Source organism: Phenylobacterium sp., from assembly GCF_036677185.1.
GTDB lineage: Bacteria > Pseudomonadota > Alphaproteobacteria > Caulobacterales > Caulobacteraceae > Phenylobacterium.
In genome coordinates, this window is record NZ_JAKFEN010000013.1 from 56,152 (window position 1) to 111,064 (window position 54,913).

A 54,913-nucleotide genomic window follows, 5' to 3' on the forward strand; every position below is an offset into this window, starting at 1 on the left:
TAGGGGCGGCTTAACGAGGTCCCGTGACGGTTCGGCCAAGATTGGATGACGGTTACGCGTCGCAACCGTGAAGCTCCGGATACGGATTTGTGACAGTCGAGCCGTGGCGGCGGCAGAACAAATGCCGGATCGGTCGGCGCCGCGCCTAGAGCAGGCGTGAGCGGATGGTCTGGGACAGCAGGTCGATGATGCTGACCGCCACCACGATGACGATCGAGATCGCCGCCACGCGGCTGTAGGCGAAGCTGTTCAGGCTGTCGAACAGGATCTGGCCGATACCGCCCGCGCCGATCAGGCCCAGCACCGTGGCCGACCGGCTGTTGGATTCGAAGCGATACAGGGCGTAGGAGGTCCAGAGCGGAGCCACCTGCGGAATGACCCCCCAGACGATCTCCTGCAACGGCGCGGCGCCGGTGGCGCGAACGCCTTCGACCGGCCCCTTGTCGATGGACTCGACCGCTTCCGAGAACAGCTTGCCCAGCACCCCGCCGGTGTTGAGCGCCAGGGCCATGACCCCGGCGAAGGGGCCCAGGCCCACGGCGACGATGAACATGGTTCCGATCACCAGGTCAGGGATCGAGCGCAGGGCGTCCATGACCCGCCGGACCGGCATCTGGATATAGGCTGGCGTGACGTTCCGCGCGCCGAGGAGGCCCAGGGGCACGGCCAGGACCACGGCGATCGTCGTGCCCCAGAGCGCGATCTGGATCGTCACCCACATCTGCGCGACCAGCAGCCGCCAGTCGCTCCAGTCGGGTCGCATGAACTCATGGCCGAACTGGCGCATGTTGTCCGAGTTCTTGAACAACAGCGGCAGCTTCTCCATCTCGACCGGGCCGAATCCGACCACCAGCATGGCCGCGATACCGCCCCACAGGACCAGATCGAACACCCGCTGACCGAGCGGGCGCACCGGCGGCTTCAGGAGGTCGGGCGCGGTCACGGTGACGGTCACGGGGCGATCCTACTGCGCGGCCGCGGGCTGGCCGGTCCTGGCCTCCAGCGCGGCGCGTTCGGCCCGGATGGCGTCCAGCGCCTTCTGGGCCTGCTCGGTCTTCACCTTGTCGCCCTTGTTGCGGGCGTCGAGCAGGGCCTCGGTCGCCTCCATCTCCTGGACCGGCAACAGGTGGGTGGCGTCGGCCGGCTTGAAGCCGCCGATGGAGAGCGCGTTCAGCAGCTTGCGCTGGCGCTCCGGCTCGGGCCCCTCGCCTTGCGCATAGGTCAGGAAGAACTGCCGCAGCTTCTCCTTCACCGCCGGGTCCAGGTCGCTGCGCCAGATGATCGGGTCCTCCGGCAGCTTGGGGCTTTCCCAGATCACCCGGACCTGTTCGGCGACGCCCGTGCCGCGCTCCTCCTGCAGGCGGATGGCGGTGGAGTTGTTGGTCGCCACGTCCAGCACGCCCTTGGCCACCGAGAACAGGTTGGACTGGTGGTTGGCGGTCTTCACCTGCTTGAAGCACTTGGCCGGGTCGATGTTGTTCGGCGCGAACAGATAGGTCATCGGCGCGAGCGTGCCGGAGGTCGACTTGGCGTCGCCGATCCCGAAGGTCAGGCTCTTGTCGCACCTGAGCACGTCTTCCAGCGTGGTCTTGCTCTTGGCGGGCACGATGATCACGGACTTGTAGCCGTCGATGTTCGAGGGATCGAAGGTCCGCGCGAAGACCTCGCCATTAGCGCGGCGCACCGCCTCCAGGCCCGAGAGATTGGAAAACCATCCGGCGTCGACCTGCTTGAAGCGCAGGGCCTCGATCAGGGCGGTGTAGTTGGAGGCGAAGAACGGCTTCACCGGGATGCCGATCGACTTCTCCATGTCGGCCAGGATGGGCTTCCAGAAGGTCTCCATGCTGGTGGAGTTCTCGGTCGCCAGGATCGAGAAGTTGATCACGTTGGGCTCGGCGCCGGGCGCCGGCGCATCCGGCTTGCCGCAGGCCGAGAGCCCCAGGCCGGCCAGCCCGCTTGCGATGAGGAGGCGACGGTCGATCATTTGGGAGCTCCTTCCCAGAAGACGTCTTCGAATTCCGGGCCGTAGATGTCGATCAACCGGGTCTTGTCGAGGCCGTCGGCGCCGCCGTCATAGACGATCTTGCCGGCCTTCAAGGCAACCACTCGGTCGCAGTAGCGCAGGGCGTAGTCGACCTGGTGCAGGGTGACCACGACGGTCAGGCCGTCGACCCGGTTCAGGTCTCGCAGGATATCCATGACCTTGCGGGCCGAGACCGGATCGAGGGAGGCCACCGGCTCGTCGGCCAGGATGATCTTGGCCTTCTGGACCAGGGCGCGGGCGATGGCGCCGCGCTGCTGCTGGCCGCCGGACAGGGTGTTGGCGCGCTGGGCGGCGTACTCGGCCACACCCACCCGGGCCATGGCCGCCATGGCCGCGGCCTGGATCTCCTTCGGCCAGGCGCCGAACAGGCCCCGCGAGAAGGGAATCCGCCCCAACGAGCCCAGGGCCACATTGGAGAACAGGGTCAGGCGGCCGACCAGGTTGAACTGCTGGAAGATGAAGCCGATGCGGATGCGCGCCTCGCGCACCTTGGAGGAGATCTTGCCGTCGGCCTGAACCGACTGGCCGAAGGCGTCGATCCGGCCCTCGCCGGGATCGATGGCCTGCAGGCCGCTGATCGAGCGCAGCAGGGTCGACTTGCCGGAGCCCGACGGCCCGATCAGGGCGATCATCTCGCCCTTGCGCACCTTCAGGGAAACCGAATCCAGGGCACGCCGAGAGCCGAAGCTCTTCGAGGCGTTCCGCACGGACAGAACCGCGGCGTCAGTCATGGATGGCGAGGCTTCCCCGGATCGGCGCACGCAGGTGTCGGGACAGTCACCGACCTCTACGACGGCTTCATGACATGGCCGCTGGCGTGCGGTCCAGCACCCGTTGACGCGCAGGCGCGCGACGAGGCGTCGGACGCCCTTCGACCGCGGATCGTGGCGTTGCGGACACGGTGGAGGCTGTTTTCGCCGGCGCCGGCGAGGGTCGGCTCCCGGGCGTTCGAAACGGCGCGAAAACGGCTGTGGAAAAGGTGGAATCAGTCCCCCGCGCAATCCCTGACGGGCCCAGGGTTTGGCGACGATTTGGCCGCACGAAAACAAACCTCTTTACATCGAGGTTCATCGCCCCTATTTCGCACCGCTCCGGCGGACCCGATGTCCTGAAAAGCGCTGCTAACGCCGGCTAGGTTCAACTGCCAATGGGGGTTACGTGAATTGCACACGTACCATACGCCCCTGGACCTGGTCCGTCAGCGGTCCCCGGAACGTCCCGTCGCAATAGCGCGACCGGACGCGGTGGCCGCAGCGGCGCGCTGGTTCCAGACGAATTTTCGAGGCGACGTCTTCTACGCCGTCAAAGCGAATCCTTCGCCCTGGGTCATCGAGACCCTGGTTGCGAACGGCGTCACCTCGTTCGACGTGGCCTCGATCCCCGAGATCGAGCTGATCGCGCAGTTCGCGCCGGGTTCCCGCATGGCCTTCATGCACCCGGTGAAGAGCCGCGCGGCGATCGCCGCCGCCTATCATGACCACGGCGTGCGCACGTTCGCGCTCGACACCCATGAAGAGCTGGCCAAGATCCTGGCCGCCACCGGCGACGCCAAGGACCTGAACCTCATCGTCCGCCTCGCGGTGGCCGCCGAGGGCGCGCAGTATTCGCTGTCGGGCAAGTTCGGCGTCGACGCTCATGAGGCGCCGGCCCTGCTGCTGGCCGCGCGGCGCGCGACCCAGGACCTGATGGGCGTCTCCTTCCATGTGGGCAGCCAGTGCATGCGTCCGACCGCCTACCAGGCGGCGATGACCCAGGCCTCCCGCGCCCTGGTCCGCGCCGGCGTTTTCGCCGACGTGGTCGACGTGGGCGGCGGCTTCCCTTCGGTCTATCCGGGCATGGTGCCGCCGGCGCTCGCCGACTATGTGGACTCCATCGACCGCGGCTTCGCCGAGATGATGGTCCACGAAACCACCGAACTCTGGTGCGAGCCGGGCCGGGCCCTGGTGGCCGAAGGCTCGTCCATCGTCACCAAGGTCGAACTCCGCAAGGGCGAGGCGCTCTATCTGAACGACGGGTCCTATGGCTCGCTGTTCGACGCCGCGCACGCCAAATGGCCCTTTCCGGTCAAACTTCTCCGCAACGAGGGCGGCGAGGCGCGCGAGGTCGAAGGCAATCTAAAGCCCTTCAAGTTCTGGGGCCCCACCTGCGACTCGCTCGACCATATGCCGGGCCCGTTCTGGCTGCCGGAAGACGTCCGCGAGGGCGACTATATCGAGATCGGCATGCTGGGCGCCTATGGCGTGGCCATGAACACCCGCTTCAACGGTTTCGGCGACGCCGAGATCGCCGAGGCGAAGGATGCGCCCATGGCCTCGATGTTCGGCCTGGCGCGGCGTTCGATCCCCCTGCCCAAGCAGGAGAACCAGAACGTCGTGAAGCTGTCGCGCGCGCGCAGCAAGAAGCGTCGGCGGAAATAAGCCGGCAGCTCAATCGTTATTGGCGCGGCCGGTCGCTCCGTCCCGGCCGCGCCCTATTTTTTGGACGGGCGCTCAAACTCTCAAAGGATGCAGAGAATGAACGCTGACGTTCAGAAGACGAACCGCAAGGCCGAGCTGCTGGCCAACACCGTCGAGCACGTGGCGATCGACCAGTACGACGCCCGCCCGATCATCGACGCCATGCGCAATATGAGCTTCACCAGCCGCGACACGGCGCGGGCCGCCGACATCTGGTCGATGTCGCTGGAGGACAAGGACTGCTCGACCTGGCTGACCCTGGCGGGTTCGACCAGCGCCGGCGGCTGCATGCACATCTACCGCGACATGGTGAAGTACGGGATGATCGACACGATCGTCGCCACCGGCGCCTCGATCGTGGACATGGATTTCTTCGAGGCCCTGGGCTTCAAGCACTATCAGGCCCAGTCCAACGTCGACGATCGCGACCTGCGCGACCTCTATATCGACCGCATCTACGACACCTATATCGACGAGGAAGAGCTGCAGAACTGCGACGGCACGATCTACGAGATCTGCGAGCAGCTCGAGGCCCGTCCCTATTCCAGCCGCGAGTTCATCCACGAGATGGGCAAGTGGCTGGCGGCCGGCAACGCCAAGAAGCCCGACTCGCTGATCGAGGTCGCCTATCGCGAGGGCGTGCCGATCTTCTGCCCGGCCTTCGTGGACAGCTCGGCCGGCTTCGGCCTGGTCAAGCACCAGGTCGAGCGGATGAAGGCCGGCAAGCCGTACCTGACCATCGACGCGGTGGCCGACTTCCGTGAGCTGACCGACATCAAGCTGGCGGCCGGCACCACGGGCCTGTTCATGGTCGGCGGCGGGGTTCCCAAGAACTTCGCCCAGGACACCGTGGTCTGCGCCGAGATCCTGGGCCACGAGGCCGAGATGCATAGGTACGCCGTCCAGATCACCGTGGCCGACGTGCGCGACGGCGCCTGCTCGTCCTCGACGCTCAAGGAGGCCTGCTCCTGGGGCAAGGTCGACGTCACCTGGGAACAGATGGTGTTCGCCGAGGCCACCACCGTGGTGCCGCTGATCGCCTCGGACGCCTTCCACCGGGGTTCCTGGAAGAACCGCACCAAGCCCCGCTGGGCCAAGCTGTTCGACAAGACCACCGCCTAAGGCCGGACAAAAAGACGGCCGTCGCCCTATCCCAAAGGCGACGGCCGAGTTCGGCGACGGGGAGGCGTCGCTACTCGCAGAAGATCCTGACCTTGGTCTTGTCCTGATCGACATCGACGGTCAGCTCGTCGAGCTGCTCGACCAGCTCCTCCAGGTTCTCGGGCTTCAACTGGTTGAGGTCGAACGGCACGCCGTTCTTGGCCATGGCCGCATTGACCTTCTCCCGGGCCGCCGGCGGTATGATGCTGGAGAGCCGCACCCCGGCCCGCAGCAGGTTCATCGGCACCCGGATATTCACCTTGGTCGGGCCGTCGTGGCCCTCGTCGGTGTCCACCACCACCCGCAGGTATTTCACGTTGCGCCGCGCGCCGGGCGCGGGGCCTGAGGCGGGCTGGGGTCCGCGCTCGAGGGCGGCCATCAGGCGCTCGGCCTCGTCGGGGGTGATCTTGCCTTCGCTCAGCATCTGCAGGATCGAGCGGCGGTCTTCGCTCATGGCGGCGTCTCCTAGACGATCTTGATGCGGACGAGAGCGTCCGGGGCTTGGACATCGACCTCGGTTCCCCCGAGGGACAGCAGCACGCGGCCCACGGCCAGCACCGCGTCCAGCGGACTGATCCCACGCGGCCAGGGCATGAACACCGCCACGATCAGCAGCAGGAAGGCGAAGGGCGAGAGGATCAGGAACAGGGCCGTCAGCGGCAGCCACAGGCGGACCACCCGCGGCTCGCCCGACCTGACATGGGTCCGCCGGCGGTGGTGGCGCGCGGTGCGCATGGCGCGGGCCTGGAGGGTGGCGAGCGCCCGGATCGGGGTTCCGCTCATGGGCGTCCCTCCAGTTCAGCGATGGCGGTCTCGGCGTCGATCTCGCCGCGGCTGAGGCGCTCCAGCACGTCGGCGCGGGACGGCCGCACGTCGATCTCCACCAGGTCCAGCACCCCGGCGATGCGGTTCAGCCGCGCCTTGATGGTCGGATAGGAGACCCCGAACACCGCCTCCATCTCCTTGATCGAGCCGTGGCTCTTGAGAAAGGCGGCGACGAAGACCTGATCCTCGGCCGAAAGCCTCGCCAGCTGCGGCGGCTCGAAGCCGCCCTCGATGGCGACGCCCGAGTCCACGAGCCGCACCCGCTCGACCACGAAGGCCTTGCCCTGGGTGAGCTCGGTGAGCGCCTGCCAGTCGTGATGAGGTTTCTGGGTCAAGATGGCCGGTCCGAATTGAATTTCTCAATCTTTGACTCAAGATATTCAATTTCTCAAGCCCGAAATGAAGAATCTTAAGCTCAGGGCGTCAAACCGCTTGAACGGGGACCGGGCCTGCGCATGATCGCGCCAACGAGAAATCCGGGAGGGGATGATGGATCGCAGAGTGATGGGCGCCGCCCTGGTGGTGGCCTTGGCCGCCGCCGGAATGGCCGTGGCGCAGCAGGCCGCCGCCCCCGCCCCCAGCCTGCCCATGGGCTATCTGACCCCGCAGAGCTGGCCTGACGCGGCCAGGATCCTGCCGCCGGCGCCGGCTGCCGGCTCGTCTCGCGAGGCCCGCGACCAGGAGGTCTTCAAGACGACCCGCGCGTTGGAGGGCTCGCCGCGCTGGGCGCTGGCCCAGAACGACGTCCCCACCCTGCCCCAGGCCATGTTGAAGAACTTCAGCTGCGCGGTCGGCGTCGAACTGACCCCGCAGAACGCGCCGAAGCTCACCGCCATGCTGGGCCGGGTCGGCCTGGACGCCGGCCGTCAGGTCGCCGCGGTGAAAGACGTCTTCAAGCGTAAGCGGCCCTATCTGATCACCGAGGGCAATATCTGCGTGCCCAAGTCCGACAGTCTGGCCGCCAGCCCCGACTATCCCTCCGGCCATGCCACCTGGGGCTGGAGCATCGGCCTGATCCTGGCGGAGATCGCCCCGGACCGGGCGACCCCGATCCTCGCCCGCGGCCGCGCCTTCGGCGAGAGCCGGGTGATCTGCGGGGTGCATACGGTGAGCGCCGTGGAGGCCGGCCGCACCAATGGCGGCGCCCTGGTCGCCACCCTGCACGGCGACCCCCAGTTCCGCACCGACCTGGAGGCCGCCCGCACCGAGGTCACCGCCCTGCGCAAGACCGCCGCGGCCGAGCCGGCGTCCTGCGCCGCCGAGGCCGAGCTGGTGGCGAAGGGGCCTTACTGAGGCCGGCGCGCTTCAACCCCCTCCGTCACGTCGCCGAAGAAGGCGACGCGCCACCTCCCCCAAACCGCGCTGCGCGCTGGGGGAGGAACTAAGAACACCTAATTGCTCCCCTTCTGGGGGAGCTGTCAGCGAAGCTGACTGAGGGGGACTTTGACTCCTTCGAGCGCCGGGCGCCTAGATCCCCGCGTACCACTCGTAGCCGCGGTCTTCCCAGAAACCGCCCTTGCCGCGGCCGAGGTGGGCATAGTCGGCCACGGCCTCGATACGCATGAGGTACTTGGCGTGCTTGTAGCCGAGCTGGCGCTCGATGCGCACGCGGCACGGGGCGCCGTGCTTCACCGGCAGGGGCTGGCCGTTCATGGCGTAGGCCAGGATGGTCTGCGGGTGATAGGCGTCGATCAGGTCGACGCTCTCATAGTACTTGTTAGCCCCATCCGTGGCGTTGGGGTCCAGGGTGTCGGCGCAGTGGAAGACCAGGTAGCGGGCTTCCGGCTTCAGCCCCGCCCGATCCAGCAGCGGCCCAAGCCGGGCGCCAGTCCACTTGCCGATCGACGACCAGCCCTCCACGCAGTCGTGGCGGGTGATCTGGGTGCGCGATGGCTGGGCCCTCAGCTCCGCCAGGCTGAGCGACAGCGGTCGCTCCACCAGGCCGTCGATGGCGAGGCGCCAGTCAGCGAAGCCGCCCCGCACCAGGGCGCGGTATTCGGGATCGGATGGCCCGATGGAGCCGTTGGCGCGGAAGTCGCGGGAAATCTGCGCCTCCGGGAACTCTTGGGCCAGCGCCGTGCGGTTCACGACCAGGCGCTGGGCCCGGCGGGTCAGGCCCTCGGCCGCGGCCAGGCCGCGCTGCACACCTGGACTCATGCTGAGCCGGTCGCAGGCCCCGAGCAGGAGGCCGGTCGCGCCCAACAGCAGGCGTCGAGAGACGGTCATGGCTGGGCTCCGACGCGGATGGCGAAGCGGCCGGTGATCATCGAGCGCAGGCCGTTGATGGGCCCGGAAACCAGCACCATCAGCACGTGGACCACCACGAAAGCCACGATCAGCCCGGCCGAGATGAAATGCAGGGTGCGCGCCGACTGCCGGCCGCCGAACAGCTCCGGAAGCCAGGGGAATGCGGCGTTGAGGCCCGGCGCCATGGAGAGCCCCGTGGCGACCATGGCCGGCAACAGGACGAAGATCACCGCCAGATAGGTCAGCTTCTGCAGGGCGTTGTAGCGCCGCGCCTCTTCACCCTTGGGGAAGCGCAGGCGGGCGTGGTCGGCGATCTCGTGCAGCAGGTGGCGGGGCTTGAGCTGGTCGCGCTCCGGCAGCAGATCGCGCTTGAAGTGCCCATTGACCAGATTGCCCACCAGGTAGACCAGGCCGTTCAGGGCGAAGAGCCAAGCGAAGAAGAAGTGCCAGCGGCGGCCCGAGGCCAGGTCGCGGTAGCCGGGCAGGGTCGCCCAGGCGGGGAAGCCCCGCGCCTCCTGGGCCCCCGGCTCGCCCGACAGGCCGAACAGTCCGGTGGTCCGCAGGGTGATGTCGCCGATCTTGGTGACCCCCACCCGCTCCCCGCCCAACGCCTTGGCCTGCAGGGCCGCCCAGGGCTCGGCGAACACCGAGGCGTCGCCCCAATAGAGCGCCGGATGGGCGTTGAAGATCTGCAGGCCGCTCGCCAGCAGGACCAGCATGGCCAGCAGGTTGATCCAGTGGGTGACCCGGGTGACCAGGGCATGGCGGTGGACCAGCACCTCTGCGGACGGGGGATCGGACATCGGGGTTCCTCTAGGCCGTGGAGCTTGCCACGGCGCAGATACGGCCGCCATCGCCCAGCGGATGCGCTGGCGCCGCCGCCCAAGCGTCCCTAAGGTCGCCGCCGCAATTCCGGGGGAGCCATCACGTGACAAGCCAAGGCGTCGAGGTCTGGAGCGGCGGCGTCAACACCTGGGAATGCGACGAGATGGGCCACCTGAACGTCCGGTTCTGGGTGGCCAAGGCCCTGGAGGGCTTGGCGGGACTGGCCGCGACGCTGGGCATGCCGCACGCCTTCGCCGCCCACGGGCAGGCGACCCTGGCCATCCGTGAGCTGCACATGCGCTTTCTGCGCGAGGCCCGCGCCGGGGCCTGGCTGCAGGCGACTGGCGGCGTCGTCGAGATCGGCGAAAGCGACGCGCGCCTGCTGGTCATTCTGCGTCATGCCTCCGGCGAGCCCGCCGCCACGTTCCAGTTCCGGGTCGAGCACGCCACCGCCGCCGACCTTCGGCCCTTCCCCTGGCCCGACCGGATCCGCCGCCGGGCCGACGAGCTCAACGTCGAGGTCCCGGCCCATGCGGCGGCCCGCAGCATCGACCTTGGCCCCGTAACGCCCACCGCCAGTCTGGCGCGGGCCGATGAGCTCAAGCTGATGCGCATCGGCCTGGGCGTCGTCGGACCGTCGGAATGCGACGTGTTCGGCCGCATGAGCGCCGAGCGGTTCATCGGCCGGGTCTCCGACGGAATCACCCGGCTGTTCGGCGAGGATCGGCCGGGGCCGGATCCCGTTCCGGGCGAGCCGCCGCCCCGCCTGGGCGGCGCCGTGCTGGAGTACCGGGTGCTCTATCTGGACTGGCCCAGGGCCGGGGACGGAGTAGAGTTGCGCTCCGGGATCGCCGACAGCACCCCGCGCATCCGCCGCGCGGTCCACTGGATGGTCGACCCCCAGAGCGGTCGCCCCTGGGCGAGTTCGGAGGCCATCGCCATCACCTTCGACCTCGACAAGCGCAAGATCATAGACATCGGCGCCCAGGCCCAGGCGGCGTTCGTGGCCCGGCTGACGCCGGGCCTGGCGCTCTAGGCCGCCGCCCCCGATGCGCGATGACCTCGACCAGCTGGCGTTCCGGTCCCTCGATTCGCTGGAGGGCGCGCCGCCCTGGTCGGCGCAGCCCCAGGGCGAGCCCCCCCGCCGCCTGGCCCAGGCGCGCCGCTATGCGCCGGGGCTGATCATCGCCGGACTGGTGGCCCTGGCGGCGCAATGGCTGTCGGAACACTACGGGGCGCCGGTGATGCTGTTCGCCCTGCTGCTGGGCATGGCGGTGAACTTCACCGGCGACGACCCGCGCTGCCGGCCGGGTCTGGATTTCGCCGCCCGCCACGTGCTGCGGATCGGGGTCGCCCTGCTGGGCATGCGGATCACCCTGGACCAGGTTCGGACCCTGGGGCTGGAGACCCTGCTGCTCACCGCAGGGGGTGTGTTGCTGACCATCATCGTCGGCTGGAGCCTGGCGCGCGCCATGAAGCTGCGCGGACCCCTGGGGGTGCTGATGGGCGGGGCGGTGGCGATCTGCGGCGCCTCGGCGGCCCTGGCCATCGCCGCCTGCCTGCCGCGCAGCGACACCCATGATCGCGACGTGGTGCTGACCGTCGTGGGCGTGACCACGCTCTCGACCGTGGCCATGGTGGTCTATCCGGCGCTGGCGACCCTGCTGGGCCTCAGCGACGTGGCCGCCGGGGTCTTCTTCGGCGCGACGATCCACGATGTCGCCCAGGTGGTGGGCGCGGGCTATAGCGTCTCGCCCCAGGCCGGCGACACCGCCACGATCGTCAAGCTGTTCCGCGTGGCCCTGCTGCTGCCGGCGGTGGTGATCATCTCACTGATCTACCGCTCGGCGCTGATCGAGGCCGGGCCCCGTGCCGCCCGGCCGCCGTTGGTCCCGGCCTTCCTGATCGCGTTCGCCGTGCTGGTGGCGGCCAATTCGACCGGCGTGATTCCCGCGGCGATCACCGGGCCGGTGTCGGACGCGTCGCGCTGGTGCCTGGTGGCGGCGATCTCGGCCCTGGGCGCCAAGACCGCCCTGGGCGACCTGGCCCGCGTCGGGTGGCGGCCGATCCTGGTTCTGGTGGGCGCCACGGCCTTCATCGCGGTCCTGGTGCTGGCCGGCCTGGTCGCGCTGGGACGCTAGACCCCGGCGGCCTCGCGCAGAGCCGCCTGGACCAGGTCGGGGCGCTCCATGGGCAGGAAGTGGGTGGTTCCGGGAATGGTCTCGATCCGGATGCGGCCGGCCGCCTGCAGAACGTCCAGCCGGGGATTCTCGCGGCAGGTCGAGCCCTCCGCCGCCCTCAGGATGCGGATGGGGACCTGGGCGGCCTCGAAGGCGCCCAGGGTGTCGTGGCCGTGCGAGGTGAAGTTCGACGCCTCCCAGGCCGGCGCGCAGCTAAGCTCGACCTGGCCGTCGGGCCGGTCATGGAAACCATCGGCGACGTAGTCCGCCAGCATGTCGGCGCTCCAGGACGCGAAGGCGCCGCGGCCCGAATAGGCGGCGATCACCGCCTGGCGGCTGGGAAACACCGTCCGGCGGCGCAGGGCGCCTTGGACCAGCGGCGAATTGGCGGTCGCCTCGGCCTCGCTAACCGAGGGAATCACCACCGGGTCAGCCAGGACCAGGCTCTTCACCCGCTCGGGCGCCGCGGCCTGGGCCAGGACGCTGACAGCGCCGCCCATGGAATGGCCGGCCAGGATCACCCCGCGCAGATCCAGAACCGTCAGCAGGGCCAAGAGGTCGTCACGCAGGTCGTACCAGGAGCCGCGGCCCGCCGAATCGGTGGGCAGGGTGGAGCGTCCATGGCCCCTCTGATCCACCGCCAGCACCCGCAGGCTGTCGCCCAGGGGCTCCAGGATGGTGCGATAGGTGCGCGCATTGAAGCCGTTGGCGTGGGCGAAGACGACGTCGATGGGCCGATCGGGCGGCCCGAACTCGAAGCCCGCCATCGCCCCACCGCGCCCGGGCAAGTCGATCAACCACCCGCGCGTGGCGTCGCTCACTGTCAGATCCATGCATTTCCCTCCGCCGACCCGCCTATATACGCCGCCGGGCCCTTGGAGCCATGCCGCGACGCCGATGCGTCAAACCCAGCAAATGCCCCGGTTTTCGCTGCGGAAGTCGACCCAGGATCAAAAGTGATCACGAGGGCGTGAATTAAAGCCTTGCCCTCTGCGCGAAGCGCGGCATATTCCTGACCTGCGTACGCGACGTTCCCTATCCGGGTCGCTTCGTATGACGCTCTAACCTCCGTTTCCAGGGGACCCAGGGACCATGACCACCGAAATCCTTCGCAAGCTGCTCGTCGCCGGCGCCGCCGTCGCCGCCCTCTCCGTCGCCGCCTGCGGCAAGCCGGCTGAAAAGGCCGACGCCGCCGCCGCCGAAGCCACCGCCGAAGCCTCGACCGCCGCCGCCGCCGCCGACACGGCTGCTGACGCCGCCGCGACCGCTACGGACGCCGCCGCCGACGCCTCCAAGGCCGCCGACGCCGCCGCCGCCCCCGCCGCTGACGCCGCCGCTCCGGCCGCCGACGCCGCGATGGCTCCGGCCGCTCCGGAAAAGAAGTAAGACTTTCCGAACGCTCACGCGTTCGAAAAGCGGAGGGCCGCCCCTTGGGGCGGCCCTTTTCTTTTGCCCTATAGTCCGACCCCATGAGCGCTGACTCCCCCCTCGTCTGGACCGATGACGGCCAGCCGCGCTCGCGCCTCTACGGCGACGTCTATTTCTCCGCGGAGGACGGCCTGGCCGAGAGCCGCACGGTCTTCCTCCAGGGCTGCGGCCTGCCCCAGGCCTGGGCCGGCCGCAGGCGCTTCACAGTGGCGGAGCTGGGCTTCGGCACCGGCCTCAACATCCTGGCCCTGCTGGACCTGTGGCGCGCCGCCGGCCCACCCGACGCCCACCTGCATATCTTCAGCGTCGAAGCCCATCCGATCACGGCCGACGAAGCGGCGCGCGCGCTCACCGCCTGGCCGGAGCTGGCCGAGACCGCTCAGGCCCTGATCGCCGCCTGGCCGGGCCGGGCCCGCGGTTTCCACCGCGTCGACCTGTCCCGATTCAACGCCACCCTCGACCTCGCGGTGATGGAGGCCGAGCCCGCCCTGCGCACTTGGTCGGGCCACGCCGACGCCTGGTTCCTCGACGGCTTCTCGCCGGCCGTGAACCCGGAGATGTGGTCGCAGGACCTGCTCACCCTGGTGGCCCAGCGCACGGCGCCGGGCGCCCGGGCGGCGACCTTCACGGTGGCCGGCGCGGTGCGTCGCGGGCTGCAGGCCGCCGGCTTCGAGATCGAAAAGCGTCCCGGCCACGGCCGCAAGCGCGAGCGCCTGGAGGCCCGACTGCCCGGCCCGCAGCGGCCTGAGACCGCCCCGCCCCGGGTCGCGGTCATCGGCGCGGGGATCGCCGGCGCCTCGGCCGCCCGGGCCCTGCGCGCCATCGGCTGCGAGCCCCTGCTGATCGAGGCCGGACACCCAGGCGCCGGAGCCTCGGGCAACCCCGCCGCCCTGGTCACCCCGCGGCTGGACGCCGGCCTCGGCCCGGTGGCCGAGCTGGCCGCCCAGGCCTTCGGTCGCGCCGTGAGGCTCTACGAGGCCCAACCCGACGCGGTGATCGCCCGTGGCGTCCTACAACTGGCGGCCGGCGAGCGCGATCCCGACCGATTCGCCAAGATCGCGGCCTCCGACCTGTTCGAACCCGGCGCCCTGGCGCCGCTTACCGCCGACCAGGCCTCCGAGCGCCTGGGCGAGGCCGTTCCCGCCGCCCTGGACCTGGCCGCCGCCCTGGTGGTGGAGCCGGCCGTCGCGCGCGCCGCCTGGTCCGGCCCCGTCCTGCGAGCCACCGTGGCGCGTCTGGAGCCGCGCGGCGGCGCCTGGGCCCTGCTCGACGCCCAAGGGCGGCTGCTGGGCGAGGCGGAGGCCGTGATCCTGGCCGCCGGCCAGGCCTGCGCCGAACTGCGTCCAGACCTGCCGTTGAAGGCCGTACGGGGCCAGGCGAGCTGGGCGGAGGGCGTGGAGGGCGTTCTGGCCGCCGCCTGGGGGGGCTACGTCCTGCCGACCCGCGACGGGGTGCTGTTCGGGGCTACCCACGACCGCGACCAAACCGACACGGACGTGCGACCCGCCGATCATGTCCGCAACCTGGAGAGCCTGGGTCAGGCCCTGCCCAGTCTCGCCGCACGCCTGGCCGAGGCGCCGCTGGAGGGCCGGGCCGGCGTCCGCGCCACCACCCCCGATCGCCTGCCGCTGGCGGGGCCGCTGGCCGACGCGCCGGGGCTCTACGCCCTCACCGGCTTCGGGTCGCGCGGCTTCTCCCTGGCGCCGCTGCTGGCCGAGCATGTGGCCGCCCTGGCGCTCGGCGCGCCGTCCCCCCTGCCGGCCCCTCTGGCGGCGCTGGTCGACCCCGACCGGTTCCGGGCCCGCGCCGCCCGGCGAGGCCGCATTTCCGTCGCAGAGGCGGCGCAACCTTGACCGGCCGAGCAGAGGAGCCTTCGCCATGACCCGGACTGGATTCTGGATGGCCGCCACGGCCGTTCTCGCGCTCACCAGCGCCGGTCTCGCTCCGGCCCTGGCCGCCGACCCCGCGCCCGCCGCGAGCGCCAAGCCCCAGCGCCAGTGCTTCAGCGCGCGCAATGTCAGCAATTTCAGCGCCGTCGACGACAGGACCGTGAACCTGCGAGTCGGGGTCAAGGACGTCTATCGGCTCGACCTGATGGGCCCCTGCCACGATATCGACTGGCAGCACCAGATCGGCATCCAGTCGCGGGGTTCGTCCTGGATCTGCTCGGGCCTCGACGCGACCATCATCACCAAGTCGCCGATCGGGCCGCAGCGCTGCGCCGTGCGCACCGTCCGCAAGCTCTCCCTCGAGGAGATCGCGGCCCTGCCCCCCAAGCACAAGCCCTGACAAAAAGTGGGCGCCGACCCGAAGGACGGCGCCCAGTTGGCTGCCGGACCGGAACGGCGAGGCGTCCCGGCCTGGAGGTAAACCCTAGAAGCGCTGCTTGACGCCGATCTTGAACACCCGGCCGAGCGGGTTCCCGTTGGTCGGGTCGTAGTTGTAGAAGCTCTGGGCGAACGAAGGCTCCTCATCGAGCACGTTGAGGATGCTGGCCGAGACCGTGGTGTTCCAGGGCAACTCGACGTTCAGGTTGAGGTCGTGCTGCCAGTACGGATCGGTCTTGCCGACCGGCTGGAACGAATTGGTCGCGTAGTTCCACCGGCAATCAGGGGTGGAGCCGGCGTTGGTCCCGGTGCAGGCGATGCCGATGTTGCGGGTGCCTTCCCGGTAAAGCAGCTGATAGCGAAGGTTCCAGGTCTCGCCGCGGACGTTGATGAAGCCGTTGGCGCGCAGCTTGGGATACGAATAGAAGTCCCCGCCGCCGAGGTCGTGCAGACCCGCCCGATCGATCGGCTGGGCAAAGACCACGCTGGTGTCCTCCGGCAGGGTCGCCTTGCCGCGCTTCACCTCGCGAAGGATCGTCGCCTCCGCCCCGACTGTGACGCTCGACCCCATGAAGTCCATGCCGAAGAAGTCGTCGAAGTCGTACTGGACGCGGACGTCGAAGCCCGAGGTCTTGGTCCTCGGTCCGTTGACGTACTTGATGGTGGTCTGCAGCAAGGTGGCCTGGCTGCAGGCGCCGGTGAAGATGAACCGGGCGGCCAGGGCCGGCTTGGCGCATCCGGCCGGGTTGATGGCGTTGAAGAGCGCGGTGGCGTCCTCCACGCCGAGCTCGCCCTCGAAGTCGAAGTTCCAGTAGTCCACCGAGGCGGAGAACCCGTCGAACTCGACCAGGGCGCCGATATTGTAGGTGTCGGCGGTCTCAGGCTCGAGGTCCGGATTGTTGGCCGTGACGACGGCCCGGTACTGGCCACCCTGGTTGCGGACGCCTTTGGAACTGCCCGGGCTGATCCAGGTCTGGGGCGGCGCGCGGAAGGTGGAGCCGGCCGAACCGCGTAGGGCCAGCCATTCCGTGGCCTGCCAGCGCGCCGCGACCTTCGGATTTGTCGTGGAGCCGACATTGCCGCCGAAGTCTTCGTGGCGGATGGCGGCGGTGACCTCGAAGTCCTCGAGCACCGGGATCCGAACCTCCGCGAAGACCGCTCCGACGCGCCGATCCACGTCCACGTCTTGCTGAGAGCCGAAGAAGACGAACGGTCCAACGGGATTGCTGCAGAGCGGCAGACCATCGTCGATCGAGTCGACACAGGGGGTAGCCCGCACGTCGCCCAGGTTCTCCCAGTCGTCCCGCGTCTGTTCGAAGCGGTACTGGGCGCCGGCGGCCCAGGCGATGGTCCCGCCGGGCAGCTCGATCCCCGAGTCTCCGTTGAACACCAGGTCGGCGACGAACAGCCGATTGGTGAGCTCGTTGGTGTAGGTGCCGTACAGCCATTCCACCAGTTGCGGATCGTTGGCCGCGGCGGCTTGGAACAACGGGTTGGTCGCACCGTTGGCGGCGCTGACCGCGATGCCGTTGGTGAAGGGATTGAAGTACTTGCAGGCGCCGACGCCGGGCGTTCCGGTGGCCGGGCTGCAACCCACGCCGCCCAGGCCGCGGAAGGCGTTCTGGAGGCGATTGACCAGGAGGTCGTTGGTCACGACCGTTCCCTTGTTCTCCATGAAGGTGACGGCGGTGTCCCAGCCGATGCCGTTGTCGAACTTCCCGTTGAAGCCCCCCACGACGCGGAAGGCGTTGCGTTGAATGTCCTGATGGTCGGCCTTGTCTGCGTTGGTCGGATGGCCGGCCACGCCGATGGCGCGCCAGGCGGTCTGGCTTGTGGTCACCCCGTTCACCATGCCGGCGCACTGCGCCGCGCTCAGCGGAGCGGCGCAGGCCGTCCGCAGGGCGATCAGGCCCGGATTGGTCGGCGGGATGAAATAGCGCGACTGGCCATTGAAGCCGGCCGGCGCCGTGGAGCCCGACGTGCCCCCGGCCGTGATCGGCGTCGGGAACTGGGTGGTCAGGTTGGCCGGGGAGATGCGCTGGTTGGGGATATCCACACGGGTCCAGGCCGCCTCGGCATGGAAGCGGATGGATTCGGTGAGCTCGAAATTGACCTCGGCGTAGAGCTGATAGTGGTTTTCCTTGTTCACCAGGTCATTGAACGGTGTGAACTGGAAGCGGCAGGACGAGCCGGGGCCGCCGGCGGCCAGGCTCGCCACGGGCGCCACAACCGGCACGCCGGGCAGCAGGCCCGCAGCGGTGATCTGCCCGCCGAGCTCGTTGCAACCGTTGTCGACGAAGAGGGCGGCGCCGGCCGGGGTTCCGTAGGTGCCGGGGTTGGCAGAGCCCGACCAGCCGCCGTAGAAGGCCGACTCGAAGGGTCGGCGCGCCCAGTCCCGATCGACGACGGCCAGGCGCGAACGGTGCGCATAGCCGGCGGTCACCAGGATGTTGCCCGCGTCGAACCGCTTGCCCCAGGCCAGATCGACATCGTAGTCGCCGTTGGAATCCTGGATGTGGGCGTAGTTGGCGTCGATCTCGAAGCCGTCCAGGTCCTTGCGGGTAAGGAAGTTGACCACGCCGGCCACGGCGTCCGAGCCGTAGGTGGCCGCCGCACCGTCCTTAAGGATCTCGATCCGCCCGACCGCGGCCGTGGGAATGAAGTTCAGGTCCTGGCCTCCCCCCTGGAAGGCGATGGCGGTGGTGTCGGCCAGCCGGCGGCCGTTCATCAGGACCAGGGTCCGGGACGAGCCGAAGCCGCGGAGGTTCAGCGAGGCTGTGCCCGCGCCGCCGTTGTAGCGGTTGCTCTCGCCCAGCGAGGACTGGGCCGCGGTGATCGTCTTGACCAGTTGGACGACGCTGGGTGCGCCCTGCTTGGCCAGTTCCTCGGCGCCGATCACATCGACCGGCAAGGCGGCGTCTTCGGGCGTGCCGGCGATGAATGAGCCGGTGACGATCACTTCTTCGACCGTGCTGGCGGTCTGATCCTGGGCCGCGGCCTGGCCGGAAAGGCCCATCGCCAGGGCGACAGCCAGAATCGAGCCTCCACAGAAATATCTGCTCTTCAACATTATGTTTCCCTCCCCCTCGAGAGCCGCCCCGCTTTAACCGCGGAACTTTTTTGACTCTGGAGCGCAAATATCATCCGTCGGCTCGGCCAGGAGCGCCAGTAGATTTTTCAGGCCTGCAACATAACGTTGTCATGCGGATGGTATCACCCGATTTTGGCGAGTGATCACTGGTTATAAGCAGCTGTAAGTATGCGTATTTCTAGCGTCTTCGCACCACGCCGCGCGTCGAACGCGGCCTTCCCACATTGTGTCTTCATTGTGGGATAAGGGTTTTGGCGCATTGCGCCCGCGGATGGGTCGGGTTCGATGGCGGCTGGCGAAAGCAGTCGGCGAGGCGACCGGGCGCGACCGGAAACAGGTCCGAAACTGTTGCGCGAAAGACGCGCCGCGCCAGAGACAGCGCCAGTCCGGTCACTATACCGGACAAAAGAAAACGCCGCCCCTGCGGGGCGGCGTTCCTGGAGGCGCCGATGGGGCGGCTCCGAGGTTCCTAGAAGCGCTTCTTCACGGCCAGCGAATAGACGCGGCCCAGCGGGTTCCCGCTGCCCGGGTCGTAGTTGTACTGGGTGCCGATCGCGAACGGCGGATCCTCGTCGAACAGGTTCGACACGGTGAGGGTGGCCGCGACATCCCACGGCAGCTCGGCCCGATAGATCAGGTCATGCTGCCAGTACTCGGCGATCTTGGCCGTCGATTTGACGTTGTTAGCGATCGCGATCGGCGTCGCCTCGCTCTGGTTCGTCGAGGAGACGTGGCGGATCTGCCAGCGCAGGTTATGGCCCGACATGTTCCAGTTCAGATAGGCGTTGGCCCGCAGCCGGTTGTAGCCGGTGAACAGCGAGGCGCGGTAGGTGCCGGCCCGCTTCTGGACGCCCGCGGCGTTCGACGGGAAGCCTTCGATCTCGTAGGGCGCCTCGTCGTACTTCAGCAGATAGGTGCCGTCGAAGCCGGTGGTGACATCGCCGCCGAAGAACTCGCCGACATCCAGGTTGGCCTGGAAGTCGACGCCCGAGGTCTCCACCTTGCCGCCGTTGATGTAGTTGGTGCGGTACGACAGGATGTTGTTGCGGTTGCAGACGCCGCCGGCGAAGCCGAACCGGGCCTGGACCGCCGCATAGGCCGCCTCGCCGCAATGGCCGAGGGGCGCCGCGGCGCCGCCCGGGAACATCAGGGCGATGAGGTCGGCGGTGGCCTCCGAGGTGAGCGCGTCCTCGAAATCGAAGTTCCAGTAGTCGACGGTCGCCTTGAAGGCGCCGAAGTCCACAGCCGCGCCGATGTTGTAGGTCAGGGCGGTTTCCGGATCGAGGTTCGGGTTGCCGTAGAGGTCGTTGGCCCGGTAGGTGCCGCTCGCATTGGTCAGGCCACGGGTGAAGTTCGTGGTCGTGATCGTGGCGGCCGGCGCCCGGTAGGTGGTGCCCACCGAGCCGCGGAAGGCCAGCCAATCCAGGGCCTGCCAGCGGGCCGAGGCCTTCGGGTTGAAGGTCTCACCCTGGCTCTCATAGTACTCATAGCGAGCCGCCAGCGTGACTTCGAAGTCGTCGGTGAGCGGGATCAGCATCTCGCCGAAGACCGAACTGATCTTCCGGTTCACGTCGTAGGGACGCAGGTTGGCGTTGAACAGGAAGGGCCCGTTCGCGGTGGTCGGGCAGAACGGCGCGCCGTCGCCGAACGGCGGCGAGTCCACGCAGGGCGTCGCGTTCGCGTCGTAGAACACGTCCGGATCCTGGATGGTCCGGTCATAGCGGAACTGGGCCCCCGCCGCCCAGGCGATGTTTCCACCGCCCAGTTCGATGCCGGTCTCCCCATTCACCACCAGGTCGGCGACGAACAGCTCCGAGGAGATCTCGTTGTACTGCTTCTCATCCATCCAGGCGACGACCGCCGCGCGGTTGGCGGCCGCATCGTTGAAGCCCGGGATGGCGCTTGAGCTGACATAGTAGGGATTGGCTCCGACCTGAGCCAGGCTCTGGTCGAAGGCGTTGGTGAAGGGATTGAAGTAGAAGCAGCCCAGGGCCGCGCTGCCGGCGCCGGCGGTGAAGTTCGCTGTCTCGGCGGCGGTGCACTGGTCGGACGCACCGTCGCGGCTGCCGAAGCCCCGCAGCGCGAGCTGCAGGCGGTTCACCGACACATCTTCGAGATTATAGTTGTAGTCCTGCTTCTGGTAGGTCAGCGCGAAGTCCCAGCCGATCCCATTCTCGAACTTGCCCTTGAAGCCGCCCGACACCCGGAAGGTGTCGACCTTGTAGCTGTAGTGGGCGTGCTCATCGTCGGTGTAGGGGCTGCCGGCGAAGCCGATCGGACGCCAGGCGGTCTGGCTGGCCGCGACGCCGTCTCTCGCGGCGTTGGCGATCTGGCTCTGGGCCAGGGCCAGTCCAGTGGCGCAGCTGGCCGCGTCGACACCGTAGGGCAGCGCCGCACCCGAGCAGTTGGCGCTCGAGATCTGCGCGATCAGGGCTTGCAGGCCGGGGTTGGTGTTGGGGATGTAGAAGCGCGACTGTTCGCCGGTGCCGGACGCCGGGATCGGCGAGGTGCCGCCGCCCGGCGAGGCGCCCGAGGCGTTGATCGGGCTCGGAAACTGGTTCGGCCCCGTGATCGCCCAGCTCTGTAGCGGGGTCTCATGCATGGCGTACAGCACTTCGACATTGGCCGTGATGTTGTCGGTGACGTCGAAGTTGAACTTGCCGTAGGCCTGGTAGTGGTGCTCGTCCTCGACCAGGTTGTCGAAGGACGTGTACTGGAAATTACACGAGGTCGGACTGACGATGGCCGATCCCAGGATGTAGGGCGCGCCACCGTTGGCCGCGCAGCCGATATCGGGCAGGGCGCCGGTGAAGCTGCCCGCGATGGCGTTGGCCGCGCTGGTGGCGGTGTTGTACTGGCCCGGGTTGCCGGTGCCGGCCCAGCCGCCCAGCGGGTTCTCCAGATAACCGGTCGGCCCGGTCCGGATGGCCCAGTCGCGTTCGAAGATCGGCAGTTCCGAGCGGCGGCGATAGCCGAGGCTGATCAGGGCGTCGGCGCGATCCCACTTCTTGCCCCAGGCGATGGAGCCTTCGTAGTCGCCGTCCGAGCCGCTGATGGCCTGGTACTGGGCCGAGAGCTCAATTCCGTCGAGGTCCGTGCGGGTGATGAAATTGACCACCCCGCCGATGGCGTCGGACCCGTAGGTCGCCGCGGCGCCGTCCTTCAGCACCTCGACCCGGCCGATGGCGGCGTCGGGCAGCAGGTTGATGTCGACCGAGTTCAGGCCTTGGGGCGACACAGGCACCCGGCGACCGTTGAACAGGACCAGGGTCCGCGCCCCGGTCACGGCGGAGTTCAGGCTGCGCAAATTGATGGTGGCCGCGCCCGAACCGGAGCCGAAGCGGTTGTTCTCGCCGATCACCGCGCCCGAGGACGGGATGGTCTTGATGAACTGGACCATGGTTGGCGAGCCGCGCTGCTCCAGCTCCTTGGCCCCGATCACGTCGACCGGGAGGGCCGCGTCTTCCGGCGTGCCGGCGATGAAGGACCCGGTGACAATCACCTCCTCCACCGTACTCGTCTCCTGGGCTGCCGCGGCGCCGGACACCCCCAACGCCAAGGCGACGGCCAAAATGGAGCCGCCGCAGAAATACCTGCTCTTCAACATCTAGGTTTCCTTTCCCCCTCGAACCCGCGCCCCGATTGAAATGTGAGCGCTTATCGATGTCCGAGTATGCGGGATCATCCGTGTAGTCGAAGTCGCGCGCTAGGGGCTTGTTTCAAAGGTTTCAAACTTGAAATAACCGCGACCTTGCTGTATAAAATTGACGTAACGATGATATTCATTTCGCTCGACCATACCCCGGCGTGGATAAATTTGTCGGCGAATATCAAGATTTCCTATCACGTTGCTTTTATTGCAATTCTAGGTGACCGAAATTCAACCGAACATTGTTCGGATCATCCCTGATTTTCGAATCCAGGTTCGCCGCGCCTCCAAGGCATGCCGGGCGCGTCTGGGTCGGGTGTGGCGCCTAGGCCGCGCGCCAGAAAAAAGGGCGCCGCTGGGTAAGCCCAGCGACGCCCGTAAGGCTTGGATCCGCCCTTTCAGGTAGGCGGTATGCTTAGAACTTCTTCTTCACGCCCAGCTTGTAGGTCCGGCCGAGCGCGCTGCCGGTGAAGGGGTCATAGTTGAGGTCGAGCCGGGCGAACGACGGTTCGGTGTCGAACACATTGTCGATCGACAGGTTGACCGTGGTGTCCCAGGGCAGGAACACGCGGTAGTCGATCTCGTGTAGCCAGGTCTCGTCGATCTTGGCGCCGTTCGGCTGGATGGCGCCGTTGACCGGGTTGGGGGCGAAGATCGCCGTCCGCTGGTCGATGTAGGAGTCGATGTAGTTGATGGTCCAGCGCAGGTTGTGCGGCCCTGTGGTGTATTCGGCGAACACCGAACCCTTGAGCTGCGGCAGCGAGGTGGCCGAGAGCTGGTAGTTCAGGTAGCCGGCCGCGTCGAAGGCCTTCTCCACCGTCACCCCGCCGACCGTGAACGGGTCGACCTTGTATTCCAGGGTGTAGGTGATCGATCCGCCGAGCCGCAGCCGGCCGCCCATCACGTCGTCGAAGTCGTAGTTGGCCAGGACGTCGACGCCCGAGGTCTTCACCGGCGGGCCGTTGACCACCTGGGTGCGGACCCGGGCGATCGTGGTGATGCCGCAAGCGCCCTGGAAGGTGAAGCGCGCCTGCAGGCCGGCGAAGGCCGGATTGTTGCAGTTCGCGCCCGAACCGCCCGGGAACATGGTGTTGACGATGGAGCCGGACGGCTCGCCGACGATCGGGTTGTCGAAATCGAACCGCCAATAGTCGACCGTGGCGTTGAAGTTGCCGATCTCGACGATGGCGCCGGCGCTGTAGGTCTTGGCGGTCTCGGGTTCGAGACCCGGATTGCCGAAGATGTCGATGGCCCGGAAGGAGCCGCCGATGAACGACAGGGCCGTGACGCTGTTGTTGGTCAGCGAGGTCAGGGGCGGGCCGCGGAAGGTGGTGCTGGCCGAGGCCCGGAAGGCGAGCCAGTCGCTGGCCTGCCAACGGATCGAACCCTTGGGGTTGAAGGTTGAGCCGGTCTCCCCGCCGTAGTCTTCATAGCGGGCGGCGAGTTGGATCTGGATGTCGTCGGTCACCGGAACCGCCAGTTCGGCGAACAGGGCGTAGACGTCCGCCTCGAGATCCGCCTGCTCGCCGGTGCCGAGGAACATCAGCGGGCCATTGCGGACGGTGCAGCTGGTGGTGCCGGTGATCGGGGTGTCGATGCAGGGATTGGCGTCGATATTGCTGAGGTCGTTATAGATCGAGGTGAAGAAGCTGCGGCGGAACTGCGCTCCGGCCGCCCAGCCGATATTGCCGCCGGCCAGCTCGATGCCGAGTTCGCCGTTGAACACCGCGTCGGCCACGAACAGCTTCTGGGTCTGCTTGGTGCGGACCTCCTGGAAGAACCAGCGGACCAGTTCGGGATTGTTGGCCAAGGCCGAGTTGAAGCTCGGATTGGTCGCCCCGGTGATCGCGTTGCTCTGCACCGCATTCGAGAACGGGTTGAAGTAGTGGCAGCCGATCGCGGCGTTGCCGGCGTTGGTGGTGAAGCCCGCCGTCTCGGCCGAGGTGCAGCCGTTGGGGTCATTGTTCAGGGCGCCGAAGCCGCGCAGGGCGAGCTGGAACCGCGAGACCACAGTGTCGTAGCCGGTGCGGACGCCGGTTTCCTGGCCATAGGTCAGGGAGAAGTCATAGCCGATGCCGTCGTCGCCGAACCGGCCCTTGATGCCGCCCGAAACCCGGAAGGCGTCGTAGTGGCGCAGGCCCTGGGACGGGCCGTCATCGAAGGCCGGGTTGCCGCCGTAGCCGAGGGGCCGGTAGCGGACGCCCGGAATGTGGGCGCCGGTGGCGAAGGCCGGGATCTGGGTTGGATTGGCCGCCCGGTAGGCGGCGAAGCCGGGGTTCGACGCCGGGACGAAGTAGCCGGCCAGCACGCTCGCCGGAAGGCCGGTGGCCGGATTGGTCGTCGCAGTCGGGGTCTGCAGCGCCAGATAGGAGGGCGACGTATTCCATTCCGGCACGTCGGTCTCGGAATAGAAGGCCTCGATGTGGAGCTTGGCGTTGTCGCCGAGATCGGCGTTGGCTTCGCCGTACAGCTGGAAGCGGTTTTCCGTCTCCACCAGGTTGTCGAAGGGGATGTAGGCGAACAGACAGGCCGGCAGGGCACCGGGCTGGACGACGCCGCCCAAGGCTGCGCAGCCGGTGTCGAGCTGGAATCCCGCCGCGGGCGTGAAGGCTCCGGTGGGCGTATTGGTCACCGGCAGGAAGGGCGCGATGGCGTTGCCGGCCGACCAGCCGCCTTCAGGGTTGTTGAAATAGGGCTGGGCGGCCCAGTCGCGATCGGTGGTCGTCAGCTCGGAGCGGTGCTGGTAGGCGGCGCTGAGCAGGACGTTGCCGTTGTCCCAGGAATGACCCCAGAGCAGGCTGCCGGTGTAGTCGCCCTTGGATCCGTCGACGTTGCGGTAGCTGGCGCTGGCCTCCAGGCCCTCCACGTTGGTCCGGGTGATGAAGTTCACCACGCCGGCGATGGCGTCGGAGCCGTAGATGGCCGCGGCGCCGTCCTTCAGCACCTCGACCCGACCGATGGCGGCCGACGGGATGATGTTGGTGTCGACGATGCCCGCGCCGGCCTGGCCGAACGGGTTGGGCGCCATGCGCCGGCCGTTGATCAGCACCAGGGTCCGCTGGGCGCCGAGGCCGCGGAGGTTCACCGAACCGGAGCCCTCCGAGCCCTGGGCCCGCGGGTCGAACTGGTTGGTGTCTCCGAGAACGCCGCTGGAAACCGGCAGGGCCTTCAGGAGCTCGACCGTCGAGGGCGTCCCCTGTTTTTCCAGGTCTTCGGAACTGATCACATCGACCGGCAAGGCCGCGTCTTCGGGCGTACCGGCGATGAACGACCCGGTGACCACGACTTCTTCGACAGTGCTGGATTGGTCTTGGGCGGCGGCTTGGCCCGATAGGCCCATCGCCAGGACGACGGCCAATACGGAGCCGCCGCAGAGATACCTGCTCTTCAACATCTTCTTCCTCCCCCTCGCCGGACGCCGGTTTCGATCTGACGCGATGGTCGTCCGTGGGTGGAAAGATCAAACGCCTGTTTGGCGCGGCGGCGCTAGGCCATTTCTTGCGGCGGAGAAACAATCCATTCGAACTGCGTTCAACGCGCAACACCGTTACGGCAAAAGGGTTTTTGACGGCGATGATGAAAAGGCGCCGCAAGCCGCGACAATCGGTCCCCGTTGGGCATGGCGGCGGCCAAGACGCCTCGACCCTGGGTTGGCCAGGGGGAGGACGGATGGTCGGAAAGGAATGGTGGACGTGACAGGGATTGAACCTGTGACCCCCTCGATGTCAACGAGGTGCTCTCCCGCTGAGCTACACGTCCGACCGGCCGGTCTCCCCTTAAGGGAGCGGGAGGCGGCGGTATAACGGCGCGAGACGCCCCGTGCAAGCGCCGCTGAAAACGATCAGGCCGCGGCCATCATCCGTTCCACCTCGGAGACGATCTCGCGCAGGTGGATCGGCTTGGACAGCACCTTGGCGCCGGGCGGGGCGGCGTCGCCGGCGGCGAGCGCCACGGCGGCGAAGCCGGTGATGAACATGATGCGCAGCCCGGGATGGCGCGCCGCGGCGAGCCGGGCGACTTCGATGCCGTCCATGCCGGGCATGACGATGTCGGTGAGCAGCAGGTCCCAGTCCTGGTCGAGCACGGCGGCGGCCTCGTCGCCGTCGGCGCAGGCGGTCACCTCATAGCCAGCCCGCTCCAGGGCGCGGGATAGAAACCCGCGCAGGGAGTCGTCATCTTCGGCGAGCAGGATCCGAGGCATATGTGCTCCGAGAGGGTTGTCGGCAAAGAACGATCCTAGGCGCCGAGATGTAAATCCGCGGTGAACCGGCCGCCGGCGCCTCCAGACGTTTGACCGCCGAGCAGACGCACCGTCATATGATCGCGATGACCGCTTGGGAATCCATCGCCGCAAACCGCGCCGCGCCGAAGGTCCCGCCATTCGAGGTGCGGCGCGCGGCGGGCGCTGGCGCGCCTGCCCCGACCCCCCTGGTCTACGCCTCCCCGCATTCGGGCCGGCACTATCCTGACGACATGATGGCCGCCGCGGCCCTGGACGCCATCGCCATCCGCCGTTCGGAAGACGCCTATGTCGACGAACTGGTGGGCGCGGGGCCCGTCCTGGGCGCGTCGATGATCTGCGCCAACCTGGCGCGGGCCTATATCGATGTGAACCGCGAGGCCTTCGAACTCGACCAGGCCATGTTCGCCGACGAACTGCCCGATTTCGCCCGCGCCCGGACGGCCAGGGTGGCCGCGGGGCTGGGCGCCATCGCCCGTGTGGTGTCGGAAGGCCAGGAGATCTACGCGCGCAAGCTGACCTTCGCCGAGGCCCGCGCCCGCATCGAGACGGCGCACGCGCCCTACCACGCCGCCCTGGCCCGCCTGATCGGCGAGGCCCACTCAGCCCACGGCTACGCGATTCTGATCGACTGGCACTCCATGCCGGCGGCCGCGGCGCGGGTCGGCGGCGCGCCGTGCGACATCGTCCTGGGCGACCGGTTCGGCGCGGCCTGCGCGGGACTGGTCACCCAGCGGGTGGAAAAAGCGCTGGAGGCCATGGGCTACCGGGTGGCGCGCAACGCCCCCTATGCCGGCGGCTACACCACCGAGCACTACGGCCGGCCCGGACGCCGGACCCACGCCCTGCAGATCGAGATCAATCGCGGGCTCTATCTGGACGAGGCGAGCCTGGAGCCCACCGATGGCTTCGGCCGCCTGCAGGCCGACCTCGAGGCCCTGACCCGGACCCTGGCCGCGGCCGACTGGTCCGGGCTGAAATAGCGCCCCGCCCGCAGGCCAAAAAAAAGCCGGACCCGAGGGCCCGGCAGTTCATTAGGGAGGAAACGCCCAGGAAGGGCAGAGGCGTCAGCGACGCCTCACAGTTCGAACATATACAGTGCGACGCACAAAACAACAACTGAAAATGTGTTTTAGCCATCACATTTCCTGAAAGCACTGAAAAAAATCGTTACAAAACAGCCGGGTTGTAATTCACCTGCTGATGAAGAAAATTGGTGCGGCGCACAATAGCTGCACAATGCCAATGTGCGGCGCGGCGAGAAGGCGCTGGCTTAATGGTCCGGCCTCGCCTACAAGCGCCCGCTTCTCCAGATAGGGCCCTCCCCGGGCAATTCAATGTCGCTCCGCAACATCGCCATCATCGCCCACGTCGACCATGGGAAAACCACCCTCGTCGACCAACTCCTCGCCCAGTCGGGTGTGTTCCGCGCCAACGAGGCGACGGTCGAACGCGCCATGGACTCCAATGACCAGGAGCGCGAACGCGGGATCACCATCCTGGCCAAGTGCACCAGCGTGCTCTGGCATGGCGAGGCGGGGGAAACCCGCATCAACATCATCGACACCCCCGGCCACGCCGACTTCGGCGGCGAGGTCGAGCGGATCCTTGGCATGGTGGACGGCTGCGTCCTGCTGGTGGACGCCGAAGAGGGCGTCATGCCCCAGACCAAGTTCGTGCTGGGCAAGGCGCTGAAGATGGGCCTGCGGCCGATCCTCTGCCTCAACAAGGTCGACCGGGCCCACGCCGATCCCGACCGGGTTCTGAACGACGCCTTCGACCTCTTCGCCGCCATGGGCGCGACGGACGAGCAGCTCGACTTCCCGCACATCTATGCGTCCGGCAAGAACGGCTGGGCGACGCTGGACATGGCCAAGCCGAACGACAACCTGGCCCCGCTGTTCGACATGATCGTCCGCCACGTGCCCGAGCCCAAGGCCGTGGCGCAGAAGGACGGCCCCTTCCAGATCCTCTCGGTGCTGATCGAGAACGACCCGTTCCTGGGCCGCCTGCTGACCGGCCGCATCGAGAGCGGCAAGGCCACCCCGGGCCTGGCGATCCACGCCCTCGGCATCGACGGCAAGGAAGTCGAGCGCGGCCGCATCACCAAGGTGCTGGCCTTCCGCGGCCTGAAGCGCCAGCCCATCGAGGACGCCGAGGCCGGCGACATCGTGGCTATCGCGGGCCTGTCGAAGGCCACCGTGGCCGACACCCTGTGCGCCATGGACGTCACCCAGGCCCTGCCCGCCCAGCCGATCGACCCGCCGACCATCTCCATGACCGTCTCGGTGAACGACAGCCCGCTGGCCGGTCGCGAAGGCGACAAGGTGCAGAGCCGCGTGATCCGCGACCGCCTGCTGAAGGAAGCCCAGTCCAACGTCGCCATCCGGGTGACCGAGACCCCGGACAAGGACGCCTACGAGGTGGCCGGCCGCGGCGAACTACAGCTGGGCGTGCTGATCGAAGGCATGCGCCGCGAGGGCTTCGAGCTCTCCATCAGCCGTCCGCGGGTGGTCTTCCAGACCGATCCGGAGACCGGAGCGCGCCTGGAGCCCATCGAGGACGTGATGATCGACGTCGACGACGAGTTCAGCGGCATCGTCATCGAGAAGCTGTCGGCCCGGAAGGCCGAGCTGAAGGACATGGGCCCGTCGGGCGCGGGCAAGACCCGCATCAGCCTGATGTCGCCGTCACGCTCGCTGATCGGCTATCAGGGCGAGTTTCTCACCGACACCCGCGGCTCGGGCGTGCTGAACCGCGTGTTCAGCCACTACGAGCCCTACAAGGGCGCCATCGACGCCGGCCGCAAGGGCGTGCTTGTGTCGAACTCCGACGGTGAAACCGCGGCCTACGCCCTATGGAACCTGGAAGAGCGCGGCACGATGTTCGTGGGCGGCGGCGAGAAGACCTACCAGGGCATGATCATCGGCGAGAACAGCCGGGCCGACGATCTCGACGTCAATCCGATGAAGGCCAAGCAGCTCACCAACGTCCGCGCCTCCGGCAAGGACGAGGCGGTGCGCCTTACCCCGCCGCGCCGGCTGACCCTCGAACAGGCCATCGCCTATATCGAGGAAGATGAGCTGGTCGAGGTGACGCCGAAGTCGATCCGCCTGCGCAAGCAGGTGTTGAATCCGTCCTTCCGCAAGCGTCGCGTCAAGGAAGAGTAGGGTGTGACGCGGGATCCGGCTGAAGTCTCAGGGTCCCATCGTCAAGCCGCGCGCGAGCGGGCCTTCCGCCTGCTCGCCATCACGGTCGCCGCCCTGTTCCTGGCCTTCGCCTGCGTGGGCGGCGTCTTCGTCTGGTACGATCACAGCGCCCGCCTGGTGGCCCACACCCACGAGGTGCGCAACGGTATCGCCGATGTGCTCCAGGCGCTCACCGACGTGGAGTCCGCGCAGCGCGGCTATGTGCTGACCGGTGATCGCAGTTTCGTCGAACAGGTCGAGGATGGGCGCCGGCGCGCCGAGGCCGAACTCGACGCCGTCGACATCCTGACCGCCGACAATCCCCAACAGCAGGTGCGGATCATCACCCTGCGCACCCACATGGACAGGCGACTGGCCGTGGTCGACGAGACCGTGGCCCGACGCCGGTCAGGCGACGCCGTGACCGCCATCCGCACCATCCGGCGAGGCGAGGGCGTGGCGGCGATGGCGGCCGTGCGCCGCATCGTCACCGAGCTGGAGGCCGAGGAGGCGCAGCTGCTGGCCCAGCGCGCGCGTCAGGCCATGGTCATCCGCGGCGCCCTCATCGTGCTGCTTGCGGGCTTCGCCCTGGTCCTGACCTTCCTGTTCGTAAAGGCCCAACGCGAGCTCAGCCTGGACCGCGAGGTCGAGGCCGACACTGTCGAGCAGCTGCGCGCCCTGCTGGCCGACCGATTGCTCCTGCTCGACGAGGTCAACCACAGGGTCAAGAATTCGCTGCAGCAGATCGCCAGCGTGGTGCGCCTGCAGTCCCGATCGGTCTCCGACGGCGCGGCCCGGGAGGCGCTGGAGAAGACGCTGGACCGGATCATGGCCGTGGGCCGGGTCCACGAGCAGCTCTACAAGTCCGGGGGTCAGGTCGGCGCCTTCGACGCCGGCCACTACGCCGAGGCCCTGGCCCGCGACCTGGTGGACTCCCTCGGCCGGGAGGACGTGCAGCTGACCACGGAGGTCGGGGCCCATGTCCTGGACCTGAAACAGGCTGTGCCGCTGGCGCTCATCCTTAATGAGCTGGTCACCAACGCCTTGAAATATGGCTGCCCAACCGATAGGCCATGCCGAATTCACGTCAGCTTTGGAACTGACGGCGAGGACTATCGCTTGAGCGTGTCCGACGACGGCGTGGGCCTACCCAAGGGTTTCACCCCGCGATCAAAGAAAAGCTTGGGAATGAGGGCCGTAGAGGCCCTCGCGAGGCAGTTGGGTGGGCGCCTTGTCGTCGAACAACCGGAAGCCGGCGCGGCCTTCGCCGTGATCTTCCCGAGGAACCAATGATGACCATGCGTATCATGGTGGTTGAGGACGACGCCCTAATCGCGCTCGATATCGTCAGCCTGCTTGAAGACATGGGCCACCTGGTGGTGGCCGAGGCCGCCGACGCCTGCACCGCCTATGAACTGGCCCAAGGCGACCGTCCCGACGTCGCCCTGGTCGATATCCGACTGGCGAAGAACACCGACGGCGGCAAGCTGGCCCAGAAGCTCTACGACCTGTTGGGGGTGCGCTCGCTGTTCGTCTCCGGCTCGATCACCGAGGACTTCCGAACCAAGATGGCCGCGATCAACCCAGTCGGCTTCCTGGGCAAGCCGGTGACCCGCCGCACCCTGGGCGACGCCCTGCGCGGGGTTACGCAGCACTAGGGCCCGATCCAGACGCGCCCTTTTCCTCACCCGCTTGCGGGGGAGGGGGACCGCCGAAGGCGGTGGAGGGGGCGGCCTCAAGCACCGAGCCCAGTCTCGCCCCGTCCACCATCCTGGCGGATGGTCCCCCTCCCCCATTCGCTCCGCGATGTGGGAGGAAAAGGACGGCAAGACGCTCCTACCCCAGCACCAGCTCCATGAAGACGTCCGCGCGCGCGTAGGGCGTGTCCGCCGGCGGCAGGTCCACGAAGCCCATGGACCGGTAGAGGCCGAGCGCCGGCCCCAGGCTGGAATTGGTCTCCAGATAGAGCCTCGGCGCGGCGCGCTCACGGGCCTTGTCGATGCAGGCCTGCATCAGGATCTTGCCCAGCCCCGCGCCGCGAGCGGCCTCGGTCACCGTCATCTTGGCCACCTCGAAACCGCCGTCGGCCATGGCGATCAGACCGACGCAGCCGATGATCTCGCCGTCCCGCTCGGCCATGAAGACGTGGCCGCCCTTGGCGATGATCTTGCCGGTCGGATCGTCCAGGACCTCGCGGTCCTTGGGCTCGATGGTGAAATGCTTGCCGATCCACGCCTCGTTCAGCGTGCGCCAGGCTTCGGCGTGCCGGGGTTCGAAATCGACGATCTCCATGGCTGGGATATTGGCGCCGAACCTGTGCTAGGCAACGGTCATGGCGAATCCTGTCTTCGCAAACCTGCCCACGACCATCTTCGAGGAGATGTCCGGGCTCGCGCGCCAGCACGGCGCGGTCAATCTCGGCCAGGGCTTCCCCGACGATCCCGGCCCCGAAGCGATCCGCGCCAAGGCCGCCGAGGCGGTGATGCACGGCTACAATCAGTACCCGCCCATGGCCGGTCTGCCTGAGCTGCGCGAGGCCGTCGCCCGCCACTACGCCCAAACGCAGGGCTTGGACTTCGACTGGGCGAGCGAGATCACCATCACCTCGGGGGCCACCGAGGCCCTCGCGGCGACCTTCCTGTCGCTGATCGAGCCCGGCGACGAGGTGGTGACCTTCCAGCCGCTCTATGACGCCTATCTGCCGCTGATCCGCCGGGCTGGCGGCGTGCCGAGGCTGGTGACGCTGAGCCCCCCTCACTGGCGCTTCGACCGCGCCATGCTGGAGGCGGCCTTCACCGAGAAGACCCGGTTCGTGGTCCTCAACAACCCGATCAATCCAGCCGGCCTTGTCCTGCCGGAAGAGGACCTGGCCCTGTTGGCGCAGTTCTGCGTCGCCCACGACGTCATCGCCATCTGCGACGAGGTCTGGGAGCAGGTGATCTTCGCCCCGGCCCGGCATCGGCCGCTGATAGCCTTCCCCGGCATGCGCGAGCGCTGCGTGAAGATCGGCTCGGCCGGCAAGATGTTTGGCTTGACCGGCTGGAAGGTGGGCTTCCTGTGCGCCGCGCCGGCGCTCACCCACGCGCTGGCCCGCGCCCACCAGTTCCTCACCTTCACCACCCCGCCCAACCTGCAGGCCGCCGTGGCCTGGGGCCTGGACAACAGCGCCGACTGGTTCGCCCGGATGCCGCTGGACCTGGCGCGATCCCGCGATCGGCTGGCGGAGGGCCTGGCGCGCGAGGGCTTCGTCAGCCTGCCGACCCAGGGGACCTATTTCCTCAATGTGGACCTGCCGGCCTCGGGCGTCGCCGAGCCCGACCGCGCCTTCTGCCTGCGGGCGGTGACCCAGGCGGGGGTGGCGGCCATTCCGGTCTCGGCGCTCTATGAGCAGGACCCCGTGACCACCATCCTGCGCCTTTGCCTGGCAAAGGCCGACGCCACCCTGGACGCCGGGATCGAGCGCCTGGCCCGGGCGCGGGACCTGGCTCGGGCGCAGGGTTAAAATCTATCTCGCAGGTTGTCTGCGTTTCACGCGCTCTCCGACAGGGCCTATGCTGCCGGCAGGATCTGTGTGGGTGTTGAAGGACGACCGATGAAGCTCCGTCAGAAGCATGCGGTGCTGGCCGCCGTGACCGTGGCGACCCTGTTCGCCGGCAGCGTGGCCCAGGCGCAGAGCTATGAGCGTTACGCCTCCGCGCCCGCCTATGACAGCGCCCGCTACGGCTCGGCCGACCCCTGCCGGCGCACCGCCGGCAACCGCGCCCTGGGCTGGGGCCTGTTCGGCCTGGTGGCGGGCGGCTTCGCCGGCGGCGCGGTCGCCGCGGCCGGTGTGGTGGCCGAAGGCGCGGCCCTCGGCGCCTTGGCCGGCACGGTGATCGGAGCCAAGGCGGGCGCGGCCTCGGCCGCCTGCGAAACCGCCGCCTATTGGAACCATCCCGCCTATCAGAGCTATCAGGACGAAGCGCCGCCGCCGGCCTATGACGACCGCCAGTACGGCTCCGGGTACGGCGACGATCGCGGCTACGACTCGGGCTACGATGACCGCCAGGACTATCGTCGCGAGTACGAGCGCGCGCCGGCCACCTATTACGAGCGTCGGGTGACCCCGAACTCGAGCTACGAGTACCGCTCCAGCTACTCGTCCTCCACCACCTATGGCGGCGCGCGCTACAACGCCTATAGCGACCGTTCGCGCTGCTGCCACGAGCCGCACCGGGAGCATTACGACTCCTATCGGTCCTATGACGACCGTGATCGCCATGAAGCCCCGCCGCCACGCGATCCGTACAGCCGCGACTAGGGGCGTTGCTGGGGCCGATAGCGGCCCGGCGTGGTTCCGAACGCCCGCTTGAAGGCGGCGATGAAGGCCGAGACGCTGTCATAGCCGCAGTCGAGGGCCGCCTGGGTCACCGGGACCCCGGCGCTCAGCGACACCACCGCCTGCTGCATGCGCACCCGGCCGCGCCAGGCCTCGGGCGAGAGACCGGTCTGGGCCAGGAACAACCGCTGCAAGGTCCGCACGCTGGCCCCCGCGCCGCGCGCCAGGTCGGCGAGGGGCGTGGTCGCCTCCGGCTCGGCCAGCAGGCGCTCGGCGAAGCCCCGGGCGCGGGGGTCGGTGGGCAGGGGTAGGACCAGGGGCGCGGTCTCGCCGGCCGCCAGCAGGTCCAGCAGCAGCCCCTCCAGCCGGTCGTGGGCGGGATCGCCGACCCGCAGCATGCCGATGCGGACGATGTGCAGGATCAGCTCGCGCAGCAGAGGCGCGACCTCCAGGGCCCGGCATGCCGCCAGCCGCTCATCGGCGCCGGTCGGGGCCAGGTAGAGGGTCCGCATGGCCACGGTTCCGCGCATCCTGATCTCGTGCGGCGTCCCACCTGGCACCCAGATCGCGCGGGTGGGCGGCACCAGCCAGGCGGCCTGCGGCGTGGCCACCGACATCACCCCGCTGGCGGCGTAGACGAGCTGACCCCAGGGGTGGGTGTGCCGATCCAGCCGATGGCCGTCGCGATAGGTCACGGCCAGGCCGCGAACCGGAAGGCCGTCGGGGTCGCGAGCATTTTGGCGTATTGACGACATTTATCGTCAGACTATCGCAAGCGCGCCGCTCCGGGAACCGCCTAGGCTGGCCCCGCCATCCAAGGAGCAGGCCATGACCGCCACCCTGCGGCACTTCGCGATCAACGCCGACGACGTGCCCCGCGCCAGGGCCTTCTACGAAGGCGCGTTCGGCTGGACCTTCACCCCCTGGGGGCCGCCGGGCTTCTACCAGACCCGCAGCGCCGGCCCGGGCTTCGTCGGCGCCCTGCAGGGCCGCCGCGACATCGCGGGGCAGGTCATGCCCAGCGTCGAGCTCACCTTCGGTGTCGAGGACGTCGAGGCGGCGGTGGCGGCGATCGAGGCGGCCGGCGGCAAGGTCACCATGCCGCCCTTCCACATCGAGACCGTCGGCCACCTGGCCTTCTTCCAGGACACCGAGGGCAATATCGCCGGCGTGATGCAGTACGAGCGCGACGCCATCCCGGAGGGGGCGCCCGCCACGCCGGGCGTGGCCCAGCTCCGCCACGTCTCGATCAACGCCGACGACATTGGCCGCGCGAGGGCCTTCTACGAGCAGGTGTTCGGCTGGACCTTCACGCCCTGGGGCCCGCCGGACTTCTTTCAGCTTCATGGCGCCGGCGTCGGCGGGGCGCTCCAGGCCCGCCACCAGGTCGAGGGCCGCGCCCTGCCCGGCCTGGCCGTCAGCTTCGGCGTCCCGGACATCGAGGCCGCGGTCGTCGGCATTCCCACAGCCGGCGGCGCGGTGCTCTCGGCGCCATTCCACATCCAGGGCGTCGGCCACCACATCTTCTTCCAGGACAGCGAGGCCAACCTCTTCGCCGCCATGCAGTACGAACGGAACGGACAATGAGCGTGCTCACGGACACGGCGCTGCAGGCGCGGATCGATACGCTCCATACCCAGAGCGCGGCGCAGGAAGCCGAGACCTATCGCTACTTCGGCGAACGGGCGGAGAAGGGCGACCTGAGCTGGGATGGCCTCGACGCCGACGCCAACCGCTTCATGGCCGACAAGATGGTGGCCCTGGAGCCGGAGAAGGCCGAGCTGTGCTGGCTGCTCTGCCGGTCGCTCCAGGCCCGGCGGGTGGTGGAGATCGGCACCTCCTTCGGGGTCTCGACCCTCTATCTGGCCGACGCCGTCCGGGCCAATGGCGGCGGCGTGGTGATCGGTACGGAGTACGAAGCCGCCAAGGCCGCCGCGGCGCGGGCCAACTTCGCGACGGCGGGCCTGAGCGACCTCATCGACCTGCGCGAAGGCGACCTGCGCGAGACCCTCAAGGTGATCGAGGGGCCGGTCGACTTCGTGCTGATGGACATCTGGACCGAGATGGCGCGCCCGGCCCTGGAACTGGTCGCGCCGCACCTGCGCACGGGCGCCATCGTCGTCGCCGACAACACCACCCAGTTCCGCCACGCCTATCGGCATTTCTTCGAATTCGTCGAGGATCCGAAGAACGGTCTGAAGAGCCTCACCCTGCCCTATGCCGGCGGGTTGGAGCTGGTGGTGAAGGTCTAGGCCGGCGGGCGCTCATAGAAGATGTCCACCTCGTCGCGAGCAGTCTCCGCGAACCCGAACCGGGCGTAGAAGCGGTTAGCGGCGCTTTCCTGGAGAACGGTCAGCCTGACCGCCAACGCCTGGGCGTCGCTCTCCGCCAGCAGGCTCGCAAGGACGTCCGCGCCCAGGCCCACCCCCTGGTGGTCTGGGTGGATGTAGAAATGCTCAAGCCGGAACCAGCCCGGCGCGTCCGGGCCGAACGCGACGCAGCCGGCGAAGGCCTCGCCCCGCCAGATCAGCCGCGTGTGCTCGGGCCGAAACTGCTCGACCATCCGCCGCCGGGCGCGCTCGGGATCGAAGCGGTCGATCCGCTCCAGACTCGGGCGCATGGCCGCGATCCGGAGTTCGACCAGCCGCTCCAGGTCGGCGGCGGCGGCGGGCGAGAACCGGAAACCATTCTCCCCGCCGTCCCCCATCAGGACGTCGAACCGCCGTCGATGACGATGGTCTGGCCGGTCATCCAGGAACCGGCCTTCGAAGCCAGGAACACCGCCCCGCCGGCGATGTCGTCGGGCTCGCCGAGGCGGCGCAGGGGCGTGCCGGTGGAGGCGCGGGCCTCGCCGGCCGGGGTGTCCCACAGCGCCTTGGCGAAATCGGTTTTCACCAGGCCCGGCGCGATGCAATTGACGCGGATGTTATGGGGCGAAAGTTCCTGGGCGAGGTTGCGCGCCAACTGCATGTCGGCCGCCTTGGAGATGGCGTAGGCGCCGATCACCGGGGTGCCGCGCAGGCCGCCGATCGACGAGATGATCACGATCGCCCCGTCCTTCCGCGCCTGCATCTCCGGCGCGACCATGTTGATCAGCCAGTTGTTGGCGATGACGTTGTTCTCGAGGATCTTGCGGAACTGGTCGTCGCTGATCCCGCTCATCGGGCCGTAATAGGGGTTCGAGGCGGCGTTGCAGACCAGGATGTCGACCTGGCCGAAAGCCGTCTTCGTCTCGTCGACCAGCCGCTGAAGGTCTTCCTTCGAGGAGATGTTGGCCGGCACGGCGATGGCCGCGCCCGGATGCTTGGCGTTGATCGCCGCGGCCACCTCTTCGCAGGGGCCGGCCTTGCGCGAGGAGATCGTCACCTTGGCGCCATGCTCGGCCATGCGCTCGGCGATGGCCTTGCCGATCCCGCGCGAGGACCCCGTGATGACGGCGACCTTACCGGTCAGGTCGAACAATTCACCCATGGCGCTTCCTTCCAAACATGTGTTTGATTTTATGGCCGCCATTTGCGGCGCCGGGCGACGTTGGGTCAAGTCCGGGTTGGGGAGCGAAATCCATGCCGGACTTCCGCGAAATCAAACTGCCCGAGGTCACCCTGCGCGCGGCGATCGAGGGTGAGGGGCCGCTGGTCCTCATGGTCCACGGTTTCCCGGAGAGCTGGTACAGTTGGCGCCACCAGATGGGGCCCGTGGCGGCCGCCGGCTTCACCGCCTGCGCCATCGACGTGCGCGGCTATGGCGGGTCCTCGCGGCCCCATCCTATCGAAGCCTATGACATGGAGCACCTGGTCGCCGACGTGGCCGGAGTGATCGAGCAGCTCAGCCCCGACGCCCCCGCCGTGCTGGTCGGCCACGACTGGGGCGCGCCCATCGTCTGGAACACCGCGCTGATCCGCCCCGACCGGGTGCGCGCCGTCGCAGGCCTGTCGGTGCCCTATCTGGGCGTACCCAAGCGGCCGTTCTCGGACCTGATCGACACGGTTTTCACCAGCCGCGGCAAGTTCTTCTACCAGGCCTGGTTCCAGAACGTCGGCCCGGCTGAGGCCGAACTGGAGGCCGACGCGCGCGACGGCCTGCGCAAATTCTACTACGCCATCAGCGGCGACGCCCCGGACGGAACCTGGCCCACCGACAAGGTCCGCGGCCAGAGCCTGCTGGAAGGCCTGGTCGATCCCGACCCGTTCCCCGCCTGGCTGACCGACGCCGACCTCGACTACTACGTGGCCGAGTTCGAGCGCTCGGGCTTCCGCGGCCCGATCAACCGCTATCGCAACCACCAGCGCGACTTCGAGTACCTGTCCAAGTTCGAGGGCCGGAAGATCGAGCAGCCGTCGCTGTTCGTCGGCGGCGAGCGCGACCTGGTGCTCAGCATGCTGGGGCGCGGCGACCTGGTGGCCATGATGAAGGCCGAGATGACCGACCTGCGCGGCGCCGACGTCCTGCCGGGTTGCGGCCACTGGACCCAGCAGGAACGGCCCGCCGAGGTCAACGCCCGCCTGCTGCCCTGGCTGGCCTCGCTCTGAGGTGGCCCGCCGTCGCCGCGCCTAGTGCGGCCGGGCCTCGGGCTGGGCGCCCGCCGCCTTGCCGGTCGCGGCCTCGGGCCGGGCGGAGAAGATCACCTCGCCGGCGGTGACCTGCGGCTCGCCGGTGTAGAGATCCGACAGGTTCTCCTTGACCCAGCTGATGGCCCGATCCTTGACGCGCTCGGCGTCCTCGCGGGTCTCGAACATGGTGACCGACAGGCCGACCCCGTCGCCGGCGTCCACGATGTGGTAGCCCTTGAAGCCGGTGGCCGACTGCAGAAGCGGCACGAGGCCGGCTTCGGCGCGCTTGGCGGCCTCGGCCGTCGAGCGCAGGTTTTCGATGCGACGCGTGATGATGAACATGGGGACCTCCCTGGTCGCCCCCTCCCGCGGCGCGGACCATAGCACGCCGGCGCGCCGGCCGGGTCCGGGCAGACGTAGGGCGGACTTCACTTCCCCGTGGGCAACAGCCTAGGTTGGCGACATTCGGGAGAGCTCCATGAAACTCATCGGTAAGATCGCGCTTGGCGCGCTGGCGCTGGTCGCGCTGCTGGTCGTGGTGATCGCGGTGCGAACCCTGACCTACAAGACTCCGGCCTCGGCCGATCTGGGCGGGGTGAAGCTCGCCGCCCCAGTGGCGGTCGACCGCGCCAAGGCCGCCCAGCACCTCTCCCAGGCCATCGGCTTCCAGACCGTCAGCCACCAGGACAAGGCCGACGACCAGCCGGAGCAGTGGGACAAGCTCCATGCCTGGCTGCAGGTCACCTATCCGGCCGCCCACACGGCCATGACCCGCGAGGTCATTTCCGACCACACCCTGGTCTACACTTGGCAGGGCTCCGACCCGTCCCTGGCCCCCATCGTGCTGATGGCCCACCAGGACGTGGTGCCGGTGACGCCGGGGACCGAAGGCGACTGGAAGCATCCGCCCTTCGGCGGGGTGATCGCCGACGGCGCGGTCTGGGGCCGCGGGGCGATCGACGACAAGGGCTCGCTGGTCACCCTGTTCGAAGGGGTCGAGACCCTCGCCGCCGCCGGCTTCAAGCCGAAGCGCACGGTGATCCTGGTCTCCAGCCACGACGAGGAGGTGCGCGGCCAGGGCGCTCGGGCCGCCGCGGCCCTGCTGAAGTCGCGCAACATCACCGCCCAGTTCGTCCTCGACGAGGGCATGGCGATCATCTCCGACAACCCGATCACCGGCGGCCCGGTGGCCCTGATCGGGGTCGGCGAGAAGGGCTACGGCACGCTCTCCGTCATCGCCAAGGCGCCCGGCGGCCACTCCTCGGCGCCGCCTGAGGGCTCCGGCGGGGTGGTCGTCCTGTCCCGCGCCCTGGTGAAGATCGCCGAGGCCCAGTTTCCGCTGAAACTCGACGGCCCCGGCGCGGCCATGTTGCAGGTCCTGGCGCCGGAGGGCTCCTGGCCGATCCGGATGGCGGTGGCCAACCGCTGGCTGTTCGAGCCGGTGATCCGATCCCAGGTCGCCGCCACGCCGGCGGGCGCCGCCCTACTGCACACCACCATCGCGCCCACCATGCTGAAGGGCAGCCCCAAGGAGAACGTCCTGCCGCAGGACGCCACCGCCTGGATCAACTATCGCATCGCGCCCGGCGACACGGCCCAGGGGGTGCTCGACCACACCAAGGCCGCGGTCGGCGACCTGCCGGTGGACATCGCCTGGCTGAAGGCCCCGGACGAGCCCTCGCCGGTCTCTTCGACCAGCTCGGACAGCTGGAAGATCCTCGCCGCCTTGGCGGGGGAGTCGGCCAAGGCGCCGGTGGCCCCGGGCCTGGTCACCGCCGGCACCGATAGCCGCTACCTGCAGCCGGTGGCCAAGGACGTCTACCGCTTCCAGCCGATGCTATTCTCGCTCGAGGGCATCTCGATGATTCACGGAACCAACGAGCACATGACGCTGGAGAATCTGGAACGCGCCGTTCAGTTTTATGCGCGATTGATCGCCACCGCCGCCGGCTAGCCCCTTGCGGATAGGCGCGGGGCGACGCACGTTCCGAGCAACGAATTTTGGAGACCTGACCTATGCGTAACTGGCGCCTGGACGAAGACGACGACGGCGACGACAACGCCCGCAAGCCCGACATGCCGATGACCTCCGGGCCCGTCCAGAACGCGCTGTTCCACGCGCGCACGGTTCTGGTGTTCGGCGAGATCGACATGCGCCTGGCCGAGCGGGTGACCGCCCAGCTCCTGGCCCTGGCCAGCGAGAACAGCAAGCCGATCAAGGTGGTGATCAACTCCCCCGGCGGCCACGTGGAAAGCGGCGACACCATCCACGACATCATCCGCTACTGCGGTCCGCAGGTGAAGGTTATCGGCACCGGCTGGGTGGCCTCGGCCGGCGCCTCGATCTTCCTGGGCGCTCAGAAGGAGAACCGCTTCTGCCTGCCCAACACCCGCTTCCTGCTGCACCAGCCCATGGGCGGCGTCCGCGGCCAGGCCAGCGACATCCAGATCGAGGCCGAGGAGATCGTGAAGATGCGCGAGCGCGTCAACCGCATGATCGCTAAGGAAACCGGCCAGACCTACGAAAAGATCGTCAAGGACACCCAGCGCAATTTCTGGATGGGGGCCGAGGCCGCCGTCGAGTACGGCCTGGTTTCCAAGATCATCAACAACGCCACCGAGGCCTGACGTGGCCACCGCGCCCTGGTGGAAGGGCGCGGTCGTCTATCACGTCTATGTCCGCAGCTTCTTCGACGCCGACGGCGACGGCCACGGCGACCTGAAGGGCGTGCTGGCCAAGCTGGACTACATCGAGAGCCTGGGCGTCGACGCCATCTGGCTCTCGCCGGTCCACCCCTCGCCCAACCGCGATTGGGGCTATGACATCTCGGACTATGAGGGAGTCCATCCCGATTGCGGGACGATGGCCGACCTCGAGGCCCTGGTCGAGGCCGCCCACGCCCGCGGGCTGAAGGTGATGCTGGACGAGGTGCTGTCCCACACCTCCGACGAGCACCCTTGGTTCGCGGAGAGCCGCGACGGCGGGGTCGAGGGTGAGAAGGCGTCCTGGTATGTCTGGGCCGATCCGGCTGACGACGGGACCGCGCCCAACAACTGGCTCAGCGTGTTCGGCGGCCCGGCCTGGGCCTACCAGCCGGCGCGCCGCCAGCACTACCACCACAAATTCCTGCGCCAGCAGCCGAAGCTAAACTGGCGAAACGCGGCCGCCCAGGCCGCCGCCCTCGACGTGTTGGACTTCTGGCTGGCCAAGGGGATCGACGGCTTCCGGCTCGACGTGGCCGGGACCTTCCTGCACGACGACAGCCTGGCCGATAACCCCGCCGTGCCGGCAACCGAGCGGACCCGCTATCACTGGTCCCACGCCAGCGAGATGCAGCGCCACCTGCACGACTCCAACCTGCCCGAGAACATCCCGCTGCTGGACGTCATCCGCCGCCGGGTGGACGCGCACGGCGACAGGTTCGTGTTCGGCGAGTTTTCCGAGGAAGAGGAGCGCTGCGGCGCCTATTGCAGCCCGCAGGAGGGCCTGCACTCGGCCTACACCTTCGTCCTGCTGCACGCCCGCAAGCTGTCGCCGCAGATCTTCCGGGATCACTACGCGACGCTCGGCCGGTTTCCCGACCACTGGCCCTGCATCTCTTTCTGCAACCACGACATCCCGCGCACCGCCACCCGGTTCGGCGGCGGCGAGGCGATCACGCGACTGATGCTGGCGCTGCTGCTCAGCCTGAAAGGCACGACCCTGCTCTACCAGGGCGAGGAGCTGGGCCTGCCCGAGGCCCAGGGCCTGACCCGCGAGGAGATCCGCGATCCGGTGGGCGACCTCTACTGGCCCATCGCCAAGGGCCGCGATGGTTCACGCACCCCCATGCCCTGGACCGAGGGCCCGAACCTGGGCTTCTCGGCGGCCAAGCCCTGGCTGCCGCTGGCGGTGGAGCACGCGGGCCTGTCGGCGACGACCCAGGCGGCGGACCCCAACTCCGTCCTCGCCTTCTCCAAGGCCATGGTCAGCCTACGCAAGGCCTCGCCGGCGCTGACCACAGGCGAGATCGAGATGATCTCCGCCCCCGAGCCGATCCTGGCCTTCCTGCGGCGGGAGGGCGAAGAGCGCATCGCCTGCGTGTTCAACATGGGCGCGGCGCCGGCGGTGTTCGGCGACGAACGGCTGGCGGGCGCGAGCGTGCTGGCGCCATCGGCCGGCGAGGCCAGGCTGGACGGGGCGGCCCTGCATCTCGGGGCCCGCGCCGTGCGGTTCCTGCGGCTCGCATGACGCGCTAAAGAGGGCTCATGGCCGACGACGCGTCCAAGCAAACCCGCGCTCCCGCCGCCGACGCCAAGTTCGGCCGGGGATTCCTGCACGACATCTGGTATTTCGCCGCCCTTTCCAGCGACCTCAAGCCCGGCAAGCTGCAGCGCTACGAGCTGCTGGGCGAGCCGGTGCTGCTGGGCCGCGACCGGGCCGGAAAGGTCTACGCCCTGCGGGACATCTGCCCGCACCGCGCCGCGCCGCTCTCCGCCGGCAAGCTGACCCAGGAGGCCGACGGGAGCCCCAGCGTCGAATGCCCCTATCACGGCTGGCGGTTCAAGACGGACGGCGCCTGCGCGGCCATTCCGTCGCTGGTGGACGACCAGGCGATGGACGTCAGCCGCGTCCGGGTGCGCCGCTATCCGGTCGCCGAGAGCCAGGGCCTGGTCTTCGTCTGGGTGAGTTCCGATCCGCGCTTCGCGGGCGAGCCCGCCGAACCGCCGCCGGTCTTCCCCGGCGTGGTGGGCGGCGGGCCCAAGCTGGTCGACCGCATGGTGTTCGACGCCCATATCGACCATGCCGTCGTCGGGCTGATGGACCCAGCCCACGGCCCCTATGTGCATCAGCAGTGGTGGTGGCGCTCGGCCAAGAGCCAGCACGAGAAGGCCAAGAAATTCGAGCCGCGCGAGCAGGGCTTCGCCATGGTCCGCCATGAGCCCTCCAAGAACAGCCGCGCCTACGCCATCCTGGGCGGCGAGCCCCTGACCGAGATCGTCTTCCGCATCCCCGGCCTGCGCTGGGAGCATGTCACCGTCGGCGCGCGCCAGGTGCTGTCGCTCACCTGTCTGGCCCCGGTGACGGAGACGAAGACCAGGATCACCCAGATCGTCTGGTCCGATCACCCGGCCTTCCTGTTCCTCAAGCCCTTCATCGCCGCGGGCGCGCGGGCCTTCCTGCGCCAGGACGGGGATATGGTGAACCTGCAGAACGAGGGTCTCCGCTACGACCCCGCCCTGCTGTGGATCGACGACGCCGACCGCCAGGCCAAGTGGTACCAGCAGCTCAAGCGTGAGTGGACGCTGAGCCGCAAAGAGGCCCGGGGGTTCGTCAATCCCGTCGAAGCCGCCACCCTGCGGTGGCGCAGCTAGGCCGCCGCGGTCTGCGAGGCCTGGGGCGGTTTGGGCGCGGTCAGCTTCAGGTCGTCGATGCGGATCGGCGCGAAGCCGCGATCGGACTCCCAGTCGATCCGGCCGCCCAGGGCGGTGATCGTCGAGACCGGCTCCAGGCGGCGCAGGTCCATCGCCTTCAGCGCCTGGTGCGGGACCTTCACATGGACGACGGGCTGCTGTTCGACATCCCCGCGCGGGGTGGGCAGGAAGCAGCGCGCGACCACGTCGATCACGTCCAGCGGCACCACCGTCATGATCTCCGCCGCGACTCGCAGGGTGGCGGAGCAGACGCAGGCCAGGTGCATCTCCTGGCGCATCTCGGGCAGCAGGGCGACATAGACGCTGCGACCGCCTTCATCGAGCTCGACGGCCTCGTCGGGGATGGCGTCGAATTCCAGGGCGTCCAGATAGACCACCAGCCTGCCGGGCGAGGGCATGTGGACCCCCAGCCCCTCCAGCACCGGCGCCAGTTCGGCGGCGGGCATGTGGGCCTTCAACGACTGTTCGATGGCGGAGAGGTCGAGGGCCAGCACGCCCGCGGCGAGGCTGACGTCGAGATTGTGGACGTCGGCGGCCCGCTTGGCCCGCGCATAGATCTCGGCGTCCTTCTTGGCGGCTTCCAGCACCTTCTCGGCCAGGGCGCGGCGGCGGTCCTGGCCCAGGCCGAACAGGCCGTCGATCAGGCCGGGCTGGTAGTTGGCGAGCGCCCGGCGCGCCTTTTGCTCAAGCGCATTGGCGCGGACGGCGGGTTCGACCATGCCGGCGCCGGCGATGTCGTTCCAGTCCAGGCGCTCGTACTTCACGCAGTGGATGCGGGTCAGGGTCTCGAACAGCGCGTCATAGCGGGCGGCCAGTTCGGGTGCGGTGGAGCGGCGGCCGGTCGCTCGCTCCTTGCGTTGGCGCTCGCGCAGCGCTTTCTTGGTCGCCCGGTCGATACGATTCATCGTCGCGATGATCGTCTTTGCCGACCCTTGGGCGTCCATTCTTCCCCCGCGTGTCTTTTCGCCGCAGTCTTATTTGTAAATAGCCACGCTTTCCTCACCGATCTCTTAAGAAAATCATGGACTTCACCACAACCGGCGGTTTCGTACTCGCCTATGACGATATTGCTCCCGTCGACTACGAGCGGGCGATTCTGCTGATTCACGGCTTCGCCTCGAACCGAAACGAGGGCTGGAAACGGACCGGTTGGTACGCGGCGCTCGAGCGGCGACGCTTTCGCGTGATCGCCCTGGACCAGCGTGGGCACGGGCAAAGCGGCAAGTCGCACGACCCCGCCGCCTATCTGCGCGAGAACCTGGCCCGCGACGTGGTGGAGTTGATCGACCACCTTGGAATCAACCGCGTCGACCTGTTCGGCTACTCGATGGGCGCGCGCACCGCCGCCGCCGCCGCCCTGGCCGCGCCCGAACGGTTCTCCAACCTGATCCTGGGCGGGGTGGGCGACAAGCTCTTGACCGAGCGCATGGGGGAGCGCGCCGATCTCATGGTCGGCGCCATGCTGGCCGACGACCCGGAGACCATCACCGAGCCATTCCTGAAGAGCTTCCGGCAGTTCGCCGACGAGCAGGGCGAGGACCGCCAGGCGCTCGCCGCCTTCACCCAGGCGGCGAACCCGCCGCTGGACGTGGCGGGGTTCGCGAACCTGCCGATGCCGGTGCTGGCCGTGGCCGGCCAGCGGGAGACCAACGGCGATCCCGTGGAACTGGCGCGGGCCTTCGCCCATGGCCACGGGATCGTGGTTTCGGGCTGCGACCACTTCTCGGCCATTCCCCACGCGCTCACCAAGGCCGCGGTGTTCGACTTCATCGACGGTCTGCTGGACGACCCCTGGGCGCGGTGAGGCCCTAGGCTCGCGAGCTTCTTCCTCTCCCCGCTCGAGGGGAGAGGGTAGGGTGAGGGGACGCGGCGCGAAGCGGCGCAATCCGGCCTATCAACAAAACTCAGCGCGGCCGAGACGCCCCCCTCACCCTACCCTCTCCCCCCGAAGACGGGTGGAGAGGAGGCGATTGAAAGCCGTCTTCGGGAGGAGGAGGCCAGGTCTCTAGTCCTTCGGGCCCATATTGTAGGGGCCGCCCTTTTCCAGAGCCTTGCGATAGGCGGGACGGTCCTGGAAGCGCTTCACCCAGGCGGCGATGTTCGGATAGGCGCCGTAGCGGCCGAAGGCGCCGGTGACCTCCCCCACGAAGCTCATCTGGATGTCGGCGGCGCTGAACTCGCCCATCAGCCAGTCACGGCCGGCGAGCACGCCCTCCACATAGCCCAGGTGGTTGGCGATCTCGCTCTCGATCCGCGGATGCAGCGGGCCGCCGGCTTCGCCCAGACGCCCGACATACATGAACAGCATCAGGGGCAGCATGGCCGAGCCCTCGGCGTAGTGCAGCCACTGCTGGTAGACGTCGTAGTCCTTGGAACCCGCGGCCGGGGCCAGCTTGCCGCCGCCATGGTGGCGGATGATGTAGTCGATGATCGCCCCCGACTCGATGATGGTGGCGTCGCCTTCGGTCACCACCGGCGACTTGCCGAGCGGGTGGACGGCCTTCAGCTCCGGCGGCGCCAGGCGGGTGGTGGCGTCGCGCTTGTAATTCTTGATCTCGTAGGGGGTCCCAAGCTCTTCCAGCAGCCAGAGTATGCGCTGCGAGCGCGAGTCGTTGAGGTGATGGACGACGAGCATTGGGTTGCCTCCCGTGGCGTTAGGCTGGGAGTAGCGGCGCACGTGACCCACGACAAGCTTCGCCTATAGTCGCCGCCGATGATCCTGCCAGACCTCAGCTCTCTATTGTCCGAGGCCGCCCGGGCGGCCGACCTGTTCGTGGCCGAGACCAAGGCCGCGGTGGCTGATCGCGTGAGCCCGGGCGGGCGCCTGGACCGCGCCGCCCTCGACGCCGAGCAGCATGTGGCCCACGGCCTGGCCTGGGCCGCGGCCTATGCCGAGACCCTGCGCCAGACCTCCGCCTGGGCCGACCACCTGCTGGGCGAGAGCCGGTTCGGCGAGGCCGAGGCCCTGCCGGCCCAACTCCTGGCTTTCGAGTATCTGAGCCAGCTGGCCGGCGGCGTGCCGATGAACCAGGGCGAGACCTTCCGGCCGGGCGACGTCGGCGTCTCGACCCGGGCGCTGGAGCCGCTCATCGAACGCCTTAGGCCCGGCGCTTCCCAGGCGGTGCGCCACCGGATCGTCGTGCTGCTGGACGAGGCGCGGGGCCGGCCCTCGCTGGAGGCCAGCGGCCTGGACGCGACCCTCGAGCAGGTGCGCGACCACTTCCACGCCTTCGCCGAGGAGAAGATCGTTCCCTTCGCCCACGGTTGGCATCTGCGCGACGAGCTGATCCCGCTCAGCCTGATCGAGGAGCTGGCGGCGCTGGGCGTGTTCGGCCTCACCGCCCCGGAGGAACATGGCGGTTCGGGGATGGGCAAGGTGGCCATGTGCGTGGTTTCCGAGGCCCTGTCGCGGGGCTGGATCGGGACGGGCTCGCTGGGCACGCGCTCGGAGATCGCCGCCGAGCTGATCCTGGCCCACGGGACCGACGACCAGAAGGCCCGCTTCCTGCCGGGCATCGCGTCGGGCGAGATCATCCCCACCGCCGTCTTCACGGAGCCGGAGGCCGGGTCGGACCTGGGCTCCCTGCGCACCCGGGCCGTCCGCGAGGGCGATGACTGGAAGGTGACGGGCGCCAAGACCTGGATCACCCACGCCGCCCGCGCCGACCTGATGACCCTGCTGGTCCGCACCGATCCCGCGTCGAAGGACCATCGCGGCCTGTCGATGTTCCTGGCGGAGAAGCCGCGCGGCGCGGTCGAGGCGCCCTTCCCGGCGCCCGGCATGGACGGCGGCGAGATCGGAGTGATCGGCTATCGCGGCATGAAGGAATACGAGATCGCCTTCGACGGCTTTTCCGTGCCCCACGCGAACCTGCTGGGCGGCCAGGAAGGCCAAGGCTTCGTCCAGCTCATGGCCACCTTCGAGAGCGCTCGCATCCAGACGGCGGCGCGGGCCATCGGAGTGGCGCAGTCGGCCCTGGACCTGGCGCTGGACTATGCCCTGGCGCGACGGCAGTTCGGAGGCCCGATCGCCGACTTCCCCCGCGTGGCCAACAAGCTGGCCATGATGGCCGCCGAGATCCTGGGAGCCCGGCGACTGGCCTGGTTCGCGGCCCGGGCCAAGGACGAAGGCCGCCGCTGCGACCTGGAGGCCGGCATGGCCAAGCTGGTCGCCGCCCGCGTCGCCTGGGCCTGCGCCGACAACGCCGTCCAGATCCACGGCGGGACCGGATTCGCCATGGAGCAGCCGGTCAGTCGCATCCTGGCCGACGCCCGCATCCTCAACATCTTCGAGGGGGCCGGCGAGATCCAGGCCCAGGTCATCGCCCGGCGGCTGCTGGAAGGCGCCAACTAAAGATCCGCTCATCCCGGCGCCTGATCGCGCCCATATGTCGGCCACCTGACGCTGCGGCGTCGGAAATCCGTTTCGCACGACAATGTTGTGCGAGCATGCTCAACGATCATTGGAGTCCCGCAGGGTCGTCGGCGCGACATTTCGTCCCTGAAACACTGGCAAAACACCGCTCTGCGACGCTGCGCCACACAGCCACCTTGGCCTTTTGGCGCTAAATCCCTCACAAACCCGTATCGCGGAACGGGTTCGATGAACCTGCTCGACTAAAGCCTTCGCTTGGACGCGCCGCGGCGAGGGGCTAAGAGGACCGCACGGTCATGATGACCAATGACACCGCTCTCCGGGTCGACCCGGATCGCGCCGACGCCAACGAGGAAGTCCGCCAGCTGATCGTCGATCTGCGCGACGCCTCCCGTGACGGGCGGAAGCTCGCGCAGCGCTACGCTGAGCTGCTGGAGAAGGTAGTGGAAGAGTATTGCGTAGAGTTCGAAATGCGCGCGGAAGCGGCCTTGGCGAGGCTGCAAGCGCGATGAAACACGTCTCCAGCACCATCGAGGCCACCGGCGAGACCGAGGTCAGGGTCCCGACCCGCCGCGCCCTGGCCAAGCAACAGACCCGCGCCAAGGTCCTGGCCGCCGCCCGAAGGCTGTTCTCCGAAGCCGGCTATGAAGGCGCCACGATCCGCGACATCGCCGCCGAGGCGGGCATGTCGACCGGGGCGGTGTTCGCCAACTTCACCGACAAGTCGGACCTGTTTCGCGAGATCATGGTCAGCGACATGGAAGCCCTGACCGAGGCCATGGCCGAGGCGAGCAGCCGCGGTCGCACCGTCGAGGACGGCCTGCTGCGCCTCTTCATGGCCGGCTACGCCTTCTACAAGACCCAGCTACCGCTGGCCCGGGCGGCCTTCAGCATCTCCTGGCTGCCTGAGCAGGGTCCGGAGCTGCGCACCCTGCCGCCGGTGAGCGCCATTCACGAGCTGATCACCGACCAGCTCAACCTCGGCGTCGAGCGCGGGGAGTTGTCGCAGGAGGTCGAGGCCAAGCTGCGGACGCAGATGCTGTTCGACTGCTACCTCGCCAACTATCCGGAAGCCATCTTCCAGGGCTGGAGCCTCGAGGCGCTGCAGGCCAAGTCCAGGGACCAGATCCGCGTGGTCCTGGCCGGGGCGCGGCGAGGCTAGATCCGTCACGAATCGGCCGCGGGGGCGGCGGGTCCGCGACGAACTGACGCAGACGCAGGAGAACCGCGCCCACGGTCGCGGCATCTCCGTAACCAGGGATAGGAACGCCGCGGATCGCACCGCGGACGGGGGGACATGGCGGGGGTACGCAAATCCCAGAAGGAGGCGACGCGGCAGCGCGTCCTCGACGCCGCGCGTGATCTCTTCGAGAGCCGCGGCTACGAGGAGACCACTGTCCGTGAGATCGCCCGCCACGCCGAGGTCTCGGTGGGCAGCGTTTTCACCACCTTCTCTTCCAAGGGCGACATCCTCAGCCAGGTCATGGCCGACCGGCTGGACGCGCTCTATGCCGAGCTCGACCGCGTGGCGCCCCATCTGCGCGGATCCACGCCGGACCGGCTGCGCTCGCTCTTCGCCATCCACTACGCCTTCGAAACCCGCCGCACCCGGCTGTTCCTGGCCCACATCGCGGCCGCCTATAACTGGACGCTCAGCCCCGCCAGCCGCCCCTATGGCCGCAATCTGCGACTGCGCCAGGTGGTCCGCGACTGCCTGGCCGAGGGCGTGGTCCGCGGCGACGTCGATCCGGCCTGCGACCTGGACGTGGTGATCGACGCCCTGATGGCCTCCTACGCCTGGACCTACCGCCTGGCGGCCTGGGACGAGGCCGACGCCCAGGCCATGAGCACGGTCATGGACCGCCATATCGGCCTGATCTCGCAAGGCTTCCGCGCCCGCCCGGAGGCTTAGTCTCCCCACGGCGCGGCAGCGGCGCTAGGTTGGGCGCATGAACACAATCTTCCAGTATCTCATCCCCATCAGCCTGGTCGCGGTGACGGTGACCCTGTTCATCGGCCTCTACGCCTTGTTCCGGGGCGGTGACTTCGGCCGGTCCTATTCCAACAAGCTTATGCGGCTGCGGGTGCTGCTGCAGGCCATCGCGGTCGCCGTTCTCGTGGCCGCCGTCTGGTGGCGCCACAACGCCGGCGGCTAGGATGGTCACCCTCAACAAGATCTACACCCGCACCGGCGACGGCGGCGCCACGCGGCTGGCCACCGGCGAGCAGGTCTCCAAGGCCTCCCTGCGGGTCGAGGCCTATGGCGCGGTCGACGAGGCCAACGCCTGCCTGGGCCTGGCGCGCCTGCACACCGCCGGCGAACCCGACTTCGACGCCATGCTGGCCCGGGTGCAGAACGAGCTGTTCGACCTGGGCGCCGACTTGGCGACCCCGCCCCGCGAGGGCGAGACCAACACCCTGCGGATGATCGACAGCCAGATCGAACGGCTGGAGCGCGAGATCGACGCCATGAACGCCGAGCTTCCGCCGCTCACCTCCTTCATCCTGCCGGGCGGCACGGCGCCGGCCGCGGCCCTGCACCTGGCGCGCACGGTGGCGAGACGGGCCGAGCGCGTCGCCGTGGCCCTGGTCGAGGCCGGCGAACCCGTCAGCCCGGCCGCCATGAAATACCTGAACCGCCTCTCGGACTTCCTGTTCGTCGCCGCTCGCCACGCCAACGACCGCGGCGCGCGGGAGGTGTTCTGGAAGTCCGGCGCGACGCGCTAGTTCTTCGCGGCGGGGACGGTGGCGGGCAGACGGGCCAAGTCGCCGGCCTTGCCGGTAATCCCGTCGGACTTGGCCGCGTCGTAGGCGGCGCGGTCCTTGATCACCCGCCCGGTGATGTCGGAGATCGGGATCGGGTGGGCGCAGGTGCGGGTGCGCCAATCCCACCAGTCGCCGGAGGCCTCGCACGTCTGGGCCGGCCAGACCCAGCCGTAGTGGTAGACGAAAGCGCCCGCGCTGAGCAGGGCGAAGGCCGCCAGGAAGATCAGTTTCAGGCGGTCGATCGTGCGGTTCATCGTCTCGTTCTTCTACTCAAGCGGGCGCGATTAGCGCTCCCATCGGCCGAAATTGCGGCGAGGTGTGTCCGGGCGCCGACTTGCAATGCTCGGCGGAAGCGTTATGCCGCATCCGACCGATTTTTCCGCAATGCAATTTGAGGCGCTAGCGACCCATGAAGGTGTTGGTCCCGGTTAAACGGGTGATCGATTATAACGTGAAGGCCAGGGTGAAGTCCGACCAGTCGGGCGTCGACCTCGCCAACGTCAAGATGTCCATGAATCCGTTCTGCGAGATCGCGGTCGAAGAGGCCGTTCGTCAGAAGGAAAAGGGCGCTGTGACCGAGGTGGTCGCGGTCTCCATCGGCCCGGTCCAGGCGCAGGAAACCCTGCGCACGGCCCTGGCCATGGGCGCCGACCGCGCGATCCTGATCCAGACCGATCAGGATCTGGAGCCCCTGACCGTCGCCAAGCTGCTCAAGGCGGTGATCGCCGAGGAGAGCCCGGACGCGGTGATCATGGGCAAGCAGGCCATCGACGGCGACAACAACGCCACCGGCCAGATGCTCGCGGCCATCCTCGACTGGCCCCAGGCGACCTTCGCCTCGGCCATCGAGCTTTCGGCCGGCAAGGCCAAGGTGACCCGCGAGGTCGATGGCGGGCTGCAGACCCTCGAGGTTTCGCTGCCGGCGATCATCACCGCCGACCTGCGCCTCAACGAGCCGCGCTACGCCTCGCTGCCCAACATCATGAAGGCCAAGAAGAAGCCGCTCGACGTCAAGGAGGCCGGCTCGCTCGGCGTCGACCTCAAGCAGCATCTGAAGGTCCTCAAGGTGACCGAGCCCGCCAAGCGGGCCGGCGGCATCAAGGTCGAGACCGCCGCCGATCTCGTCTCCAACCTGAAGACCGCGGGGGTCCTCTAATGGCCGTTCTCGTCATCGCCGATCACGACAACGCGTCGCTGAAGGACAACACCCACAAGACCGTCACCGCCGCGCTCGCCCTCTCGGGCGACGTGGACGTGCTGGTCGCCGGCGCGGGCGCCAAGGCGGTGGCCGACGCCGCCGCCAAGATCGCCGGCGTGCGCAAGGTGCTGCTGGCCGAGAGCGACGAGCTGGGCCACGGCCTGGCCGAGGCCGTCGAGGCCGTGGTCGTGCCGCTCATGGCCAACTACGAGGCCGTCCTGACGCCGGCCACCTCGCAGGGCAAGAATTTCTCGCCCCGCATCGCGGCCAAGCTGGACGTGGCGCAGATCTCCGAGATCGTCGAGGTGGTCGACGCCTCGACCTTCGTGCACCCGATCTATGCCGGCAACGCGCTGGAGACCGTCCAGTCCTCGGACGCCAAGAAGGTGATCACCGTTCGCCCCACCGCCTTCAAGGCGGCGGCCGAAGGCGGCTCCGCCCCGGTCGAGACCATCTCCGCCGGCTCCGGCGCGGCCAAGACCAAGTTCGTCGACCAGCAGCTGGTGAAGTCGGAACGCCCCGAACTCGCCGGCGCCAAGATCGTCGTCTCCGGCGGTCGGGCCATGGGCTCGGCCGAGGAGTTCCAGCGGGTGATCGAACCCCTGGCCGACAAGCTGGGAGCCGCCGTCGGCGCCTCCCGCGCCGCGGTCGACGCAGGCTACGCCCCCAACGACTATCAGGTCGGCCAGACCGGCAAGGTCGTGGCTCCGGAACTCTATGTCGCCATCGGCATCTCCGGCGCCATCCAGCACCTGGCCGGCATGAAGGACTCCAAGGTCATCGTGGCGATCAACAAGGACGGCGACGCGCCGATCTTCCAGGTCGCCGACTTCGGCCTGGTCGCCGACTACAAGAGCGCCGTGCCGGAGCTGATGGACGCCCTGACCGCCGCCGGGAAGTAGCCGTCACGCCTTACGGTTGAACCATCCAGGGCGGCTCCGCGAGGGGCCGCCCTTCTTTTTGGACCGCTCACGCTGCGGCGCAGCAAAAGCCTTGGCGGCGGCGGCCCAGCCTATGTTAGAAACCCGTCACACGCGGTCGCCCGGGTTTGCGGCCAGGTCATTCGAGGCTCTTTCCGCATGGTTCAGATCAGGTCCGTCGGCGTCATCGGCGCCGGTCAAATGGGCACCGGCATCGCTCATGTCTGTGCGCTGGCCGGCTATGACGTCCTGCTGCACGACGTCAGCGCCGACAAGATCGCCGCCGGCATCGCCCTGATCGAGAAGAACCTGACCCGACAGGTCTCCCGCAACATCATCGACCACGAAGCCGCCCAGGCGGCCATCGCCCGCATCAAGCCCGCCGACGAGCTGCAGACCGTCGGCGCCACCGACCTGGCCATCGAGGCGGCCACCGAGAACGAAGAGGTCAAGAAGAACATCTTCAAGGCGCTGGCGCCGCACCTCGGCCCCGACACCCTGCTGGCCTCCAACACCTCGTCGATCTCCATCACCCGCCTGGCCTCGGTCACCGACCGGCCCGAACGGTTCATCGGCCTGCACTTCATGAACCCGGTGCCGCTGATGAAGCTGGTGGAGGTCATCCGCGGCATCGCCACCGACGCGCCCACCTACGAGACCGCCGTCAATTTCGCCCGCTCGCTGGGCAAGACCACCACCAACGCCGAGGATTTCCCGGCCTTCATCGTCAACCGCATCCTGGTGCCGATGATCAACGAGGCGATCTACACCCTGTATGAGGGCGTCGGCACGGTCGAAGCCATCGACAATGCGCTGAAGCTGGGCGCCAACCACCCGATGGGCCCGCTGGAGCTGGGCGATTTCATCGGCCTGGACACCGTCCTCTCGATCATGAACGTGCTCTATGAGGGCCTGGCGGACTCCAAGTACCGGCCCTGTCCGCTGCTGGTGAAATATGTCGAGGCCGGATGGCTGGGCCGCAAGACCGGCCGCGGCTTCTACGACTATCGCGGCGAGACGCCGGTCCCGACGCGGTAGGGCTGCCGTCCGCACCCGAAATCCCGGCGCTACGCGCACGGCGTCGTCACGCAATGTTCTCTTTTTGTTCTAGACAATTCCGGCGACGCCGCTATCCTAGGGTAGAGCTTGCGGCCTTCGCTCGCGCGCTAGTCCACCTTCTTTGAGCTTGGAGAACTCCATGGCGATTATGCCGCGTGGTGAACCCCGGTCTGTGCCTGATCCCGAAGGCGAAGCCTACGACGAATGGGTCCGCCGCAAGCGTGCGCAAGAGGCGCGAGAGATGGCGGCCGAGCGCGCCCTCGACGCCGCGCCCACCCAACGGTGGTCGGGGTCGCCGGCCCGCATGGAAGCCGATGACGCCATGGCGGCCACCCCGATGGATCCAAACGCGTTCTGGGATGCACCCGTTGTCGGGCCAGCGCTTGAAGGTATCGAGGATGTCAGAGGGCGGCGGCCGGTTCAGGCCGTTGGGAACGCGACCCTCGCAGTTGTGGACGCGGCTCTGTTGGCGACGGGCGTCGGCGTCCTGAACGCAATTGAACGGGGCGTCGCAAACAACGTCGGCGTGAGAACTGCTGAGGCAGTTCGCAAGCAGCTCCGACGGCGAGGAGTCGCCTTACCTGGCCAGGAAATAAACCACACATTCGAGCTCAATGGCATTAAGCGCACCGTCGAGAATTGGCGAAATCA

The 54,913-nt window shown here is 68.4% G+C and carries 53 protein-coding genes and 1 tRNA gene (1 of these 54 cut by a window edge); 32 read left to right on the top strand and 22 right to left on the bottom strand.

Annotation, left to right across the window (positions count from 1 at the left end):
• Window positions 1-145: 145 nt before the first annotated feature.
• The 3 genes from phnE to phnC are packed head-to-tail and all read right to left on the bottom strand — an operon-like array spanning window position 146 to window position 2,775.
• Window positions 146-955 carry a phosphonate ABC transporter, permease protein PhnE gene (gene phnE / locus V6M51_RS03900; protein ID WP_442957681.1) on the bottom strand — a complete coding sequence of 270 codons (810 nt, stop codon included), beginning with the start codon at window positions 953-955 and terminating at the stop codon, window positions 146-148.
• Between the two features lie 9 nt (window positions 956-964).
• Window positions 965-1,984, bottom strand: coding sequence for a phosphate/phosphite/phosphonate ABC transporter substrate-binding protein (gene phnD, locus V6M51_RS03905; RefSeq protein ID WP_332764808.1), 1,020 nt, complete (start codon window positions 1,982-1,984; stop codon window positions 965-967).
• Complete coding sequence (phnC, locus tag V6M51_RS03910) at window positions 1,981-2,775, bottom strand: phosphonate ABC transporter ATP-binding protein (protein ID WP_332764810.1); 795 nt, start codon at window positions 2,773-2,775, stop codon at window positions 1,981-1,983. The genes phnD and phnC overlap by 4 nt, the downstream gene beginning before the upstream one ends.
• A 432-nt stretch (window positions 2,776-3,207) precedes the next feature.
• Here phnC and V6M51_RS03915 point away from each other — a divergent pair, with 432 nt between their 5' ends.
• Both V6M51_RS03915 and V6M51_RS03920 read left to right on the top strand, forming a co-directional pair.
• The gene (locus V6M51_RS03915) at window positions 3,208-4,461 is read left to right on the top strand and encodes a type III PLP-dependent enzyme (RefSeq protein WP_332764812.1); all 1,254 of its coding nucleotides are present in this window, start codon (window positions 3,208-3,210) and stop codon (window positions 4,459-4,461) included.
• Window positions 4,462-4,557: 96 nt separating this feature from the next.
• A complete protein-coding gene (locus tag V6M51_RS03920; protein ID WP_442957836.1) occupies window positions 4,558-5,622 on the top strand; it encodes a 1,9-bis(guanidino)-5-aza-nonane synthase in 1,065 nt (354 codons plus the stop codon).
• Window positions 5,623-5,692: 70 nt separating this feature from the next.
• On the opposite strand, the gene V6M51_RS03925 is transcribed toward V6M51_RS03920, so the two are convergent.
• The 3 genes from V6M51_RS03925 to V6M51_RS03935 are packed head-to-tail and all read right to left on the bottom strand — an operon-like array spanning window position 5,693 to window position 6,821.
• A complete protein-coding gene (locus V6M51_RS03925; RefSeq protein ID WP_332764816.1) occupies window positions 5,693-6,115 on the bottom strand; it encodes an SHOCT-like domain-containing protein in 423 nt (140 codons plus the stop codon).
• Between the two features lie 11 nt (window positions 6,116-6,126).
• Window positions 6,127-6,444 (bottom strand): hypothetical protein, encoded by a 318-nt coding sequence (locus V6M51_RS03930; RefSeq protein WP_332764818.1) that lies wholly within the window; start codon window positions 6,442-6,444, stop codon window positions 6,127-6,129.
• The gene (locus V6M51_RS03935; protein ID WP_332764820.1) at window positions 6,441-6,821 is read right to left on the bottom strand and encodes a DUF2089 domain-containing protein; all 381 of its coding nucleotides are present in this window, start codon (window positions 6,819-6,821) and stop codon (window positions 6,441-6,443) included. The genes V6M51_RS03930 and V6M51_RS03935 overlap by 4 nt, the downstream gene beginning before the upstream one ends.
• A gap of 154 nt (window positions 6,822-6,975) precedes the next feature.
• Between V6M51_RS03935 and V6M51_RS03940 the strand changes: the two genes are divergently transcribed.
• A complete protein-coding gene (locus tag V6M51_RS03940; RefSeq protein ID WP_332764822.1) occupies window positions 6,976-7,779 on the top strand; it encodes an acid phosphatase in 804 nt (267 codons plus the stop codon).
• Window positions 7,780-7,953: 174 nt separating this feature from the next.
• Here V6M51_RS03940 and V6M51_RS03945 read toward each other — a convergent pair whose 3' ends face one another.
• Window positions 7,954-8,712, bottom strand: a complete 759-nt coding sequence (locus tag V6M51_RS03945; protein ID WP_332764824.1) for a molybdopterin-dependent oxidoreductase — start codon at window positions 8,710-8,712, stop codon at window positions 7,954-7,956.
• Window positions 8,709-9,536, bottom strand: coding sequence for a cytochrome b/b6 domain-containing protein (locus V6M51_RS03950; RefSeq protein WP_332764826.1), 828 nt, complete (start codon window positions 9,534-9,536; stop codon window positions 8,709-8,711). Before V6M51_RS03950 ends, V6M51_RS03945 begins: the two co-directional genes overlap by 4 nt.
• Before the next feature lie 125 nt (window positions 9,537-9,661).
• Here V6M51_RS03950 and V6M51_RS03955 point away from each other — a divergent pair, with 125 nt between their 5' ends.
• Both V6M51_RS03955 and V6M51_RS03960 read left to right on the top strand, forming a co-directional pair.
• Window positions 9,662-10,594: a thioesterase family protein gene (locus tag V6M51_RS03955; RefSeq protein WP_332764828.1), complete on the top strand. Its 933-nt coding sequence runs from the start codon at window positions 9,662-9,664 to the stop codon at window positions 10,592-10,594.
• Between the two features lie 13 nt (window positions 10,595-10,607).
• Window positions 10,608-11,699 carry a YeiH family protein gene (locus V6M51_RS03960; protein WP_332764830.1) on the top strand — a complete coding sequence of 364 codons (1,092 nt, stop codon included), beginning with the start codon at window positions 10,608-10,610 and terminating at the stop codon, window positions 11,697-11,699.
• Here V6M51_RS03960 and V6M51_RS03965 read toward each other — a convergent pair.
• On the bottom strand, window positions 11,696-12,571 hold the full coding sequence (locus V6M51_RS03965; protein ID WP_332764832.1) for an alpha/beta fold hydrolase: 876 nt from the start codon (window positions 12,569-12,571) through the stop codon (window positions 11,696-11,698). The two genes, V6M51_RS03960 and V6M51_RS03965, sit on opposite strands and share 4 nt — an antisense overlap.
• 259 nt (window positions 12,572-12,830) lie before the next feature.
• Between V6M51_RS03965 and V6M51_RS03970 the strand changes: the two genes are divergently transcribed.
• The 3 genes from V6M51_RS03970 to V6M51_RS03980 all read left to right on the top strand — a co-directional run bounded on the left by V6M51_RS03970 (window position 12,831) and on the right by V6M51_RS03980 (window position 15,455).
• Window positions 12,831-13,124 (top strand): hypothetical protein, encoded by a 294-nt coding sequence (locus V6M51_RS03970; protein WP_332764834.1) that lies wholly within the window; start codon window positions 12,831-12,833, stop codon window positions 13,122-13,124.
• 83 nt (window positions 13,125-13,207) lie between these two features.
• Complete coding sequence (mnmD, locus tag V6M51_RS03975) at window positions 13,208-15,019, top strand: tRNA (5-methylaminomethyl-2-thiouridine)(34)-methyltransferase MnmD (protein WP_332764836.1); 1,812 nt, start codon at window positions 13,208-13,210, stop codon at window positions 15,017-15,019.
• Window positions 15,020-15,044: 25 nt separating this feature from the next.
• The gene (locus V6M51_RS03980) at window positions 15,045-15,455 is read left to right on the top strand and encodes a DUF6491 family protein (protein ID WP_332764838.1); all 411 of its coding nucleotides are present in this window, start codon (window positions 15,045-15,047) and stop codon (window positions 15,453-15,455) included.
• An 84-nt stretch (window positions 15,456-15,539) separates the two neighbouring features.
• Here the strand turns inward: V6M51_RS03980 and V6M51_RS03985 are convergent, their stop codons facing one another.
• The 5 genes from V6M51_RS03985 to cpdR all read right to left on the bottom strand — a co-directional run bounded on the left by V6M51_RS03985 (window position 15,540) and on the right by cpdR (window position 26,434).
• Window positions 15,540-18,563: a TonB-dependent receptor domain-containing protein gene (locus V6M51_RS03985; protein ID WP_332764840.1), complete on the bottom strand. Its 3,024-nt coding sequence runs from the start codon at window positions 18,561-18,563 to the stop codon at window positions 15,540-15,542.
• A 490-nt stretch (window positions 18,564-19,053) separates the two neighbouring features.
• The gene (locus V6M51_RS03990) at window positions 19,054-22,191 is read right to left on the bottom strand and encodes a TonB-dependent receptor (protein WP_332764841.1); all 3,138 of its coding nucleotides are present in this window, start codon (window positions 22,189-22,191) and stop codon (window positions 19,054-19,056) included.
• A 457-nt stretch (window positions 22,192-22,648) separates the two neighbouring features.
• Window positions 22,649-25,627: a TonB-dependent receptor gene (locus V6M51_RS03995; protein WP_332764842.1), complete on the bottom strand. Its 2,979-nt coding sequence runs from the start codon at window positions 25,625-25,627 to the stop codon at window positions 22,649-22,651.
• A 290-nt stretch (window positions 25,628-25,917) separates the two neighbouring features.
• A tRNA-Val gene (locus tag V6M51_RS04000) sits at window positions 25,918-25,992 on the bottom strand.
• Between the two features lie 82 nt (window positions 25,993-26,074).
• Window positions 26,075-26,434 (bottom strand): cell cycle two-component system response regulator CpdR, encoded by a 360-nt coding sequence (cpdR, locus tag V6M51_RS04005; protein WP_254834852.1) that lies wholly within the window; start codon window positions 26,432-26,434, stop codon window positions 26,075-26,077.
• Between the two features lie 125 nt (window positions 26,435-26,559).
• On the opposite strand from cpdR, the gene V6M51_RS04010 reads away from it, so the two are divergent.
• The 4 genes from V6M51_RS04010 (at window position 26,560) to V6M51_RS04025 (ending at window position 31,319) form a co-directional block, all read left to right on the top strand.
• A complete protein-coding gene (locus V6M51_RS04010; protein WP_332764844.1) occupies window positions 26,560-27,456 on the top strand; it encodes an N-formylglutamate amidohydrolase in 897 nt (298 codons plus the stop codon).
• A 354-nt stretch (window positions 27,457-27,810) separates the two neighbouring features.
• Window positions 27,811-29,643 carry a translational GTPase TypA gene (gene typA, locus V6M51_RS04015; RefSeq protein WP_332764845.1) on the top strand — a complete coding sequence of 611 codons (1,833 nt, stop codon included), beginning with the start codon at window positions 27,811-27,813 and terminating at the stop codon, window positions 29,641-29,643.
• A 3-nt stretch (window positions 29,644-29,646) separates the two neighbouring features.
• Complete coding sequence (locus tag V6M51_RS04020) at window positions 29,647-30,954, top strand: sensor histidine kinase (RefSeq protein ID WP_332764847.1); 1,308 nt, start codon at window positions 29,647-29,649, stop codon at window positions 30,952-30,954.
• Window positions 30,954-31,319, top strand: coding sequence for a response regulator (locus V6M51_RS04025; RefSeq protein WP_332764848.1), 366 nt, complete (start codon window positions 30,954-30,956; stop codon window positions 31,317-31,319). Before V6M51_RS04020 ends, V6M51_RS04025 begins: the two co-directional genes overlap by 1 nt.
• A gap of 178 nt (window positions 31,320-31,497) precedes the next feature.
• Here the strand turns inward: V6M51_RS04025 and V6M51_RS04030 are convergent, their stop codons facing one another.
• Window positions 31,498-31,953 carry a GNAT family N-acetyltransferase gene (locus V6M51_RS04030; RefSeq protein ID WP_332764850.1) on the bottom strand — a complete coding sequence of 152 codons (456 nt, stop codon included), beginning with the start codon at window positions 31,951-31,953 and terminating at the stop codon, window positions 31,498-31,500.
• A 40-nt stretch (window positions 31,954-31,993) separates the two neighbouring features.
• Between V6M51_RS04030 and V6M51_RS04035 the strand changes: the two genes are divergently transcribed.
• Together V6M51_RS04035 and V6M51_RS04040 are read left to right on the top strand one after the other, a co-directional pair.
• Complete coding sequence (locus V6M51_RS04035; RefSeq protein ID WP_332764851.1) at window positions 31,994-33,163, top strand: aminotransferase; 1,170 nt, start codon at window positions 31,994-31,996, stop codon at window positions 33,161-33,163.
• A 90-nt stretch (window positions 33,164-33,253) separates the two neighbouring features.
• Entirely contained in the window at window positions 33,254-33,961 is a 708-nt protein-coding gene (locus tag V6M51_RS04040) for a hypothetical protein (protein WP_332764852.1), read from the top strand.
• On the opposite strand, the gene V6M51_RS04045 is transcribed toward V6M51_RS04040, so the two are convergent.
• Window positions 33,958-34,734, bottom strand: coding sequence for an AraC family transcriptional regulator (locus V6M51_RS04045; RefSeq protein WP_332764854.1), 777 nt, complete (start codon window positions 34,732-34,734; stop codon window positions 33,958-33,960). The two genes, V6M51_RS04040 and V6M51_RS04045, sit on opposite strands and share 4 nt — an antisense overlap.
• 73 nt (window positions 34,735-34,807) lie before the next feature.
• On the opposite strand from V6M51_RS04045, the gene V6M51_RS04050 reads away from it, so the two are divergent.
• Window positions 34,808-35,566 carry a VOC family protein gene (locus V6M51_RS04050; RefSeq protein WP_332764856.1) on the top strand — a complete coding sequence of 253 codons (759 nt, stop codon included), beginning with the start codon at window positions 34,808-34,810 and terminating at the stop codon, window positions 35,564-35,566.
• Entirely contained in the window at window positions 35,563-36,231 is a 669-nt protein-coding gene (locus V6M51_RS04055) for an O-methyltransferase (protein WP_332764858.1), read from the top strand. Before V6M51_RS04050 ends, V6M51_RS04055 begins: the two co-directional genes overlap by 4 nt.
• Here V6M51_RS04055 and V6M51_RS04060 read toward each other — a convergent pair.
• Complete coding sequence (locus tag V6M51_RS04060) at window positions 36,228-36,686, bottom strand: GNAT family N-acetyltransferase (RefSeq protein ID WP_332764859.1); 459 nt, start codon at window positions 36,684-36,686, stop codon at window positions 36,228-36,230. The genes V6M51_RS04055 and V6M51_RS04060 overlap by 4 nt on opposite strands.
• Window positions 36,686-37,450: an SDR family oxidoreductase gene (locus V6M51_RS04065; RefSeq protein WP_332764861.1), complete on the bottom strand. Its 765-nt coding sequence runs from the start codon at window positions 37,448-37,450 to the stop codon at window positions 36,686-36,688. The genes V6M51_RS04060 and V6M51_RS04065 overlap by 1 nt, the downstream gene beginning before the upstream one ends.
• 92 nt (window positions 37,451-37,542) lie before the next feature.
• On the opposite strand from V6M51_RS04065, the gene V6M51_RS04070 reads away from it, so the two are divergent.
• Complete coding sequence (locus tag V6M51_RS04070; RefSeq protein ID WP_332764863.1) at window positions 37,543-38,508, top strand: alpha/beta fold hydrolase; 966 nt, start codon at window positions 37,543-37,545, stop codon at window positions 38,506-38,508.
• A gap of 21 nt (window positions 38,509-38,529) precedes the next feature.
• Here V6M51_RS04070 and V6M51_RS04075 read toward each other — a convergent pair whose 3' ends face one another.
• On the bottom strand, window positions 38,530-38,871 hold the full coding sequence (locus tag V6M51_RS04075; RefSeq protein WP_332764865.1) for a hypothetical protein: 342 nt from the start codon (window positions 38,869-38,871) through the stop codon (window positions 38,530-38,532).
• 136 nt (window positions 38,872-39,007) lie between these two features.
• On the opposite strand from V6M51_RS04075, the gene V6M51_RS04080 reads away from it, so the two are divergent.
• The 4 genes from V6M51_RS04080 to V6M51_RS04095 all read left to right on the top strand — a co-directional run bounded on the left by V6M51_RS04080 (window position 39,008) and on the right by V6M51_RS04095 (window position 43,884).
• A complete protein-coding gene (locus tag V6M51_RS04080; RefSeq protein ID WP_332764866.1) occupies window positions 39,008-40,483 on the top strand; it encodes a M20 family peptidase in 1,476 nt (491 codons plus the stop codon).
• A gap of 62 nt (window positions 40,484-40,545) precedes the next feature.
• Complete coding sequence (locus V6M51_RS04085) at window positions 40,546-41,157, top strand: ATP-dependent Clp protease proteolytic subunit (RefSeq protein ID WP_305676805.1); 612 nt, start codon at window positions 40,546-40,548, stop codon at window positions 41,155-41,157.
• 1 nt (window position 41,158) lies between these two features.
• Entirely contained in the window at window positions 41,159-42,760 is a 1,602-nt protein-coding gene (locus V6M51_RS04090) for an alpha-amylase family glycosyl hydrolase (protein WP_332764867.1), read from the top strand.
• A gap of 17 nt (window positions 42,761-42,777) precedes the next feature.
• Entirely contained in the window at window positions 42,778-43,884 is a 1,107-nt protein-coding gene (locus tag V6M51_RS04095; protein WP_332764868.1) for an aromatic ring-hydroxylating dioxygenase subunit alpha, read from the top strand.
• Here V6M51_RS04095 and V6M51_RS04100 read toward each other — a convergent pair.
• Complete coding sequence (locus V6M51_RS04100; protein ID WP_332764870.1) at window positions 43,881-44,849, bottom strand: hypothetical protein; 969 nt, start codon at window positions 44,847-44,849, stop codon at window positions 43,881-43,883. The two genes, V6M51_RS04095 and V6M51_RS04100, sit on opposite strands and share 4 nt — an antisense overlap.
• A gap of 116 nt (window positions 44,850-44,965) precedes the next feature.
• Between V6M51_RS04100 and V6M51_RS04105 the strand changes: the two genes are divergently transcribed.
• Complete coding sequence (locus V6M51_RS04105; RefSeq protein ID WP_332764872.1) at window positions 44,966-45,748, top strand: alpha/beta fold hydrolase; 783 nt, start codon at window positions 44,966-44,968, stop codon at window positions 45,746-45,748.
• A 201-nt stretch (window positions 45,749-45,949) separates the two neighbouring features.
• On the opposite strand, the gene V6M51_RS04110 is transcribed toward V6M51_RS04105, so the two are convergent.
• Window positions 45,950-46,579 (bottom strand): glutathione S-transferase family protein, encoded by a 630-nt coding sequence (locus V6M51_RS04110; protein WP_332764874.1) that lies wholly within the window; start codon window positions 46,577-46,579, stop codon window positions 45,950-45,952.
• A gap of 78 nt (window positions 46,580-46,657) precedes the next feature.
• On the opposite strand from V6M51_RS04110, the gene V6M51_RS04115 reads away from it, so the two are divergent.
• The 6 genes from V6M51_RS04115 (at window position 46,658) to V6M51_RS04140 (ending at window position 51,046) form a co-directional block, all read left to right on the top strand.
• Window positions 46,658-48,298: an acyl-CoA dehydrogenase family protein gene (locus V6M51_RS04115; RefSeq protein WP_332764876.1), complete on the top strand. Its 1,641-nt coding sequence runs from the start codon at window positions 46,658-46,660 to the stop codon at window positions 48,296-48,298.
• Between the two features lie 320 nt (window positions 48,299-48,618).
• Window positions 48,619-48,831 (top strand): hypothetical protein, encoded by a 213-nt coding sequence (locus V6M51_RS04120; RefSeq protein WP_305676797.1) that lies wholly within the window; start codon window positions 48,619-48,621, stop codon window positions 48,829-48,831.
• Complete coding sequence (locus V6M51_RS04125) at window positions 48,828-49,481, top strand: TetR/AcrR family transcriptional regulator (protein ID WP_332764879.1); 654 nt, start codon at window positions 48,828-48,830, stop codon at window positions 49,479-49,481. Before V6M51_RS04120 ends, V6M51_RS04125 begins: the two co-directional genes overlap by 4 nt.
• 135 nt (window positions 49,482-49,616) lie before the next feature.
• Window positions 49,617-50,231 (top strand): TetR/AcrR family transcriptional regulator, encoded by a 615-nt coding sequence (locus tag V6M51_RS04130; RefSeq protein WP_332764881.1) that lies wholly within the window; start codon window positions 49,617-49,619, stop codon window positions 50,229-50,231.
• A 37-nt stretch (window positions 50,232-50,268) separates the two neighbouring features.
• Complete coding sequence (locus V6M51_RS04135) at window positions 50,269-50,475, top strand: twin transmembrane helix small protein (protein ID WP_332764883.1); 207 nt, start codon at window positions 50,269-50,271, stop codon at window positions 50,473-50,475.
• A gap of 1 nt (window position 50,476) precedes the next feature.
• Complete coding sequence (locus V6M51_RS04140) at window positions 50,477-51,046, top strand: cob(I)yrinic acid a,c-diamide adenosyltransferase (RefSeq protein WP_332764884.1); 570 nt, start codon at window positions 50,477-50,479, stop codon at window positions 51,044-51,046.
• On the opposite strand, the gene V6M51_RS04145 is transcribed toward V6M51_RS04140, so the two are convergent.
• The gene (locus V6M51_RS04145; protein ID WP_332764885.1) at window positions 51,043-51,339 is read right to left on the bottom strand and encodes a hypothetical protein; all 297 of its coding nucleotides are present in this window, start codon (window positions 51,337-51,339) and stop codon (window positions 51,043-51,045) included. The two genes, V6M51_RS04140 and V6M51_RS04145, sit on opposite strands and share 4 nt — an antisense overlap.
• A 155-nt stretch (window positions 51,340-51,494) precedes the next feature.
• Between V6M51_RS04145 and V6M51_RS04150 the strand changes: the two genes are divergently transcribed.
• The 4 genes from V6M51_RS04150 to V6M51_RS04165 all read left to right on the top strand — a co-directional run.
• Entirely contained in the window at window positions 51,495-52,241 is a 747-nt protein-coding gene (locus V6M51_RS04150) for an electron transfer flavoprotein subunit beta/FixA family protein (RefSeq protein WP_332764886.1), read from the top strand.
• Window positions 52,241-53,185: an electron transfer flavoprotein subunit alpha/FixB family protein gene (locus V6M51_RS04155; RefSeq protein ID WP_332764888.1), complete on the top strand. Its 945-nt coding sequence runs from the start codon at window positions 52,241-52,243 to the stop codon at window positions 53,183-53,185. Before V6M51_RS04150 ends, V6M51_RS04155 begins: the two co-directional genes overlap by 1 nt.
• A 177-nt stretch (window positions 53,186-53,362) precedes the next feature.
• Window positions 53,363-54,241, top strand: a complete 879-nt coding sequence (locus tag V6M51_RS04160) for a 3-hydroxybutyryl-CoA dehydrogenase (protein ID WP_332764890.1) — start codon at window positions 53,363-53,365, stop codon at window positions 54,239-54,241.
• Between the two features lie 160 nt (window positions 54,242-54,401).
• On the top strand, window positions 54,402-54,913 hold the 5' portion of the coding sequence (locus V6M51_RS04165; RefSeq protein WP_332764892.1) for a hypothetical protein. It continues 238 nt past the right edge of the window; the window shows 512 of its 750 coding nt (coding positions 1-512); its start codon is at window positions 54,402-54,404; its stop codon lies beyond the right edge, outside the window.

Coding starts and splice junctions, on each gene's coding strand:
- phnD (WP_332764808.1), bottom strand. CDS start 1,984: ATGATCGACCGTCGCCTCCTCATCGCAAGCGGGCTGGCCGGCCTGGGG.
- phnC (WP_332764810.1), bottom strand. CDS start 2,775: ATGACTGACGCCGCGGTTCTGTCCGTGCGGAACGCCTCGAAGAGCTTC.
- V6M51_RS03920 (WP_442957836.1), top strand. CDS start 4,558: ATGAACGCTGACGTTCAGAAGACGAACCGCAAGGCCGAGCTGCTGGCC.
- V6M51_RS03925 (WP_332764816.1), bottom strand. CDS start 6,115: ATGAGCGAAGACCGCCGCTCGATCCTGCAGATGCTGAGCGAAGGCAAG.
- V6M51_RS03930 (WP_332764818.1), bottom strand. CDS start 6,444: ATGAGCGGAACCCCGATCCGGGCGCTCGCCACCCTCCAGGCCCGCGCC.
- V6M51_RS03940 (WP_332764822.1), top strand. CDS start 6,976: ATGGATCGCAGAGTGATGGGCGCCGCCCTGGTGGTGGCCTTGGCCGCC.
- V6M51_RS03945 (WP_332764824.1), bottom strand. CDS start 8,712: ATGACCGTCTCTCGACGCCTGCTGTTGGGCGCGACCGGCCTCCTGCTC.
- V6M51_RS03950 (WP_332764826.1), bottom strand. CDS start 9,536: ATGTCCGATCCCCCGTCCGCAGAGGTGCTGGTCCACCGCCATGCCCTG.
- V6M51_RS03960 (WP_332764830.1), top strand. CDS start 10,608: ATGCGCGATGACCTCGACCAGCTGGCGTTCCGGTCCCTCGATTCGCTG.
- V6M51_RS03965 (WP_332764832.1), bottom strand. CDS start 12,571: ATGGATCTGACAGTGAGCGACGCCACGCGCGGGTGGTTGATCGACTTG.
- V6M51_RS03970 (WP_332764834.1), top strand. CDS start 12,831: ATGACCACCGAAATCCTTCGCAAGCTGCTCGTCGCCGGCGCCGCCGTC.
- mnmD (WP_332764836.1), top strand. CDS start 13,208: ATGAGCGCTGACTCCCCCCTCGTCTGGACCGATGACGGCCAGCCGCGC.
- V6M51_RS03980 (WP_332764838.1), top strand. CDS start 15,045: ATGACCCGGACTGGATTCTGGATGGCCGCCACGGCCGTTCTCGCGCTC.
- V6M51_RS03985 (WP_332764840.1), bottom strand. CDS start 18,563: ATGTTGAAGAGCAGATATTTCTGTGGAGGCTCGATTCTGGCTGTCGCC.
- V6M51_RS03990 (WP_332764841.1), bottom strand. CDS start 22,191: ATGTTGAAGAGCAGGTATTTCTGCGGCGGCTCCATTTTGGCCGTCGCC.
- V6M51_RS03995 (WP_332764842.1), bottom strand. CDS start 25,627: ATGTTGAAGAGCAGGTATCTCTGCGGCGGCTCCGTATTGGCCGTCGTC.
- cpdR (WP_254834852.1), bottom strand. CDS start 26,434: ATGCCTCGGATCCTGCTCGCCGAAGATGACGACTCCCTGCGCGGGTTT.
- V6M51_RS04010 (WP_332764844.1), top strand. CDS start 26,560: ATGACCGCTTGGGAATCCATCGCCGCAAACCGCGCCGCGCCGAAGGTC.
- typA (WP_332764845.1), top strand. CDS start 27,811: ATGTCGCTCCGCAACATCGCCATCATCGCCCACGTCGACCATGGGAAA.
- V6M51_RS04025 (WP_332764848.1), top strand. CDS start 30,954: ATGACCATGCGTATCATGGTGGTTGAGGACGACGCCCTAATCGCGCTC.
- V6M51_RS04030 (WP_332764850.1), bottom strand. CDS start 31,953: ATGGAGATCGTCGATTTCGAACCCCGGCACGCCGAAGCCTGGCGCACG.
- V6M51_RS04035 (WP_332764851.1), top strand. CDS start 31,994: ATGGCGAATCCTGTCTTCGCAAACCTGCCCACGACCATCTTCGAGGAG.
- V6M51_RS04040 (WP_332764852.1), top strand. CDS start 33,254: ATGAAGCTCCGTCAGAAGCATGCGGTGCTGGCCGCCGTGACCGTGGCG.
- V6M51_RS04045 (WP_332764854.1), bottom strand. CDS start 34,734: ATGTCGTCAATACGCCAAAATGCTCGCGACCCCGACGGCCTTCCGGTT.
- V6M51_RS04050 (WP_332764856.1), top strand. CDS start 34,808: ATGACCGCCACCCTGCGGCACTTCGCGATCAACGCCGACGACGTGCCC.
- V6M51_RS04055 (WP_332764858.1), top strand. CDS start 35,563: ATGAGCGTGCTCACGGACACGGCGCTGCAGGCGCGGATCGATACGCTC.
- V6M51_RS04060 (WP_332764859.1), bottom strand. CDS start 36,686: ATGGGGGACGGCGGGGAGAATGGTTTCCGGTTCTCGCCCGCCGCCGCC.
- V6M51_RS04065 (WP_332764861.1), bottom strand. CDS start 37,450: ATGGGTGAATTGTTCGACCTGACCGGTAAGGTCGCCGTCATCACGGGG.
- V6M51_RS04070 (WP_332764863.1), top strand. CDS start 37,543: ATGCCGGACTTCCGCGAAATCAAACTGCCCGAGGTCACCCTGCGCGCG.
- V6M51_RS04075 (WP_332764865.1), bottom strand. CDS start 38,871: ATGTTCATCATCACGCGTCGCATCGAAAACCTGCGCTCGACGGCCGAG.
- V6M51_RS04080 (WP_332764866.1), top strand. CDS start 39,008: ATGAAACTCATCGGTAAGATCGCGCTTGGCGCGCTGGCGCTGGTCGCG.
- V6M51_RS04085 (WP_305676805.1), top strand. CDS start 40,546: ATGCGTAACTGGCGCCTGGACGAAGACGACGACGGCGACGACAACGCC.
- V6M51_RS04095 (WP_332764868.1), top strand. CDS start 42,778: ATGGCCGACGACGCGTCCAAGCAAACCCGCGCTCCCGCCGCCGACGCC.
- V6M51_RS04100 (WP_332764870.1), bottom strand. CDS start 44,849: ATGAATCGTATCGACCGGGCGACCAAGAAAGCGCTGCGCGAGCGCCAA.
- V6M51_RS04105 (WP_332764872.1), top strand. CDS start 44,966: ATGGACTTCACCACAACCGGCGGTTTCGTACTCGCCTATGACGATATT.
- V6M51_RS04110 (WP_332764874.1), bottom strand. CDS start 46,579: ATGCTCGTCGTCCATCACCTCAACGACTCGCGCTCGCAGCGCATACTC.
- V6M51_RS04115 (WP_332764876.1), top strand. CDS start 46,658: ATGATCCTGCCAGACCTCAGCTCTCTATTGTCCGAGGCCGCCCGGGCG.
- V6M51_RS04120 (WP_305676797.1), top strand. CDS start 48,619: ATGACCAATGACACCGCTCTCCGGGTCGACCCGGATCGCGCCGACGCC.
- V6M51_RS04125 (WP_332764879.1), top strand. CDS start 48,828: ATGAAACACGTCTCCAGCACCATCGAGGCCACCGGCGAGACCGAGGTC.
- V6M51_RS04130 (WP_332764881.1), top strand. CDS start 49,617: ATGGCGGGGGTACGCAAATCCCAGAAGGAGGCGACGCGGCAGCGCGTC.
- V6M51_RS04135 (WP_332764883.1), top strand. CDS start 50,269: ATGAACACAATCTTCCAGTATCTCATCCCCATCAGCCTGGTCGCGGTG.
- V6M51_RS04140 (WP_332764884.1), top strand. CDS start 50,477: ATGGTCACCCTCAACAAGATCTACACCCGCACCGGCGACGGCGGCGCC.
- V6M51_RS04145 (WP_332764885.1), bottom strand. CDS start 51,339: ATGAACCGCACGATCGACCGCCTGAAACTGATCTTCCTGGCGGCCTTC.
- V6M51_RS04150 (WP_332764886.1), top strand. CDS start 51,495: ATGAAGGTGTTGGTCCCGGTTAAACGGGTGATCGATTATAACGTGAAG.
- V6M51_RS04155 (WP_332764888.1), top strand. CDS start 52,241: ATGGCCGTTCTCGTCATCGCCGATCACGACAACGCGTCGCTGAAGGAC.
- V6M51_RS04160 (WP_332764890.1), top strand. CDS start 53,363: ATGGTTCAGATCAGGTCCGTCGGCGTCATCGGCGCCGGTCAAATGGGC.